Origin of the sequence: Lysinibacillus mangiferihumi (genome assembly GCF_003049665.1) — a bacterium.
GTDB lineage: Bacteria > Bacillota > Bacilli > Bacillales_A > Planococcaceae > Lysinibacillus > Lysinibacillus mangiferihumi.
Genome location: NZ_PYWM01000037.1, coordinates 1 through 43,139 on the forward strand (window position 1 = coordinate 1; position 43,139 = coordinate 43,139).

The window sequence follows — 43,139 nt, forward strand, 5'->3', positions numbered from 1 at the left end:
AAGGGCTACTTAAAAAAGGTGCTCATTTACTTATATATCTTCATATAACGGTGAAAATGGATAGGCTTTCGTACCAATGCGCACCAGTTGGTGAACGCTCGAACTAAGGTTGCCGGCATTTTCATTCAATTGAACAGGAGGATGGGCATATGCATGTAAGACAAAAACACGTGTATGTGGGAGTAGACTTACATAAGCAACACCATGTGGCGGTTATTATTAATTGTTGGCAAGAGAAACTAGATGAAATAAAGTTTGAAAATAAACCGTCTGCCTTTTCAACGTTTTTACTGGATATTTATCAACATATGGACGATGGTTTGACACCTATTTTTGGTTTAGAAGATGTTGGGGGCTACGGGAGAGCATTAGCTAAATATTTAGCAGACCATGAACAAATTGTAAAAGAAGTAAATCCAGCTCTTTCATACGCTGAACGCAAAAGTCACATGACCACAAAAAAAGTGATAGCTGGGATGCAGAATGTGTAGCCAGAATTTTGGTGAACAAACTAGACCAGTTATCAGATGCTAAACCGCAGGATTTGTTTTGGTCGATACAACAACTGGTCACTAGAAGAAATGCATTAGTAAAGGCACAAGGTGCTTTAAAAAACCAACTACATATTCAATTAAGCCACCACTATCCAAGCTATAAGAAGTTTTTCTCAGAGGTTGATGGAAAAACAGCATTGGCATTTTGGGAACGATATCCGTCTCCACCTTGTTTAGAGGGTGCAAGTGTTAAGTAATTGACCACTTTTTTATTAGAAGCCAGTAACAATACATGTTCGGTGAAAAAAGCGAGTAAAATTTTAAAGTTGGTGAAAGAGGATGGAACCACAATAAGAGAATACCAAGAAACACGAGACTTTCTAGTAAAGAGCATCGTCCGAGACATTTCATGTAAGAAGCAGGAAATGCGCTATGTGGAACGAGAATTAAAAGGGTTAATGAGTTTACTAGACGTTCAATTAGACACAATGCCAGGCATAGATCTCGTGACAGCTTCGGCTTTAATTGCAGAAATAGGTGATGTACGCCGTTTTCCAAATACTAACAAATTAGCACGATTTGCGGGGATTGCGCCTGTTTACTTTGGCTCTGGTGGGAAAGGAAGGGAACAAAAAAGCAAGCAAGGAAATCGGGCGCTACACGCTTTATTTTACAACTTAGCTGTACAGCAAGTACAGGTGGCAAAAGGAAGTAAGCTGCCAAGGAATCCAGTATTCCATGCATACTATCAACGGAAGTAAAAGAAGGCAAAACAAAGGGACAAGCATTGGTTTGTATAATGAGACGGCTTGTAAACATTATGTACGGCATGATGAAGCACAAAACAGCCTATGAATTGCCGATAATAAAAGAGGAAGAAGTAGTTTAATAAGGTTTAAGATAGATTGCTTTTTTATTAGCGGATTTTAAGATTACAACATAGGGTACGGGTAAAGTTAATAGGCTTATTCCTGGAACTACTGGAAAAGTAACAGGAGGAAGTTCTACAAAACTGGAAGAAATGGGTTTGCCTAAAAATACAAAACGAACTCCTTATCAAGCATAACATATTATTCCTAAAGAATTTAGACGTCATCTTGTATTACAAAAAATAGGCATGGATATGGACGATGCCTCAAATGGATTTTTTCTTCGAGTTCCAGATGCAAATGTTAGTGTAACTTCTAGACATAAAGGATATCACGCGGTTTATAGTAATTTTGTGAGAGGAAAATTGGATGTAATAGATATTAGACAAGATATATTTATAATAGAAAAACAAGTTTTTGAATTGCAACAAAAGTTAAGACTACTTCAAGAACAGGAATTATCACTATACATGCGGGATAATTACCTTGAAAATGAACTTAAAAGGATTAAGGAAAATTGGAATGGAACAATACAAAAAAGAAAGAATGGGGAAAAGAGGTTACGACCCCTGTATGGAAAAGAGGAGGAGGGGTAACAGTTGACCTCTGGGAAAGGTGGTATAATAAGTAATGAACTATGGTGTATTTAATAATTTAGTTGAAGAGGTAATTCGGTTCTCGAAAAATTTCCAAAGCGAACTTACTAATAATATTTCCAATGAAATTGTTATTATTAATGATATAAAAAAAGCAGAGCATTTAGCTTATGATGAGGTTTTTGGCGAGGATGAGTATAATTGGAAAGATATCAGAGAATTAGAAATAAGTGAAGTTTGGGGTATTTATTATGAAATATCAGAAAATGGAAAGACTGAAGGATTGGAAGAATTATTAGAAATTATTGCTGATAATGTGAGAAAAAGCTCATTTAAATATAGTATATTTTATGACGATGTTGTAGCTGACCTTACTAATTGTGCTATTAATAGAGCAATAAACGGGAAGAGTAGCTCTTTTTTTGAAGAATTGTTTGAGATATATCAACTCGGTGCTTTTCCTTGCGGTTGGAATGGTGATTATCCAGAAGGAGAAATTATTGCTTTTAAATTGGATTAATGAGTATATTGCCTGAGAGACTAGATGAAGTTCTGGGAAGAAATATATAAACCTGATACGGACAAATACAAGCAAATGATCAAGCAATTATTTAACGCTCCAAGTAGGATTAGATCTCGTAGGGCTGGTACCGGGGGTTGGAGAAATAGCAGATGGCTTGAATGCAGTGATTTATTATGCAAGAGGAGACAAGGTAAATGCGGCCCTTTCCATAGGAGCGATGATTCCAATTGCAGGGATGGCAGTGACAGGTGGTAAATTAGTAACTAAAGGTGCTAAAGCATTTAATGGTGTAGTTGATGGTATTAAAACCGTTACGAATAAAGGTCCAATAGGCCAACTAAAAGAAAAAGCCACTAAACAGCTAGACACCGTAAAAGATAAGTTCCAAACTAAAGTAGCCGAAGTAAAGGACCAATTCCGTCAGTTGGGAACACCGCAATTAGAGTTGGCCGGCGTGAATATGAGCCGAATAACGGATACGGGAACAGTCGGGAAAAATAAGCCAACGCCGAATCCACCATCGGGTACGGGTTATTCTGGTAAGTTACCGAGTCAAGGTACGGTTGATGCAGGAATAAATGGAGCACCAAAAGTAGATGCAGGAAAGCAAGGTAAGCATGTGCCTGGGCATGGTAATAACGTTTCAACCAAGTCACAATGGTCTGAAGGTCAAAATGGTGTACAGTTAACTCAAGAAGCATGGATGAATGGAACTCCGGTAAGAGCAGATGGAAGTGTAAAGACTTATGATTTTGGCACGCCAGTTGGACCAAATGGAGAAACTAGGGTAAAAGTTCATATTGATAAAAAAGGTAATATTCATGGCTATCCTGTACAATAATGGAGGTATAATATGAAAGAAGTTTTACTGAATACAATTGACAGATTGTATGGAAAAGGTGATTTTCAATATATACTCGCTAAGTATATTGATAAGGAATATTGGGTTAATAAGTTTAATGATGAGGTAGAACAGATTTTCATCGATAATCTTACCGACTTCAGTTATTCAACGTGCTTTTCTTATTTTATTCAATCATCGCTGAGTCCGAACTTTAGAATAGGTAGTGATGAGTTTAACGATTATCTTAAGGAAAAGCATGAGATAACAGGGGTTATGGTTTTAATTTCATTAATTGCTCCGTATTCAGTGGTTAAATATGTTAGGTACAATTACAATGATGGGGCTGTACAAATACATGAAGCATATTCTCCACTTAATAAAGAAACAGAGCGGATTAATATAAGGGTTTTAGAAATATTAAATAATAATGGAATTCAAACGCTAGACGAAGATATTCTTAATGTTGTAGTGCCGAATATTTCATTAGAGTTAAAAGAGGAAGACGTTACAATATTTAATTGTCTTTTTGAGGATAGTTATTGAGTTGTTAAACCTTGACTGGCTATATGCCTTTCAAGGTTTTTTCTTAACTCAAAGAAGTTTGTGGTTAAAAAGTAATCTGATATTTGATTCGAGAGCTCATGAAGGCTGGACCATCAAGGAGTACTATGCGAACATTAATCTAGGAAGAAAAGTGTGAGAATTAGGCGAGATGACATTTTACATGCAGGAGATAGTTTTTTATGGAATAATGACTAAATGAACGATAATGACAAAGCTCGTGGAGATAAACAAGGATATATTAGTTTTTAAATTGTCTACAGTTAAAGAAATCCTTGAATTTGAATTAATAACTCATGAAGGTTAGACCATCAAGGAGTGCTATTTTAGCAATAAAGCAATAAGAGCGAGAATAGGCGAGATGACACTTTATTTACAAGGACTACTGTATGGGTGGCATAAGCAAACACACGAGATTAAACAAGCTAAAGGGTTTAAAAGGTACACTTGCCATGTAGTAAAAAAGATGTCATACTGTCAATACTAAAATAACTTATAAAACTTGCAAATATTAATAAACTTAGAAAATTTATAAACTTAAAGCACTTGATTGTCTATAACAGGCGACAAGTGCTTTTTTGCATGTTTAAATACGGATTACGATTATTTAATTAGTGTACTAAGTATTAAATTTTATACAAGGGGAAGAAAATGCGATGGAAATAGAGGTTTCGATAGATAAATTTGTTATAGAATTTAGGGATTTACTACATTCAGATTTTTACGTGTTTTTATGGTGGGAGTGCAGAAATATAAAGTAAAAATGAAGATTTATAGTGGGACATATAGCTATGAACTACACATGCGGAAAAGTGACGATGTATATATTCATCTATATTATAAAACTTTAGAGAAACAGAAGGTCACATACAAACCTTAAGGATTGAGACAAGGCCAGAGCATTAGGCAAAGCCGTAGTAAGTACTGTAACAATATGTTAGACACGCTCCAAGTAGGATTAGATGTCGTAGGGCTGGTACCGGGAGTTGGAGAAGTAGCAGATGGCTTGAATGCAGTGATTTATTATGCAAGAGGAGACAAGGTAAATGCAGCCCTCTCCGTAGGAGCGATGATACCATTTGCAGGAATGGCAGTGACAGGTGGTAAATTAGTAACTAAAGGTGCTAAAGCATTTAATGGTGTAGTTGATGGTATTAAAACCGTTACGAATAAAGGTCCAATAGGCCAACTAAAAGAAAAAGCCACTAAAAAGCTAGACACCGTAAAAGATAAGTTCCAAACAAAAGTAGCCGAAGTAAAGGACCAGTTCCGTCAGTTGGGAACACCGCAGTTAGAGTTGGCCGGTGTGAACGTTGGCCGAATAACGGATACGGGAACAGTCGGGAAAAATAAGCCAACGCCGAATCCAAAACCATCGAATAGTTCCAAACCACCAGCAAAAGATAGTAAACCTGCTAAGGGACCTAAGGGTACGGGTAAAGGTGTACCTAAACCGGTTAGCATAGATGAAGCTAAGGGCATTGCTAGAACCAAGATTGCTCAAGAGAGGAATGAATTATTAGAAGGAAAATATATTGATCCAAATACTGGAGATATTTATATTCCACATGTTATGACTGCAGCAGTTAATCTTAAAACAGGCAGGGCATATATTGGGTATAATGGCAAAGGTGTTGACTTTAGAACGGGTAATGAAAGGTTTAATCCGACTGTTTCTGAATTGGATGACGAGGTAGTAATGTTGGTTGAAAAAACTAAAAACAGGGCATTAGAGGCCAGGAAGCAAGCAGGTGGGGAAGTCAAGGATAGCTTTGAAAAATGGACTGTAGATAATTGTGCTGAAGTTCAGGCAGTAAATCAAGCAGTGAAAGATGGTGCTAAAGTAGAAGATATCTTGCTAAGTACCATTGAAGTTTTGCCAAATAAGTATAAAAAAGTATGTAAAAATTGTAAGGAAACTTTTGAAAACTTTTTTATTGATAATTTTAAATGAAAGTAGAGCGAGGAAAATATGGATAACTTTTTGGAAAAAACTTATAAAATTTTGAATGAGGCAGGATGGTACCAAAATAGAAAAATAGATATAAGTTCGACAGTCTTATTTTTAGAGAGTAAGGGCTTTCGAGTGGGTTCTGTTGTAAAAGAGGCATTAGAGCAATTCGGTGGATTGGAATATAAGTTTTCTGATGGGAATGATTTTGAAAATTTTATTATTATTCCAGAAGAGCAAATAGGAGATGGTGTTCAGAAAATACATTTCAAAAGGTATGATACCTTAATTGGAGAGTATTTGATAGTGATTGGTTCCGTATTTAGAAATAATGCAATACTGTTTATGTCGGAATCGGGAAAAGTTTATGGAGCACATGATGATTACTATATTTGGGAATTTGGAAGCGATATCTATGAAGCAATTAATAATCTATGTGAATGTAAAAAATTCAAATTGATACACGAACAATAGATTATTACAGCATATTGAAATATAGTTAGGTGATATTTTTTAATGATGAATACGCCACAATACAAGCTAACTGCCGTGTTGTGGTTTCTTTTTATTTCCGTCTTAACGCTAAAACGTAATCAAGCGTTTAGTAGCGTCTCCTAAAAAACACACTTAAAGACGAGCGAATCATTCATAATATGTTAAATCGTTGATAGGATCACGTAATTGTTGCGTGGTCTTTTTTCTTTTTACGCAGACGATATGCGAAATTTAGCGAGGTATTATCTAGACGCACTAATAACTATTGAAATTTCGCAGGAACGCTCAAACGAAATCAAACGGCCATTGCTAGTAAGCGTTGGGGCGTTTCTTGCGAGGGAGTGGCATACGCGTTGATGTACGAATACGCATCGCTTTAGTGAAATAAAGTGTTATTGTATATAGATTAAACTATTTTCCATTTCTCGTAAATAAGACGTTTTAATACGCAATAAAAGGGGGGGCAAATATATTTTCACGGAAAAACGGACGAAATTAAAAACTAGGGAAGATGGGGTCATTGGTGGTGACATTACCACTTTCAAAAAAGTCAAGGTTTGCGTTGGTACTGGATTGTAGTGGTCGAATATTTCATGGTGTGTACCGAAGTACAGAGATTTAACGTCAAATTCGGTCGAAGTAGCATCTCCAACGAGGTAACACTCGAATATGTTCAAAACGTTGGACCATTTAGTAGTGTTTACGTGGTATCTGATGACACCGCAAATAAACGTACCTACGCTTCTTGCGACGGAGGGAGGTTAAATATTGATGTTTAACTGTGAAGCTAAGGCGTAATAACGAATCACTGTATATGGACTTAACGATTATCTGCTTGGCATTCTGGCACGCATAAATATTTTTTCGCGGAAAAACGGACGAAAGTTCACGAAGTCGGGAGGTAAACATTATAAGAGCAATTGCAACAAAGCAATAAAATCAGATAGGAAAATTGAAGGAAGCGTTAATTGTCTACGTTGAAAGGAGAGGAAATTAAAACATCAGATTGATGATTTTGTTAATCAAAATAAATGATATAGGAGATAGATAATATGGTGGAAAATAAACTAGAATTCTTAAGAAAATATAAAAAATGTGCAAATAATAGCTTACAGTAATATAAAAAACTTAGAAGTAAGTGAAATTCCAAATTACTGGCGTGATTTGTTTCAGATAGAAATGATACTATGTCAAGAAAATGGACAGAGAATATTGAGGTTTTTGCTTTAACTCTAGCGCGCTATCGCTTGCTGGCCTCTCAAATAAATTTAAGGGACGTAACCCTTAAATTATTTGAGAGATTAAAAGGGTATAATCATACTACCTTAGCTATCTGTAAAACTTTGTAATAATGCTTTTCGTACGCAATCGGTGACATATAATTTGTGAATGAATGGGTACGTTTGTAGTTATAGAAACTAACGATGTATTCAACTATACTTTTTTTGGCTTGATCTCTCGTTTTATATTTTTCGTGAAAAATAAGCTCTTTTTTGATTACACTATGAAAAGACTCAATACAGGCATTATCGTAACAGTTTCCTTTTCTACTCATACTTGTAGTAATCCCGTTATTTCGTAAGATCTGTTGGTATTCTTTTGAAGCTACTTTAGTTTGGAACTTATCTTTTACGGTGTCTAGCTTTTTAGTGGCTTTTTAGACAGGCATATGAAAAAGAAGTAGCAGGCTTGGCTCAGAAAGCTGAGGAACTATTAAAGCAAGGAAGATCCGAAGCAGAAATCGCACAAATAATGAATCAAGCTAGAAGAGATATTGGTGTACAGTATAAAAATGTTACCCCAGAACGTTTAAGGGAATACATTTACGAAGTAAACAAAGGGAGATACGAAGATCCACTGGGGCCTACCTACGAGTATTTAAAGGCAAACGGAAAAACAGACGCTCAAATTATACAGTCTGCCTCTAGACCAAATCCTGATGTGGACAAATTGCTTTCGGGTTTTGAAAAATGGTTAAAGGAGCAGTGAAAAAATGAATGTAATAGAATTGAAAAAATATGATGAAGGCGAGTACTGTGAATTAGAACTTTCAACTGGAAAGAAAATATTTGCAAAGTACAAAAAAATCCCAGGATTTACAGGGTTGTATTTTAAGGATGATCAAAGTTTTTTTGCGATTTACCCAACAAAGACAGGTCCGCAAATTTATTTTGAAGGTAAGCAGTTGTCAATTAACAAAAATTTATTGATTTCATTAATTAAAAATGGTGAGAGACGTAAGTTTGTCATTGATGATTTTAATATCGAAATAAATTATACGGAGTCTCCATATATTGGATTCGATATTTGGTCTGATGAAATTGATGTAGACTTATTTTATATGATAGAACAATCATATAAAAATGACGATTTTTATGAAAGATATACCTTGTGAGTTTTTGATATGTAATCTATTTTCGCTGGATAAACGGTGGGCTAGTGCCGAATTAACATAACATTAAACCAATAACACAGTTAAGCCATATGATACCCGTATAAAGATTTCATCAATTCGTTGTACACACAGAGACGCTTGAATATTGTAAAAAACAGGTTGATTATGGTCAGATGACACCATGATTGACCTGTTTTTGTATCTTCTTTTTTCACGTTATTTTATAATATTTGCAACTGTAAACATGGATGCCCCGATAGTTATAGTGGGCGGTCAATAGTGGTGTAAAGTATAATGCTAATGATGTTGTTGCCGTAACAAAAAACGTAGAACTTATGAATGAGCCATTGATTGTTAAAGCACTAGATGCAATTCAAGAAACGTATGATAACTTATTTGAGGATAACGAAGTGAGCTTTGAATTTAAAGGTTTTGCACAGGAACAAGATAGAGAGCATTTTCTACGTTTAGTTAGCGAAACCGCCAACTCGATTGAAAGCAAATTAAGCGATAATTATAAGGTCGAAAACAGAATAATTCTTTGAGAGTTTATTACCTTGACTGGCTATATGCCTTTCAAGGTTTTTTCTTAACTCAAAGAAGTTTGTGGTTAAAAAATAATCTGACATTTGATTCAAGAGCTCATAAAGGCTTGGCCTTCATGGAGTACCATGTAAACATTGGTCTAGGAAGAAAAGTGTGAGAATTAGGCCAGATGACATTTTACATGCAGGAGGTAGTTTTGTATGGAATAGTGACTAAATAAACGATAATGACAAAGCTCGTGGCGATGAACAAGGATATAAATAGTTTTTTAATTGTGTACAGTTAAAGATATCCTTGAATTTGAATTAATAACTCATGAAGGCTAAACCATCAAGAAGTGCTCTTTTTACAATTAAGCAATAAGAGCGAGAATAGGCGAGATGACATTTTACTTACAAAGACAACTTTATGGATGTCATAAGCAACAAACACACGAGATTAAACAAGCTAAAGGGTTTAAACGTTACACTTGCCATGTGGTAAAAAAGATGTCATACTGTCAATACTAAAATAACTTATAAAACTTGCAAATATTATTAAATTTAGAGAATTTATAAACTTAAAGCACTTGATTGTCTATAATAGGCGACAAGTGCTTTTTTGCATGTTTATATACGTAAATTGAAAAGATTACGATGATTTAATTAGTGTACTAAGTGTTAAATTTTATACAAGTACTAGCATACAAGGGGAAGAACAGGCGATGGAAATAGGAGTTTCAATAGATAAATTTGTTATAGAATTTAGGGATGTACTACATTCAGATTTTTACGTGTTTTTATGGTGGGAGTGCAGAAATATAAAGTGAAAATGAAGATTTATAGTGGAACATATAGCTATGAACTGCACATGCGGAAAAGTGACGATGTATATATAAAACTTTAGAGAAACAGAAGGTCACTTACCTACCTTAAGGATTGAGACAAGGCCAGAGCATTAGGCAAAGTCGTAGTAAGTACTGTAACACCTAAAAATATGTTAGATACGCTCCAAGTAGGATTAGATGTCGTAGGGCTGGTACCGGGGGTTGGAGAAATAACAGATGGCTTGAATGCAGTGATTTATAAATGCAAGAGGAGACAAGGTAAATGCGGCCCTTTCCATAGGAGCGATGATTCCAATTGCAGGAATGGCAGCGACAGGTACGAAATTTATAAATAAGGGTGCGAAAGCATTTAATGGTGTAGTTGATGGTGTTAAAATCGTCACGAATAAAGGAACAATAGGCCAACTAAAAGAAAAAGCCACTAAACAGCTAGACACCGTAAAAGATAAGTTCCAAACAAAAGTAGCCGAAGTAAAGGACCAGTTCCGTCAGTTGGGAACACCGCAGTTAGAGTTGGCCGGTGTGAACGTTGGCCGAATAACGGATACGGGAACAGTTGGGAAAAATAAGCCATCACCGAATCCAAAACCATCGAATAGTTCCAAACCACCAGAAAAAGATAGTACATCTGTTGAGGGAACTAAGGGTACAGGTGAATTTGATGTAGCTTCCTTTGAGAAAAATATTAATCATATGAATGTTAATGAAAAAGTAGCATTAATAAAAACAACTGCGATTGATATAGCAAATCAGCGGGGGTGGAAGAAAGATTCTAAATTAACCAAACTAAACGGCGGTAGAACTGTTTATTATGATAAAAAACAGGAAATTACTATGCTTTAGACACATCATGGTAGATTTGAGGTAGTTAACAAAAAGGGAAAACATCAAGGAGAAGTAGATTTTAACTTAAATCCTACTAAACTAGCTGATAAATCTGGTGGTCACGATTTGAAGGTAAAATAAGGAGAGAAATGGAATGAACGATTTAATTACTAAAACTATTGATAAGTACTATAGAAAAAAAGATTTATCTGAATATCTTTCTAAATGTCAAAAAGTTTTCTTTTTACCTGAGGAAGTAGAGGACTTTATTGAAAATAATAATATTTCAATTACTGAATTGAACAATGGAGAAATATGGCCGTCATCTAGTTTAATTTTTGAGTATGAAAAATATGTTAAGGGGGAATTTGAAGTTATATATAATAGTAGATTGATGATTTCTAAAATTGCTCCTGTATTTTATTTACACCATGAGTTTGAAGTTGTGAATAAAGATGTGAATGGTATTAACCCCACACTGGATGGTTTTGATACTCAACCATATAACTATATACAAGCAGAGCTAGAATTATTAGTCAAAAACTATTTTATTGAAAAGGAATTTACTCAATTATCCTTTAGGGAAATGAATGAAGTAGTTAGTGAATTAGAGTTTAGTAAGGAAATTACATTTTTTGGTTCGCAAGTTACAGTGGAACATGCTTTGTTTTTTGATATTTTAGATATATGTCCCGAGTAGTTTCCACAATTGAATTTTCTTAAAATATGCACTTAATTGGACAGATTATCAAACTAAAAAAATAATTGTTGATAATAATGGTGCTAGGGTAGCTGTATTCCTGTTATTTCAGTAAAATAAGGAGGAAACTATATGGATGTAATAAAAAATTTTTAGATGTTGAGATTTCTGATCAAGAGATGTACGAAGAAATTTATGATTTTATTAATTTCCCACATGTTAGAAGTGGTGAATTTGAGGCAAATGAACTTATTATAAAAAAACAGATTTACTTAATTTTTTTATTAGAGTATGTTTTTCCTAATGATGTACATAGGGAGATTTCATGTTGTACTTCAATATATAGGGATGATTTAAATACAAAAATTAATGAATATGCCATTAGGTACGGATACACATTAAAAAGTTAAACATTTAATATTTAATCTGTGTTTGATTGTATCTTTTAAGGGTTTTGTAATTGGGTAGTGTAAATTTGTATAGCCACATTAATGAATTTTATTCATTAATAGAACAACATTGTAAACAACTAATACTACTATTCAAGGAAAAGGTACTACCAGTCGTGAAAAAAGCTGCACAAGCAACGACCAAAGCAGTGAAAAATGCTGTAAAACCTAAAAATCTGTTGAATACGCTACAAGTAGGATCCCAGGTGTCGGCGAAATAGCGGATGGCGTGAATGGCATTATTTATCTGGCCAGAGGTGACAAGGTCAATGTGGCCCTCTCCTTTGGCGCTATGATTCCGTTTATGGGCTGGGCGGCGACAGGTGGGAAATTGATAAAAAAGGTGCCGGGGTAGTTAAAGGTGTCAGTGAAAGTGTTCAAAAATGCTTAAAGGTCCAGTAGGAAGTGTAGTAGACAAAGCCAAAAAGCAAGTAGCGAACGTGAAAACCCAGATACAATCAAAAGTAGTCGAAGTCAAACAGTAACTCCGTCAGCTGCGCCCACCACAGATGGAGTTAGCAGGAGTAGGTGTAGACGTTAGACGCCTAGAGGATACAGGAACAGTTGGAAGAAACACAACAATTCCAAGTCCGAAACCATCTAATTCCCAACCATCACAAAATGGCTCGAATAAAAAGCCTGCTGAGGATAAGGGTACGGATAAAGGTCCTATAAAAGTTAAGTATGGAGATCATTATACTAAAGATGGACGTAGAAAGGTATTAAAGGAGAATGTAGAATATACAACTAAAGAAGGCCATACTTATAAAACAGATAGTAAAGGTCGTATTTCAAGTTGTGAAGACAACCTTGAACTGGGTAAAGGGAAAAGAAATAATCATGCTCAAAAAGTAGCGGGCCGAGAAGATCGTTTGCCAGATGATGAGGGCGGTCATTTGATTGCAAGTATTTTTAAAGGTTCAGGTAGTCTGGATAATCTTGTGCCTATGAATGGTAACCTCAATAAAGGAGAGTGGAAAAAACTAGAGAACATGTGGGCAAAACAGCTTGACAAATGGGAGTCTGTTGAGGTAAAAATAAAGCCTTTTTATAAAGGCGACTCACAACGTCCAGATAGCTTTAAAATAGAATATAAGATTGGAAATGGAGACTGGGAGCTTGCAGATTTTAAAAATAAACCTGGAGGTAGGTAAATGATGATGGATGAAAATAAGTTAAATAGTATATATCAAAATATTGCTCAAACAGTAGTTGAAACGATTCCAGAAGAGTGGTCAAAAGTATATGTATATGGTGAAATCAATGAAGATGTACGTAAAGCATTCTTTTTTTATTATTCAGTAAACAATAATTCTCCAATTCATAGCCATAATATTCCCCAGCTTTTTGATATTAAGGAAGAGGATTATGATGAATTGTGGTATAAACTGCTAGATGATTTAGAAGAACTTTGGTATGAATTTAAAAATAATAATCAAGAACCTTGGACAAATCTTACGTTTATTTTTAACAGTGAAGGTGAATTAAAGATTGACTATGACTACGAGGATTTATCAGAAGCAGACGATTATGAAAGGAAAATTATTTGGAAGTATAAGTACCTAGGACTTCTACCTAAGGATGAAGACGACCAAGAATTCTTAGAGGACTATTTACAATCAATTGAATAAAAAGAGAGAAATAACAATTAATAGTTTAAGAAATCTTGATTGAACGAATATCAACCGCTTAGTCAAGTTTTTTTTACATTGGAATCAACAGTCCGTGAAGGTAAGTAGACATACGAGATTGGTTGCAGTAAATTAATTAAGAAAGCTAATACCTTACTATTCGATTTATATTTACACTCGAGAATAACAAAGCTTGTGGCGGAATACAAAGGTACAATGCAAGCTACTACTTTTTAACTTGTTTATAGTTAAAGATATCCTTGAATTTGAATTAAAAACTCATGAAGGTTATACCATCAAGGAGTATTAGCATTATTTTAATATTATGGCAAATTAGAGCGAAAATAGGCGAGATGACATTTTACATGGTAAGGGTAGTTATTGTATGGAATGGCTAAAAAACTAACGAGATAAGGTAGATATGCAGGAGGTAGAACAACGTTTGGCTATACCAAACAAAAGGGTTAAAAAGAGCTAAAGATACATAATGGTCATGCAGAAATAGTAAAACGATTGTTAGAGTTGAAACTAAACAGCTAAAATCAGACGGAACATGGACAAAAAATCAATCTTTAAATGAGGTTCATATTCCAATGGATAGGGAAAAAGGGAAAATATGGATATAAATGAAATTAATAATCTACCTGATAGAATACCAACTGGAACATTAATATCAATGTTTCAAAATGCATTAGATCGATTTAGAAATAATAAAATTGAAAAAGATGGTTTTTTATTAATCCTTAGTCAACTAACAGACCGGCAAGTTATGACATACGAGTTATTAAGAAGTGATATAAGAAATGATATTGATAGAACTCTCTCTAGATTATGGAATACAGATTCCTATGATGAAGTAGATATTATACTTTCTATTGTAGTAAATCTCGGTCTAGAAATTTGCTTTAATAAAATAACAGAATCACTTGAACAGTATAAGGATATAGAAAAATCAATCCTAGATGAAATACAGGAAACAATAGATGGAGTAGGCGAGAATATCTCTAATCCGTATTATAGTTTGGAAAAATTTAAATAGTCTGTTACTAGTGTGAAATGCCGTAAACCAAAATTACAATGGTTAAAATGGATCTTTAATTACTATCTTCCCTAGATTAAAGATAAAGAGAAGTATACAAATTGCTGAGCAGTACATTGATTAAATTTGGGGTATCAGATTTTTGAATCCTAAAGTTTATGCGCAAAAACATTAATTTTAAACTAATTACTTCTTTAGAAAAACTTATATTGAATTTTTATATCAAGTGTGATTAATCCTGATTCGAAGCAAACCTTGAAGGGAATTGGGCGAGAGACAATTTTTATTGCAAGGTAGTATAAAATGGAATAACTAAAAAACTAATGAGAATGACAAGGCTCATGGCGATAAACAACAAGAAATACAACATACAAAAAGGTATTCTTTCCCTACGTTAACCAAGCACAGTGAACGGGGTTTTAACAAAAGGACAGTAAATCAAGCTTTCAAGGAAGGAGCAAAGTTAGGAGATTAGTATGGAAAGATTATCAATGAAAACCAAAAAAATATTAAAACAATCAGGGTGGACACCAGAGCGAAAAAAAGATATTAGTTCACAAGTAAAATATCTAGAAGATAAAGGATATGTAGTTTTCGATTGTGTAAAAGAGGCACTGGCGCAGTTTGGTGAATTAAAGTGTATCTATGAATATAATGGAAAATCGGATGATTTTGTGATAGAACCCAATGAAGGACTGGGGGATTTAGATAGAAGACATTATAAAAGATATGAAATTATAATAGGTGAGGATTTGGTTGTCATTGGTACTGCTTTTAGAGATAATGCAGTATTGTATATGTCTAAAGCAGGGGAAGTTTACGCAGTACGAGATGATTACTATATTTGGAAGATTGGTGGCGAAATATATGAAGCTCTCAACAATTTATGTGAAGGGAGAGAGTTAAAAGTAATACATGAAGAGCGTTTAGGCAATTAAGGTAATGATTATCTGCCTATTGCTGAATGAAACAATTAATTACACATAACTCATTTATTTACCTATTATGATTTCGTCATTTTAATAAGTATGCATATAAATGAACGGTGTTCCATTACAACAAGCAGGTTGATTGTGGTTAGATTAATCCACGATAGACCTTTTCTTTGTAATCTTCGTTTTTTTTTTGCAGATTTTTATGAATAAAATTGAATTAGCAGCTAGTATCATAAGAAGACCAGCAGTCAATCAAAGATGCGAAAGAAATTTGAAAAGTACATTTGACTTAATTGAAAAAATAGATAACGAAGATGTAACTCAACATGAAGAATTAAAATTAAAATTAAAAAAGGCATTTTTGAAATTTACGAAGAAGTATTGCCCTAAGAGTTTTAAAAGAATCTTTACCTGGCATGAGAAAGATAGATAAGAGAGGAAAACCAGATAACTTTACTTTTCGTATCTATACACAAGAAGAATATAATAAAAAAATTCGAGAAGGTAGAGATATTATGAAAAAATATCCGTATTTCATCTGTTTTGTACCGATATTATCAGAAGAAGATATTATTGGAGTTTCTAAAATTATATCTAATAAGTTAGTTAGTGGTATTCCGTTTGGTGGTTTAGAAGATTATATTTATGAAGAAGTGCCCGCAGTCTATATAAAAGAAAGTATACTTGGATTTGAATTAGTTATACAAGGTTATGGAGGGAAGGAGGGGTATATTTTAGAAATACGTTCTTATTTAAGAAATAGTGAACTCCATGACGCTAAAGAAATTACAGTAGATATAACTAACTATATTGCTTCTTTGCTTGAAGGAACTGAGAAAATAAAAATATTGTATGAAGAGATTAGTGGAAAAGATTATATTGATATATCTGAGTAAAATTTTTGTTGACAAAGTATAAGACCTTGATTGGCTATATTGTCACTCTCGAAACGAAGAATAATTGTTTGAGAATTGAGACTTCAAGAAGGTAAGCCAATAAGAAATGTTTTTTATATTTATGTAATAAGAGCTAGAATGGGTGAGATGACATTTTCCTTACAAGGACCTCTTTATGGATGTCGTAAGCAACAAACATATGAGATTAAACAAGCTAAAGGGTCTAAACGTTACACTTGCCATTTAGTAAAAAAGATGTCAAACGTTCAATACTAAAATAACTTATAAAACTTGCAAATATTATTAACTTAGAGAATTTATAAACTTAAAGCACTTGATTGTTATAACAACAGGCCACAGGTGCTTTTACACATCATAATGGTGGAAGGACAAAAGGGATGTGGGCCTACACTCCAAGATAATAATATTGAGGACGTATAGAAATGGAATTTAAGGATGGATCAATAATTTATCCCTTACCAGATGATACTTTGCTTTCTGAAAGGGAAGGTAAATGGAGAATAAATTTACCAGAGACGTATAAAGAATTTATAAAATAATGGTGGTACTCCTATAAAGGATAGTTTTAAGTATAATAACCATATTTATGCGATTGATAGGTTTTTATGTATTTTAAAAGTAATCGGGAAAAGCGAAGATGAGTATTATGATATAGGAGTAGTTAGAACACAATTAGACGAAAGAATTGTTTTTGATGAAAATATAGTTGGTACTGAACTGCTACCAATAGCTGTTTTATTTGCAGGTGACATTGTTTGCTTAGACTATCGTAACGATGTTGAAGAGCCTACTGTATGTTATTGGAATCATGAAGAGTCTTCAGATTTAAATCCTGTAACATATATTATTAGTAATAGCTTTGAAGAGTTTTTAAATATGTTAACAGAATAGATACTTATTAGCAGTAACAAAACCTTGGTACCTAGGTCCAATGCTTGTAAATCAGTCAAACATTTAATATACCAAAAGCACTTGATTGTCTAATAGGCAACAGGTGCTTTAGTTTTTTGGTGAGAAATTTATGCTTTGCACGACATAAAAAATGCTAATGAATTTTCATAACTCATGATGGTTATACGATCAAGGCATTCTACTTCAATACTTGGTTTGTGAAAATAATAGGATAAATAGGCGAAATTACAATTTACATGGCAGGGGTAGTATGACATGGAATAGTTTACAAACTAACGAAAATGACAAAGCTCGTGGCGATAAACGATGGTAACATATAAGGATGTTGATATACTGCTTTGGGCTGTAAATTTAGGGTTATAATTTTACTAGAGACGGTCGTATAATACTTGCTATTCGTTTAAAAAGCATTACATAAATTGTCAGTTTCTTAACAGGAGGGAAAAACAGTAGTTTAACTAATGCTTATGGTGTTCCTATAAAAAGTTATGTTAAGTTTGAATTTGTAGGAACAAATAATTTGGGAGATATTACAATGTATCATGTTGAAAGTGGTAAAACTTTTTGGAAATAAATGATGAGTAAAGGAAATAATATTCCTGTTATTAATTCTGTTGAATTGAGGAGAAATTATGAATAACAAAATAAAAATAAGTAAGTTTGACTCTCTTGTTGAGGAAGAAATAAAATTCTTAGTCAATAATCAAGAAGTTATAGCATTTAATGTGTCCCCTCAAAAACTGGAAGTAGGTAAAGAGTATGAAGTTGAAATGGATATATTTGTAAATGATGGTTTGGATATAGAGGAACAAAACAATCAATATTTGAAAAAAGTTCAGCACATCAATAATTATAGTTATATTCTTTGGGGTAAAATGTTAAAAAATAATATTTTAGATGTAGGTTTTTTCATTACTAGTGATTTATTTGATGATTATCAATATTTGATAGGACAATACGTTTCTGTGAAAGTTGATAGATTACAATTGTATTGAGAATACAAAGTAAGGTAATTGAATATGACTTCTTCTATAATTTAGTGACAGTGTGTGTGCAACTTAGTAGAGATGTGAAAAACCCTATGTTATTTGGAAGTAATGACCAAGCAGGATTATTGCCAAAAGTTTTTCTTGATGACTATGGAATAGGAAATTGTGCAGAAGTAGATGCAGTGAATCAAGCTCTTAATAAAGGGGCAAATATTGGGGATTTATATTTATACACAATTAAAACGACCCAAATGAGTTTGGAGTAGCAAAACTAGCTTGTGAAAACTGTACGTTTACATTTAAAGGAAATGTTAATGAGGCAGTAGCAGGATGGCTAAAAGGAGGACAATGAATTTGGGAAAATACGAAAAAAATATCTTTTAGAGGAAGAGTTGCATATGGTAGTAGCTGTTTTGAGAGTGCACTTATAACCTTAAAGTATGATCTCAATGAATGGAAGGTCATTTTGAACTATCTATGGGAATTTACTAGTATACAGTATTTGGATCAGTGGAGTGATACAATAGTTGAATTAATTCCAGATAATTTATTGGAATTTAAAACATATGAAGAAGATGCGTTTGAGCGGCTGAGTAAGGATAAGTTTTTATATCTTTATAAATTGTATCAAAACATTGATAAGTCAATAGGTATTTTGGTACGTGCAATCTATGAACTTGGTATCAGTCATGCTTATACTGTAATTGAAGGATATGGTGAAAGTCCTTTCTTGAGTTTTTCTATCGAAGAAAATAGAGGATGGGGTAATAAGTTTGATGGAACATCATTATCTAAAATTCTGTAACATATAAATTGAGCGCTGTGTATAAGCGTAATTGATAGCAGGTATTGTGCCAGTGTACATTAATTCTGGTGGGAAAGTAAGGGAACAAAGCAAGCAGGGAATCGGAACTGACTCTTATCCTTTAGCGAAGCTTTAATACAGATTGTTAAAAAAATCAATAATTACAAAAATAACGATAGATGTACGTGTTGGAAAATATTTTTTGCCACTCAAAAATGGCGTGAACCATTGATATATCAACATTTATAGAGGGAGAGTTCTATAATTGGGTTTTAGTTATGAAGAATACAAAGAATATATTTATGAAGATTATGACGAACTAATAGAAGAAAATATGAGTAAAAGAGAAGCGATGGCTAGAACTTTCTATGAATACGATATGTTAGCAAAAGAAAGTGAGACAGATAAGGCCATGGTCTTTGTAATATTTTCAGAAATAACAATTACTCACACGAAGGTACTATCTACTTTTAAAAATTATTTAGAACAAATGTTAACTGAATTGGATTTTAATAAAATTAAACAGGAAGGTAATTTAACATTAGAACAATATGAAGAGTTATTCTCTCGCAAAGAATACACCTTGCAAAAATTAAATCAAATGCCAATAGACTATTATTCAAGTGTTTGTTGGTATTATAATGAATTAGATGAAGAAGTAAGAAAATTTATTAACAATTATGTTGAAAAAAATGAAAATATAGATTCCATCGTTACAAATGTATTGCTACGGTTTAATAGAGATTGTAAAAATACTAATAGTGAAAAATTTATTATCTATACAACACTAGCTGAAAGTTTGTATAATCAAGGATTGACAGATGTGATTGGTGTTAGAGATGTTAAGGACGTATTACAATCGTTTATTATAGAAGATGTATCTAAAGAGCAATTAACGAAAGATGAACAAGAAAATTTAGCTGGACGAATTAAAAATATCTTAAATAAGCTAAAGTAAGATGATGGATATCTGTATAATTTTGAAGAGGATGTTTTACAGTCCATGTAGGGTGTGAAATTTAATTTGACATCATCTTAAAAATGAATGATGTTATTTACTAAAAAATTTATGTTAGAGTTACATTAGCAGATATAGACCTACGTCATTTGAGGACATTATTGCGAATCATGAAAGATTGTATGGTAGTGCTAAAAGTGAAATTAAGTCAACTTTAGGTCTGGTTGAGTAGAAGAAATTTACGGAAGTTCCGGTTGGTAGTTTACTAATCCACATGGAAGTGTGTTCTATCATGGTGGTGGAGGCGTTCATAAAAGTTCATACTATGAATTTTCAAATGGAAAAACAAAAAAGTGAAGGTATATAAAATAGAGGATGGTTATGTTCCTCCCATTGCTGATAAAGGTAGGCAATACAAATTGATTAAAGAAGGGGAGTAAACTGTGATAACAATTGGAGAATCATTTGAACTATTTTTAGAGACCTTAAAACACTCGAATCCTAATGTTTTAACATTGTCAGATGAGTTAATTGAGTATTATCTTCTTGAAGGGTTTGCAATAGAAGCACCAGCTTATTTAAGTAAATTTACCCTTGACAGACTAAGTAATGAAGGAATTATAGATAAGGAAATTTTAGGGGAAAGTAAGAGATTACAAAGTGTGTACTTTTTAATAGATCAAATGAAAGTATGGGACAGTCCTTCTATAAAAAAAAGTTCAGAGTGGAAAGAGGTTTTCTCTCTCTCCGATAAAATTTGTGAGTTGGTTCATAAGAAATGGACAGATGAAGAAATAGAATATTTAAAAACATTATAAAATCAAGAGGCATCCTATCACTTGATTGTAGCTAAGTGATAGAGCCTTTACAAGTAAGGAATAACTCACTAATCAAGAAAATTGATACTTAAGATTTTGAAAGGGTGAAAATGATAGAAGTATTTTTAAAACCTTGACTGGCTATATGCCTTTCAAGTTTTTTTGTTATGGTTAAAACAATACGACTTTAGAAGGATAACTCATATTTATTCCCTCTAAAGATTAAGTAGAATGATAAAATAGAAATAGGCAATCTGGTAAAAGGCTCCTACGAAAAAGAAGTACTCAATGGCAATGCCTATACAAGATCTAAGTGGAAACGAATGTACAGCTAACCACAGCGACAGCTATTGTTGGAAACAAAGGAGTTGGCTCCGTAACTAAGGTAGGGAAACTACCGTGTGATCTACCTTCTTCAAAGCCTACTAAAGATTCTAAGAAGCCTGAAGAGACTAAGGGTATAGATAAAGATGTTACTTTTAAAAATGGTTATGATACACATTTAATCGAAGTAGAGGGCTTTAAAGCAAAACCGAACATTGGAATAAAAGGTGTCACAATCTTGGAAACTTTGAAAAATTTATTTTAGATAATTTTAGAAATAAAGTTGAGGATATAAATCAAGCTGTGACTAAAAAGTCTCATCCGGATATATCAGGAATCTATGAGGTAAAATATAAGCTCCCTGTTTATGATGGATTGAGTACAGCAAATGGTGGAAAAGGTAATTTTACTGGACAGTAGAAGGAGTATAAGAATCCTAAGCAGTATATGACCCAAAAGTTTTTTCTGATGAACAGATATTGAAGTTGGGCAGAGAAGCGATGGAAGAAGATATTAGTAATAATAGAATAACTCATGATAGGGATAGGTCACCAAGTGATTTAGGAGAGGGATATGTCAATTTAAATGGGGAACAATGGAAGTTTATCGGCTTTAAAGACAAAAATACAGGTGAGATTTCGAATTACTTCCCAGTTCTAGATTAAATATTAATAGAGGGAGTGTTTGTTATGAGTGAGGAAGTATTTATTATTGAAGAATTTTCAGAAAAAGTTGAGTTGATGCGTCTATATTATAAAATAATAGGTGATGGGAAGTTTATGGAAGCGATAGAAAATTTCAAAAACAAACAAGGTTTTGGTATTGACCCAGTTTGTTGTATTTTTGCAAATGAATATCAGCCGGGAGAAGAGGGGTATTTTGGTGAAACGGGTGTTAACTTCAGTATACAGCCACCTATGGCTGAAGGTGAGGAAAATGCCATTGTAGATGAAAATATATTTTTACAATATTTAACAGAAGCTGGGGAAGAATATTTAACAAGACAACCTCAAAATCGAACAGAAATTGCAGCTTCCTTAAAAGAACTAAAAGAAATTTTAAATTTATCATAATTTAAGATGGGGGCACCTGCTACGCAAATATTACCATGAAAATAAATATTAATAATATACAAATTATAAGTAATACTGATGTAAGATGGTACTTATCGAGTCAAATTATATGGATTGGTAAAGAGAAAAATTACGACGAGATTGATGAATTAATAAATAAAAGTTATGGAAGTTTTAAATGGCTGTGGTCTGATTCAGATACCATATTATTTAATAAGGAAGATTTGAATTTTATAGGAGCAGTAATAAAGTTAAACGAACCAATAATAGTAAAAAGTGGGAAAATGGATAAAGTCTTATTAGAAGAGAGAGAGGGGAACATCAAAATAAGTGAGGAAAGGAATTTCGAATGTAAATTATCGGATTTTACCGAGTACTATATTGAAGAGGATAATTTACTATCCTATTCTGAAAAATGGGATAGAGCAAACCTCTCCATTGAAGTAAAGATAACCTCAGACTTTTCTGTTCTTTTACAGAATAATAAGATGGTGGGAATTTTGATTTATAATGCTAGTAATCATTTAATACCAGATGTAGTTTACCAAGTCGATGCAAATGAAAAGATTGATTCGAACTTATGTATAAAGCTAGGTAGAATTTTTGAATTAATTGAAAAAATTGATAACGATAATTTAACTCAACATGAAGAATTAAAATTAAAAAAAGCATTTTTAGAAATTTACAAAAAAGTATTACCCTATAATGAACTAAGTTATGTTGCATTAAAAGACACTATAGTAAATATAGTTGACTATTTGTAATATTGAAAAAAATACCAATATACTCTGTGATATTGGATGGGATAGTATGAACTTAACTTAAAGCACTTGATTGTCTATAACAGTCAATAAGTGCTTTTTTGCATTTAGATATGTGAAATTATTACGATTATATAATGAGTGTACTAAGTGTTAAATTTTATACAAGTATTAGCATACAAGACAGCGAGATAGATAGAGCTCGATTTCGAGATTTTTGTAAGTACAGAAAGAACAGTAATAAAACCAAGTGGAAAAAAGCTACTGAACTAAATGGGCAGACTTATAATGTGCACCGATTTTACATTGAAAGAGAATGATCATGATTGTAAGACACTACTAAAAAAAGAACTTCCTGACGCTGAAGTAAGCTATAGTGTTGAGTATGGGGACAAAGCTTCAAGATATCGAGGAAATGCTGAATTAGCTAAAGAACTTGAAAAGTTAAAGGAGTGAAAGTATGGATTTTGACATCCGAGTGATTCGAGAATATTATGACTCAGAAACACGAGACTATGATTTTAATGAATTAGTTAATTTTGGGGTAAGTGTTGAAAATGCTGATTTTATGATAGATATTGGAGTGCCAAAAGAATTGGGTGATTTTGAGTTCTATGAATTCACCGACTTCCAAAAAACGGTAATTAAAGAAGTGCAATTTATCAAAGTAGGTCATTGTGCGTCTTATGAATATGGACTTTACTTAAAAGAAGGGAGCGATGAGCTTTTTACTAGTTCTTCCTTACATCATCCTCTAATTTATACGCTTAATCAGAACTTAAGAACGTTCTTCTTGTTTCATATGATGAGGCAGGAGATATCAACAGCGATGAAAAAAGAAGGTGTATATACTTCATACAACTATGCTATTGAGTTGAGGAAGGTGTATGAGCAAATTGACCCCATAGCAATGAAGGAAGTAGAAGGATATTGGTCACATTTAATAGAAGACTATGAAACTGGATTATGAAATCTTATGAATTGCTTAAATAGAGTAGTAGAGTCTAGGGTTATCCTGCAAAGGAGGAATAAGATGGCTTCATACGTTTTATTACTAAAAGAATATGAAGATGATGAAACTGTGGTTTACAGATTCGGACCTAATGAAAATGTTATGGGGAAAATTGAATTAAATAAATTTACTAGAAAATTTTCCGAGTTAGAAGTTCTCCCTAATAACAACTTTCCATCTGCGTTTTATTATGAAAGAGCTGCTCAAAGATTGGCAGTTTGCCTAGTAAGAGAAGGTGGTGTGTTTCCTGAGAGAACCGCTTTTGAATCATAATAACAAAAAAATTCTTTGATTGGCTAAATGTCAGTCAAGTTTTTTACTTTAATTTAAATTAAATCAGGTGATATTTGGGTGAGACAACAAGAAAAATGATTTGCTCATAAAGGTATTACCATTATAGAGTTCGGTTTTAAAAGGAGGATAGAGTGACAAGTACGATAATTAAGCGAGATGACATTGTACATGGTAGGTAGGGCTCGACAATTGCTTTTTCGCATTATCATATTCTAATTTATATTCATGGTAAAGATTTTGATGTGGGATTATGGTTTACTACATACAGTGATGAAGTATTAGATAACCCAGAAGAGGAGGCAGGAAAGCCTTTTACGGGTTTAGCTTTCGAATTAATTATATGATAATGGAAATATAGCGTATTACTGTTATTAAAAAGGGTTTTAAAGAAGGATAGGATGCTTATGAATAATTTTGATGGAAATAAATTAATACAGGAGTTTTCGAAAATTCAAAGTGAATTGTTTCCTAGAATTAAATTAGAAAATAATTTTCAAATAGAGAATGTACAACTTATTGCAGGAGTAGATTTATCTTACTGGAATCTGAATGAAAGAAAGTACGGTACATGCTGTATTGTCATCATTGATTATAGTACAAAAGTAATTGTTGAAAAAGTGTACAGTTATGGGGAAATACAAACCCCTTATATTCCAGGTTTCCTTGCATTTCGAGAATTACCTTTAGTAATAGAGGCAGTAAAAAAACTAACGAAGCAGCCAGATATATATATGTTTGATGGCAATGGTTATTTACATTATCGTCACATGGGTATTGCTACTCACGCCTCATTCTTTTTAAATAAACCAACGATTGGAGTGGCAAAAAGTTATCTTAAAATCCAGGATGTTGACTTTATTATGCCAGAGAATTTAAAAGGCTCTTACACCGATATTGTAATAAATAATGAAGTCTATGGTCGGGCTTTGAGAACAAGAATAAGTGTTAAACCCATCTTTGTTTCTTGTGGGAACTGGATTGATTTAGATTCAAGTACTGAAATTGTATTGAATTGCATTAATAATGAAAGTCGTTTGCCTATTCCCGTTAGATTAGCAGATTTAGAAACACATAAAATAAGAAAGCTGTTAATGGAGAGCGGAATGGAGTAATAAGCTGAGGAAAGACCTAATCTGTATTTAATATTTGTTAGCCAATAACTTTACTTTAATCATGCGATTGATAGTATGATTATATAAGTTCATGGTTTCGGGAATTGTATAAGGATATAATTTGTTGTACGGATACCCTTGACTAGTTTACAATTAGCGATTTTTTTAGTGTTATACACAATAAAAAATGGGTTCTTGTCTTCGAGATACCTTGATTGGTTTCATACCTTTCAAGGTTTTTTCGTGTACGAAAAATTGTGAAAATAATTGATATTTGAATCGAAAACTTATGGTAGTTAGTAAAAGTTTAGGATTAGGAGTAATGAAATTTCAATAAAACAAGATATTTTCTACACGATTTATACGGGTACTTGCAAATTAAACGAAAGTACGCAAACCCTTAAATAAGCGAAGCATAAAGAATACCGTAAAAACGACGGTGCTAACGGACAAAAAACAAAAGAAGTGTATAATTTAGCCAAACAACCATGAAAGAAGTAAAAACGGCCTCAAAAGAAGCCGTACTAGCCGACAAGTCGTTAAATAACATGGAACTGCAAACGCCAAGTAAGGACATGAGCTTTAAAGAAAAAGCCATACTAACAGGCCAGAATCTGCTTTTAACAAAAGCTCAAAAAGAAAAAGGCAAACTAGATGCAACGGTTGATGTATTGAAAAATACATACGGCGAACTAAAAGAATTGGTGACCAACCCTGGAGGTGTCCTCAATAATCTAGTGACCGCAACACCCGATTGAAACGAAAAATCAATAGGCAATGCAATAAAACACTCCTATGAAAAAGAAGCACTCGATGGCATTGCTGAGGCGACTAAGGGTAAGGTTAAGGTTAATGCTTTTGGTAGTTTTTTTACAGAATCTACTCAAATAGATAGAGAACTAGTCGACACCTTAAGGAAAAAATATACAGATGGAAGAAAAGGAATGCTGCTGCGTCAAAAGGAAAAATAGATGGTGATGAGATAAATTTAGAAAGTAGTGGAGAGTTTCCTAACAATGATTACTTTAATAAAGATAATTTTAAGCCCCTACAACCAGAGGATTATCATTATGAAGGCCCAATTAGTGCATTTACAAGTCATACTGAACAAAAATTTGTAGGATATTTAAGACTAAAATATTAAGATAAGGCTGATGTTAAGGGGTTAATTGAAATTATTTCTGAAAGACCATATTGTGATAATTGTATTGATTTGGTTGATGAATTCCAGAAGAAATTTCAAAATATTGAGGTAGTTTGTATTGAGGTAATTCCAAAATAGAGGAGAATAATGGTGAAATATTTATATGAACTTATTACCGAATTACAAAAAAATAAAATTCCTATGGTTCCGTGCACTAAGGACGAAGTAGATGAAGTAAAGAGGTTGATAGGAAATAATAAAATTCCTAAAGCATACATTGAATTTCTTGAAGTAATGGGAGGAGGGACAGAGCATACTTTTTTACGAGGAGAATCATGTTATATTGACGAATTAATGGAATTGAATGAATGGGGAGCGGAATTATTAGCAGAAAATAATGTTGCATTGAAGCTTACCCCTAACGATTTTGTATTTTGGATGAGTCAAGGGTGTATGTTTTGTTTCTTTAAACTAGATGAGGGCGAGAATCCTCCAGTATATTTTTATTCGGAAGGTAAGAAGAAAGATGGTTTCTATAAGATTACTGATACTTATACAGATTTTTTACAGCGTCGGTATATGAAAGATAAATATATTTTTCAAAAAAAAGATTAAGCGAAGCATCTTCGGATTTAGGTCTGAAATACTATGTGTAATCAATACGAGATTGGCATTCCAAATTGCGTTTTTTTTATCCTATTACGGTTTGTTGATGAGTAGACCTCACCCAGTGCCAAGTAAGTAGGGCAGAAGACTTAACTCAAGTTGAATTCGTCAAGCTAAAGAGTTTAAACGTTACACTCGCCATGATCATGGGTATAAAAATGCCATACTGTCAAGGACCAGCTCTGTCAATTGGGAACACCGCCGTTGGAGTTGGCTGGTGTGAATGTGGGCCGAATAACGGATACTAGAACATTTGAGAATATACTATTAAAGAAGCCATATTTATAAAACAGATAGTAAAGGTCGTATTTCAAATTGTGAAGATAACCTCGAACTGGGTAAAGGGAAAAGAATCATGCTCAAAAAGTAGTGAGTGGAGACGGTCGTTTGCCAGATGGTGAGGGCGGTCATTTGATTGCAAGTATTTTTAAAGGTTCAGGTAGTCTGGATAATCTTGTGCCTATGAATGGTAATCTCAATAAAGGAGAGTGGAAAAAACTTGAGAACATGCGGGCAAAACAGCTTGACAAAGGGCAGGGTGTTGAGGTAAAGATAAAGGCGATTTATAAAGGAGACTTACAACGTCCTATAAGTTTTGAAATAGAGTATAAGGTTGGAAATGGAGATTGGGAATATAGAGAATTTAAAAATAAACCAGGAGGCAAGTAATTGTGAATGATAATAAAATAAGTAGTTTATACAATAGTATCGCTCAAATAGTCGTAGAAACGATTCCAGAAGCGTGGTCTAAAGTCTATGTTTATGGTGAAATCAATGAAGATGTACGTACTGCATTTTTCTTCTATTACCCGGAATCTAGCGAAAAACCAATGCATAGTCATGATATACCAAGTGTATTCGGGGTAGAAAAAGAGGAATATAAGGAAAAATGGAGAAAATTATTAGATTATTTAGAAGAACTATGGTATGAATTTAAAAATAATAACCAAGAACCTTGGACCAATCTCACATTGATTTTTAACAGTGAGGGTGAATTGAAAATTGACTATGAATACGAAGACTTATCGGAAGCAGACGATTATGAAAGGCGAATTATTTGGAAGTATAAGTATCTAGGACGTATACCTGAAGATAAAGACGACAGAGAATTCTTAGAGCGTTATTTACAATCATTTGAAGAAAAAGAGAATAATAACGATCAAAAATAAAATTTTTAATTGAACAAATGTTGACCATATTGACCCATCAACATAAGACAAAAAACCGGGAACCGGGAATTGGCTATTTAATTTGATACGATTATTAATTGGAAAAAAGTAGAAGGATCTTTAACTATCTTCTGCACAAGCAAAAAACAACCAAAGCGAATGCTCTCAATATACTTAAAAAGAAATCAATCAATTAGGTTAGTATGTGGAGAAGCTTGATAAGGGTACGGGTAAAGATTTTAAAAACTACTCAGCTAAAGAAATAGAGAGGAAGTTTGACTTGAAGAAAGGGGAGTTCCACCAAGTGAAACAGGATATAGTTAAAGACCTTACCAATAAAAACTCTCCGTATAAAGACTCTATGAAAAAGGTGGGTAATAATCCTGATATTCATCTAAGTTCAGATGGTACAATCAGAGTAATGTCTAGAGATGGAAAGACTTCGTTTGATACTAATTGGAAGATAAACGATTTTCTACCGTAAGAAAGGTGATAGCTATGTCATTTGAAATAAATATATTAGTGGTTAATCAAAATAAACCATTACCGATTCCATTTCTCTCTTTTATAGAAGTAATAAATGAAGTGGACGATAAAATGGTTTTGAGGTTGGATTGTACATGGAATTTTATGAGTCAAACAAAAGGAATTTGGTACTCATTAGTTAAAGAGGATAATGGGATTAAAAATGCATTTTTACTTTGTACCTCTGATTTTGAAATAGAGTCAGAAAAATTACCTATTCCTTTTTGGATTGACGATGAGGATGTTATTTATAACTTAACTCCATTAGTTATTCATAAAGAATATTCGGAAGAGTTTGTAGCAATATTAGAATTTTTAATTAAACAATCTCCAAGTAATACCTTAATGTTTTTAGCTAGATATCAGGGTGGTGATTATGAGATTATTCAAGGCACTATATCACTTAGTAATTTTATTCAAGATTTAAAAAATAAAAAAATATTGTTTAATGTATGCTATATAATCACTAATAATTAATTGTTATAACCTTGATTGGCTAAATGCCTTTCAAGGTTTTTTTCTTTAAGTCATATTAAATCGGCTGATATTTGAGTGAGACAATAAGAAAATGATTCGTTTGAGAATCGAAAACTCATGTGACCATCAAGGATTATTATGCAAACATTGATCTAGGAAGAAAAGTGTGAGAATTAGGCGAGATGACATTTTACATGCAGGAGGTAGTTTTGTATGGAATAGTGACTAAATAAACGATAATGACAAAGCTCGTGGCGATAAATAATGGTTAATGTGAGAGGGAATTGTTTGCTTTATATAGTCAAATATTTTTAAGGTTGTATTTTGCTAGAAGGTATTACCATCATGGGGTCTGGATTTACTATAGGATAGTTTGACAAGTACGATAATTAGGCGAGATGATATTTTACTTGACAGGGGTAGTTATGAAATGGGATGGCTAAATTTGCATTTTTTGGTTATAAAAAGAAAGGGTATAATGAGGAAGATGGTTAATGTGAATAATGATAGAACAACAAAGTTGGAGTTGTTAAAAAGAATAAGTAGAAGAAAGAATTTAATCAAAGAATTAGACTTCATGAATCTTGTCGAGGAACCATTTTTGAATATTGAAGATAACGATTTATTTTGTAAGAAAGTATTTTCGGTACTTAAAGCAAAGAAAAATAAGATTCGATTGCAAGGAGATAACTATAAAGAAAATATTCAAAAATCAATACAGTTATTAAATGAGATTATTGATAATACTGAAATAACACATAAAAAAGGATACCTATTGTTTTTTAGAGAAAGTGAAATAGAAGTAGTGTTAATTAATGTTAATGAATTATTTAGTAACTTAGATAAAGTTCTTGAGTTGACATGGTTTTCAAAGGGATATGGAGATTTTATACTAGTGGATGGAGATTTTAATTTTGGTTTGTGTATTGAACGAACGGAATATTATTATGAGTTTAGTATTTGGGGACTATCGTAAAAAGGAAACATTATGCGAACCTTGAATTCGTTATAAAAAATAGGGAAATTACGTCACAGCATATCCGTTGTATTAATAAGAGTGGGGATAATAACATGATTAAATATTTGTATACAACTGAATATAATGAAGATTTTAATGAGGTTATTTTGGATTTTGGTATAGATACATCATTAAACAATGGTTATCTGATTTGTAATTCACTAGGTTCGGATATTTTTGGCGATTTTGCTACTGTAAAGGATGAAATCGAAAAATTACTTGAATTACTAGCAGGAAAAGTAACTTTATACGAAGGTGGGGGAAATGTAAACTTAATAAAATCAGATGAATTTTTTACAACCATTGAAGATATTTTTGCAGATGATGAGGAGGCCAGCACATGTAAAATTGAGACTTTAGAATATACAAAGATTATACTGATCTGGGCAAAAGAAAATTTTCAGTATAAGTGCAAACGAGGTGCTGTGTTAAGAGAAGAAGCAGAATTAGCAGTAGACTGGATAAATAAAAAATTCATGGATAATAAAATTTTACGGCCATAGAGGAGGGAAGCTGGATTATATACAATTAAAGAAATACACAGATTATTCGCTAGGATTATCAAATGACAAGTCGGAGCTTTTTTGCAAAAAAAGGTAAATATACCTATTATACACAAAAGTAATCGATCAACTAGGTAAGGATGTGCAAGCCTGTGGAGCAGCTTGATAAAGGATTAGCTTCTAGAGGTAAACCAAGTTCAGGCGAAAGATCCTTTGTTAGTTTTGTGAAAAATAATGTGTCTATTGAAAAAGAAACAATGGTGATGTCCCAAGTCAGTTTAAACGTTTTTGGTATGATAGTCATGCTAACTTAGCACTGTATGTACATCAACTCACTAGAAATGCCGCACCAAAAGGAAATATTTATGGTGGGTTGGTTCCAAAACGTCAAATGATGGTGTAACAACTCCAAATGCAAAAGATAGAAAATAATTATATGACTATTTAGAAAACGGCAAATATCAAGAATAAGGGAACAATAAAATGGATGAAAACTTCGATTGCACACAGTTTTTTCCTTTGATACAAATCTATCATTAAAAGAAATATTATTATTATTATCAGACTTGAAAAATTATGAGTTTCTAATTTTAAAAAGTGATGACATAAGAGAAGTTAAAAAAAGATATTTAGAAAAATATATGAGTTCCTATCTAATTGAACTAAAAAATGATAATTTTATAGGCGATTTGCAAGATTGGAGTAATTTTGAAAGCCCTCCGATTATTGTGGAATTTTTTTCTGATATTTCAGAAAAAATAGCGAAGAATATTAATATAACAAATTACTCTATTATTCTTTGTAAATTTGCACAAGAAAATGTTACTGAAGATAAAGTTTTAGAGATAAAATCTAATGAGATTTTACCAGCTCTCTATAATATGTCTAAATTCAGTTATGATTTATAGATGGATAATCTTATCTTAAAAATTCAACAGGAACTTTAAATGTTTATAAGCGCCATCCCAAAATTGTTAAAAGACATTTTTAGATTTCATTAATGATTTTCGTGAATAGAACTCTTGAATAAATAGGGAGGATACTTATGCAAAATTTATCAGATGAAACGAGAGATATATTGCTACAAGCGGGATGGAATACAAATAATAAGGTTGAATTAACGGAAACAGTAAAATTTTTAAAGGCGATGGGATATCAAGTGTTTAATCCGGTGGTTGATGCACTAAGTCAATTTGGTGGGGTTGAATATAAATTTAAGCATCCGGATGGAAGTTTGGAAACCTTTCATTTTAGCCCACAAGAAGTTGTTGGGGATTACTATGAAAAAGAAGACTTTGATGAATTTGAGCTATTAGTAAAAGAGCCGCTCGTAGTAATTGGAGAAGCATACCGTGGAAACTTAATAATGTTTATCTCGAAATCTGGTAAGGTCTTTGGAAAAAATGGGTATTCATTATTTAAGTTTGGCGATGACATTTTCGAGGCATTAGACACGCTTTGCTTATTTAGTAAACCAGAAGAAATAGAATAATAAATTTCAGTCATTTGGGATGGCTGTGGCAATATGATAGAAGCTAGTATAGAATGGCAGCGTAATAGCGTTGCATGATACAGGTTAATTATGATCAGATACCACATAATTGACCTGTTTTTTTGTTATCATCAAAAATTAATTAGAAAAAGTCGCCCCTTTAGAAGGCAAAAAGCTAGTTTTAGAAATAATAATTCAATGGGGTCGTATGAATTAGAGAAAATGAAATAGAAAGAAGTGAACATGAATTGGCAACTTACAATATAACTTCAGATATTTTTGAATATCCGAAATCTTATCATAAGATTGTAGAATTAAATTTAGTTGATTTTGATGTATGGTATTTAATGGAGTCTGGTCAAGCGACAAGAAGGTATTTTGATTTGAAGGAGAGATATCCCAATAGAAAATTAATACCTTTTGCTAGACAGGATGATAGTGATGATATCGCATGTTTTGAAATAGGAAAGGGAACTAAGATTCAATTAATTCATGATTTTACTACTGAAGGTTTTGAACAAAGACATGAATTTGAAGATCTCTGGGAATGGTTAGAGTTTGCTATAAAAGAAATGATTTTTTATAACAGGTGTGAAGCGGTTGAATGATAGAGAATATTAGACTGACGAAAAAGCTGCGGGTGTTTGAGAAAATGATGTCAGTATGCTGAATTACTTGAAAAATTTTTAAATAGTTAAGGATAATAACTTTGACAACAAAAGAGGCAATGCATATATACTTTCAGATGAGGAAAGAGGTAGCTACTACAGCTTTAGATTTTTTATTTAAAACGACAATTAGTAGTGATGATAACTTAATAATTTATGACGGCGAAGTGGATGAGGATGAATATATCTCATGGAAACCTGTAGAAATGACTGTTACACAAGATTTTACAAGCTTAGAAGATGAATTTGATACGAGTTTTCATGATTATTTTAACTCGTATTGGTTTGTAGACTTAGATGGATTTTTTAAGGAACACTATATTTCACTAGAATCTGTTCTACCTAATATTGAGATAAGTACTTTTCGAGAGTCTTTGAAAGGATATAAAAAAATCACGCTGATAGTTTAGTAAAAATCCCTATTGGAATTGAAGGGAATGTTCCCTATTAATTAATTTTTTAGAATAGAAAATTTAAAATAAGCTTTAGTTGAACTTTGAATGGCAATTTATCATTTAAGGTTTCTTTTCCGTAGGAGCTATCTGTGCGCTGAAAAATTACTTTTTATTTAGATTGTAAAAGTTATCAAAAAAATCTAAATAAATTGCAGGAGGGTATTCTAACCCTGAATATCGAAAATAGTAAAGAGAAAAGAACCCTAGGAAGCAAGTGTTAGAAGAGGAGAACTTGAAATCGATCATCATGTGCAAGGCTTACCTTTTGGTGGAAAGCATGTAAGTTGAAATATTAAAAAGGCAGTAGAATCTAATAGGCGTCGAGAACAAATTGATGATTTAAATTTCATAGGAGATTCATTGGAAATGGTGTTATAACAGGTATAGCAAATCAAATTTCAGAAAAGTAATAGGTGAATAATATGAACTTAAAAGATTTAAAAAATAGACATATTACGTATGACTGGAAAACTATTTTTGTAGGTGTCCAAGATAATTATTTTAGCAAAGACGTTATTTCCGAATACGCGGTAGAGTTGTTAGAGATCGATGATGAAAGTGGATTTGTGAGTGAACTTGCATGGGGAGTATCTAATGAAGATTTAGATAAAGTGATGTTAGAAATAAAAACTAGATATTTCCCTCAATTAGATGAAGAAGGCACAATATTAGTAGAGGAGAATAGAAAACTTAGGTTTGTTTGTTTATCTATAATAAAAGAAAACTGTAAAGGAGATAATGAATTATTAAATAAAATTGCAGAGTTTTATGGAAATCATCATTACCCAGAAGATATGGTGAGTTTTGTTAACTATATGCCTCAAGAAGTTCCAACTATGAAAAAAGAGTTGGTAAATAGGTTTGATATATTTTTAAAATTAGAAAGTGTGAGATTTAGTTAGCTATTTTACTTGAGTATAACGGTAGAGAAAGAAGGACTTAAAAGAACAAGGGAAAAAGAAATCTAGAAGAAGTAAAGGAGCAACTCCGTCAGTTGGAAGCACCGTCGTTGGTGTTGAACGAATAGGCGTAAAAGAGAATAAGTGACCAATGCAGTAGGTGTTCTTAATAACTAGTGTCCACGCTATAGTTGTACAAATGTTATATTAGAATTTAGAGAAAAATATACTATTATAAAGCTAAGTATCTTTACAAATGATACAGTAATTCCATAAGGGTTAGGGAGAATATGTTGAATAATAATATTGATTATGAAAGTATCAAAGATTCTGTTGTATACAGTTTTGAAGAATATATTGAAGAGGATGGATTTACAGCATCACAATCTGCAGCAAAAGTATTTGAAGAAGATTGGAGAGATTTAAATTATAATGCTTTTACAAGGACTGCATATTATATTTGTGTTGCAATAGAGTGTTTTAAACTTAAGGAAATACCAGATTTTGTATATAAAAATTTAGACTTTTATATCAATAGTGAAGAATTTAAAAATGAAGCGAATGAAAAAGATATAGAACAGTTATCACAAGACATAGATAAATGTATCCAAGCAATAGAAGATGGAGATTATAAGGTTATTAAATCGAGCTTTGGGGCTAAATCAAGAATCGAATATATTCTTAGTTTAAAACCGTAGTTAAACAATATAATTACTAAGATACCAAAATTGAAATCATTTATAAATAATTATAGAAAGTTGAAATAAATTTATCATAAATACTACTCTACATAAACATTATCTGAATGATTTTCTACAAAAAATATAGTAAACATGTTGGGAAAGCACATAATTAGCAAACAATAGCATCTAGGGAAAATATAACTGCTGAAGAGAGAGCTGGTTTAGTGGAAAGAAAAATAAAAATATGGTAATACAATAGGACCAATAGCTGAGAGTGTGTAAATATAGTAAGAGATTCATCTATTGTTAAAGGAATTTATGAATCAGATGAACAAGTATGGAAAATAAAAATTCAAAAATCAATGCAAAAAGATGATGTAATAAATCACTATTAAGACTAGGACCTTAGGAGGGGCATTTATAGTGATAATGAATAATTACTCTAAGACAGGGACGTATATTTTATTAGATGACAGCGGATATTCAATAGTTGAAAAAAGCAAAGTTCAAATGGTTAGACAAGGCATCGGAGGGTTTAGTGAAGATGGGCGGATAGTCGGTATTTATGTTAAAGATAACAAACTGTTTTTTTTCTACAATGGAAAATCATTCGAAACATCTATAAACGATTTAACTTGTACAAATATTTATGTTTCTAAATCGAAAAGATGTTTTAGTGTAATAATAGAGGGGCAAAATATCTGTAATATAGTTTATAAGCCTTTTATTGATCCAGGAATGATTTATTATGATGCAGACCCTGAAGAGTTTGATGTGTTGCTATACTTAAGTGAATTATTGAAGAACGAGGATTCTATTAACAGATTTATGCAGGGTATGGAAGTAATTAAAGAGCAGAATAAATAAAAATATACATTAAAAGGCTTAAAGGGCTCAAGCCTTTTAGCAGCTGAATTACCTTTGGAACAAACCTCAGCAAAGAGAAAATTGTCAAAATAATTCAGACTGTGGAGAATGCGTCAGTAGTCACTAAGGCACGTAATGACTTTTATCCAGAAAATATCAAGGGGATATGGCTAAAAGCTACGACGACTTCATTCTCATCTGCAATTATTTACCATTGTAGATGCTGCTAAAGTCGAGAATGAATCGATTGTCTTCAACAGGCGACAAGTGCTTCGGAGGGCAATACCGGTAGCTGGAGAAATAGCAGATGGCCAGAATGCTGCTATTTATTATACAAAGGGAGAAAAGGTGAATGTGACCCTCTCTTAGGAGCGACATCAACAGTCGGGAAATTGTTAGGTATTCAAGGGTTACTTGAACAAAGAATTGGATTGGGGTTAGAGGTAAAAGATAAATTGAAATAACCAATAACTATAGGCCATCTGGTAAAACAGAATTTTTCGATGCAGATGGGCAGGCAATGGAGGTTCATAGAAGTGGAATTTAGTTATCAAGAATACAATGAGTATATAAATGAAACTTATATGGAATTTAAAGATGAAAAGATGAGTAACAAAGAAGCAATAGCAAGAACATATAATGAGTATGATATGGTCGCCAAAAAAAGTGAAACAGATAAGGGAATAGTTTATATAGAACTTGCAGAAATCTTAATTACTCATTTAAAGGCAATGTATACATTCAAGAGTTATATTGAAAATGTGTTGATTGAATTAGATTTTAATTTAATTAAACTTGAAAATGCAATATCTCAGGAAGAGTATAATGACTTGTTTTCACGTAGAGTACATGTTTTACAAGAATTTAAAAAAATGCCTCTTGATTACTATCAAACGGGTTGTTGGTATTATGAAGAGTTAATAGGGGAAGTACAAAAATATATTAGCAATTTTATAGAAGAAAACAAAAATACGGAGACTATAGTCACTGATGTATTACAACGATTTGAAAGAGATTGTAAAAACACAAAAAGCGAAAAGTATATTATCTATACAACGCTTGCTGAAAATCTGTGTAATCAAGGGTTAATAACTGTAAATGGTATTGAGGAAATAAAGAATGAGTTGCAATCATTTCAAGTTTGCGATATATCTAATGAGCAATTAACTGAAGATGAACAAGAGAAATTAGCAAATCGAATTAAAAAAGTAAAACTATAAAATAAACAAATAGCTAAAGGCAGAAGCGTTGCTCTCACAACTTTTCTGCTTTTTCAATTTAACATAAAAATTAATACATGTAGGGACTATTCTGTCAATAGTGGGTAAAAGCAAATGAAGAATTGACGGACAAGACTGTTCAAGAATGATAAAAGTGGAAATATAAAAACATTTAGGTTAGACACAGATGGTAAAATCTTAGGAGAATGTCAAAGCAAGGGGGAGACAAATGAAATGAGTGATCAATTGTATAATAGAAGAAAAATTTAAAGAAGGAATAGATTATTATAAAGAGTTTGCTGAAGTTTTAGCTGTAAATGAAGTGCTGAGAATGAATCTGGGTGCTCGAAAGATTTGACTGAAGTGTAATAAAAACAGGAATTCATAAGAATAAGCCAGGTGTGGTTATGTTTAAATGTTGTCCACGCTGTAAGTATTTATTAGATGGATTTGGAGTAATATCGGGGGTATCTACAGTTGAAAGATAAATTATTAAACAAAGAATACATTATGAAAAATGGTAAGAATTTTGGAAAGAATTTTGGGTATGGGGGAGATGATTATGATTCATTTATAGTGGAATATGATCAAAATAATAATGAACACCTATTTACAGGCATAATCTATGAATGTTATGAAGATGGTAATTTAGCAAACTATTATATAGTAAAAAATGGTGTTAAGAATGGGGAAATGGTTTATTATTATCCGAATGGACAAGTCAAAGAAATTAAAAATATCGACACAAACACTGTAGAAGGCATACAAAAAGAGTTCTATGAAAATGGTGTTTTAAAATTAGTTGAATATAGAGTTTTAGGTAGATTAGAGAGCTTTATAAAATATGATGAGCATGGCAATGTATTACAAGAAAAGAACGGATCAATAGAACTTAATCCAACTTATATTGTAAGAATGGATGAAAAATGAAAAATATTTAAAGAACATGCTAGAAAAATAAGACGCTATTATATGGTTTACATTTTCTTAATATTCAATTAGGAATATTTTAAATGAATTAACCAAAAATATTGTATAGTTATTTTCAATAAAAAAGAATAGAAGGATGGGATGATTAGAAATGAAGAAATTTTTCTCTCTGTTGTTTATTTTATCTTTGTTTGTATTTATGCCCTTGGTCACTAACGCAAATGATCTTTCTGAAGAGACCATAGAACTTCAGCGAAATGATAGAACCGACTTTTCTATTCCTGAAAAAAGCGATTTAACATCAATCATGACAGATGGGGATAGCAAAATTTATAAAGTTGCCCTTGGTATGAACAGAAGCGAGAAATTAACATTGGTAACTAGAAAAACATTTGATGTAGAGATTACAGATCCAAAAGGGGATACAATCGTTCAGAAAACTGGATTAGGGGACGAGGGTAATAGACAAGTTGAATTTGATACAAGTATTGTTGGTAATTATCATATTCATATTAAACCCTCGGAAGATGGCAGAAATAATTATCCGTATAGTTTACGAACAATTGTAGGGGAGCCAGTCTATCTATATGCTAATCCAAGTTATCGAGTAGATTTACGTACTTCTTCTATATCTTCAAGAAAAACAACGAGTGATATTCAATATTTTGATTTAACGAATATTAGCAGTATTCCTGACGATGCAATTTTAACAGATTTTACAATAGGCGGTAAGGAGACAAATCGCTATTTAGTTAGCTTGTATTCAATCAAGAGAAGCCTTCGTCCAACATCTAGTTTTTCTTGGATTGATGCTACGTTCCCTTTATATAATCCAAAACAATTAGATGCTGTTCCAAAACATGCTCAAATAAAAGTAAAGCAACCTTATGCATTTAAATACTCTGCATCTTTCGATTTACCAGGAACTTATACTTTACAACCCTTTGTTTTAATAAGCTATAAACGGGAAATGAAATAATAGGAGGACTTGGCTATGTCGCATTCACTACGCTCAATTTCTCAAAGACAAACTTTTAACTCTCCATCTTATCCAAAAATGGCGTTTTCTCGTAAAGAACAACAGGCTCCTTTAAACTCAAATCTACTAGGCTCCCAATTACGGGAAGTACATCACCATAAGCGGGATAATCGTTTGACCATCAAGAAACATCCAGTTGTAGGTAATCCAAATAATTATAAACGCTTCTCCTTAGAGGGAAAACGCCAAATGTTAGCGAGCATACAAAATTTTATTCATACCGGTAATCCTGCTTATCTAAATAGTGTAAGAGATAAGAATAAGGTTTTAAAGGGATTTCAAAGTTTAGGAAGTGTAGCTTCAGCTTTGAAAAAAATGGAGTTACATATTCAAAAAAAACAGACTAAATTAAACTCAAATATAATAGAATCTCCATCAAGAGAAAGTAATTTTCACAATCAATACCAAGCAAAAGTTCTTCATGTCGATCAAAATTTTAATTTGACTATCAAAAACAATCAAGTTTATGGCATTCCGACTGATTATGGGATTATTAATTATCAGTTTATTGATGATGGGTCATCTAGATATGTAAAGTTATTACATTATGATAATCAAATATCCGATCACAAACGTGTTCATTTAGAGCGAAAACGCCAATTGTTACAGGACATCCAAACATTTATTCATACAGGTAGTTCTTCATGGTTACACACAGCAAGAGATAACAGTGAGATTTTACAGGGCTTTGAAAGTTTTGGCATTACAACAGAAGAACCCTTTACCATAAATAATGGATCTAAACGATATCGAATTAGTCCGAGCGGTATTTTGCACGATGTTGATTTGGAAAGCAAGGGTATGCGTGAAAAAGATTGGCGCAAATATGGTCACGACGAAAATACAGTTTTTTTAATTCAAGGGAAAGAGTATAAAATGGATGAAAACGGAAGACTTCCTTTACCAGAAGATTATGTTCATAAATATGAGCAAGTAAAAATTTTTAAAAGAAACTAAAAGAGGGCTATATGATATTATCCCCTTTAAGTAGACAATGTTAAAAGAGCTACAGTAATCTGTAATTAACATTCTACTTAAAGGGGATTTTTCTATGCCTAGAAAAAATAATTCGTATACAAATGATTTCAAATTAGAAGTTGTTCAGGCATATTTAGCCGGTAACGAAAGCTATATTTCTATTGCCAAACGATTTGGCGTTCAGAATAAAACACAAGTCGAACGATGGGTGAAGAAATTTAAAGAAGTTGGCACCATTGAAGCGTTCAATCGTCTACCATCATCAGGCTCTGGAGAGAAAGGTGTAAAGAATCCATTGAAAGGAAACGTATTTATTTTAAGAGTGTAGAAGAAAAACGTGATTACTATAAAGCACAGGTCGAATACTTAAAAAAGCAGTATCCAAATCTGTAAATGGAGGAATGTAACTTATCTAGAACGCTATCAAATTATCGAATCGATGAAAGATCGTTACCCTATTACATGGCTAACGAAAATGGCGAAAGTACAACGTTCAGGCTATTATAAATTGCTCAAAAATGGGAAAGTTTCGTTACGCAAAATAGACGATGTTCTATTGAAAGAGCACATTTTAGAAATCCATCAGTCACATAAAATGTATGGCTACCCTCGCATGAAAATTGCGCTACGTGACAGAGGATTTGTAGTGAATCATAAGAAAGTTTATCGTTTAATGTGTGAGCTATGCGTGCAATCCATTATTCGCAAGAAGCGTCGTGTGTGGAAAAATCGTATTTCACGAGTATTCGATAATGTTGTAGCGCGTAATTTTAAGGAACGTACAGTAAATGAAGTATTTGTTACGGATATTACGTATTTACCTACAAAGAATGGATTCCTTTATTTATCAGCAGTTAAAGATTTGTATAATAATGAAATTGTCGCATGGAAAATTGGCCAACGAAATGATTTAGATTTAGTCTTAGATACGCTTACAGAACTAGCCACAAAAAGAAACGTGTACTGGTATCCTTCATTCTGATCAAGGATACCAGTACACGTCAATCAAATACCATCAACAGGTGGAACAACTGGGCATAATCGGTAGCTATTCACGTAAAGGGAACTGCCATGATAATGCCTGTATCGAATCCTTCTTCTCACATTTTAAGAGCGAATGTTTATATCTCTTAGCTGACAATTCGGAGGATGAAGTGATACAAGCCGTTGAAGAATATATATACTTTTATAATTACCAACGCTTCCAAAAACGACTCAACCATCTAGCACCGATATAATATCGACACTAGATGGTTGCTTAGTCTCTTTTAAAGCTGTCTACTTGACAGGGGTAACCCCAACCCCAATAATGGCTCTCTTTTTTCTTTTACATAAACCCTAATAGTTTGAAATTAAAAATGTAAGAAGACAATACTATGTTATACTCTAATTAACAAAAATAACCAAATTATCAGTTCAATCGTGAAAGGATGAAAAGTATGCCAAAAGTACAAGTCAACGATATAGAAGTAAACTATGAGGTTAGAGGAGAAGGTGAGCCAATCATCTTCATTCATGGGAGTGGAGCTTCATGGAAAATGTGGAAGCCACAAATAGAGCAGTTTTCTAAGAAGTATAAGATGATAATGATTGATATGAGAGGACACGGCAAATCATCAAAATATTTCCCTGATAATACATATTCAATTAAGGTTATTTCTCAAGATTTAAAGCACTTTTTGGATACACTTGGTATAGAAAAAACGCATATAATAGGTTTATCACAAGGTTCCGTAGTTGCTCAACTCTTTGCTATTGAAAACAGTGGATATGTAAATAAGCTAGTTCTATCGAATGGATATAGTGAAATCCCAACCAGAATGTCTAAATGGGTCCTAGGCTTAAGTAATGCTATTTTCAAATTAATTCCGTATAAAACCATTATCAATTTAATGTTAAAAGTATATAAAGATGATGAATACACAAAAGAAGTGTTAAGGGATTCGTTTTCAATTGATAAGGAAATGTTATTGAAAATTAAAACAAGTGAGTTTCCGACTCATACGCAGGAATTACATAATATTACTTGTCCTACTTTGGTTATGGGTGGGGATATGAAAATAATGGGGGTTGATGAAAGAAAAGCCTCAAAGATTATTTTTGAGCATATCCCCAATGCAAAATTAGCCCTGTTTAAAAATGCTTTTGACCCTTTGAGTACGATGAGACATTCAATTTTTAATGAAATGATTCTCGACTATTTTGAAGGAAACCAATTAAAACAGTACGAGGGAGTCGAGCTATTTTAATCCTAACTAACAAACACATAGCATTGCCCAATACTAAAACTTTAATAGAAATGTTTATGTTTTAAATGTGGAAATAACTTGTTTTCATGGGAGGTATTTGCAGTATTAACTTTGTGGAATTTGATTAATATATCAAGGGCACCAGGTTAAAGCTATCCTAGCTTTTAACCTAGTGCTTTTACTATTTTATAGTTTAAGGAATTTTTCTTAGTTTTCCGTTGAAACCCTTTAAGGGAATAATAGTGTGTGGATGAATAACTATCCTAGCCTAGAGCATTTAAATTATTTTGGGTAGATAGTGTTCAGTTTTTGATGGTAATTTTCAACGGAGTAAGTGATTTATTTTTCCAAATTCCATTGGATGGGGTTTCACAATATTTAGGATTATTTTTTTTTAGCCAATTTTTTAAAGGTTTCTTTAGCGTATTTGTTACCAGGGTCTAATGCTAAAATTTTATGGCAAGTTTCAAGGGCTTTTTCATTACTCACTAATTTATCGGGCA

General features: G+C 32.6%; 52 protein-coding genes and 4 pseudogenes. 55 read left to right on the forward strand and 1 reads right to left on the reverse strand.

The features are described from left to right. Positions 1-149 precede the first annotated feature (149 nt). The 7 genes and pseudogenes from C9J37_RS23390 to C9J37_RS23420 all read left to right on the forward strand — a co-directional run bounded on the left by C9J37_RS23390 (position 150) and on the right by C9J37_RS23420 (position 6,312). A pseudogene (locus C9J37_RS23390) lies at positions 150-1,383 on the forward strand (IS110 family RNA-guided transposase). A gap of 234 nt (positions 1,384-1,617) precedes the next feature. Continuing rightward, on the forward strand, positions 1,618-1,959 hold the full coding sequence (locus tag C9J37_RS29150; RefSeq protein ID WP_235617222.1) for an AHH domain-containing protein: 342 nt from the start codon (positions 1,618-1,620) through the stop codon (positions 1,957-1,959). A gap of 34 nt (positions 1,960-1,993) precedes the next feature. Further along, the gene (locus C9J37_RS23400; RefSeq protein ID WP_107897330.1) at positions 1,994-2,479 is read left to right on the forward strand and encodes a hypothetical protein; all 486 of its coding nucleotides are present in this window, start codon (positions 1,994-1,996) and stop codon (positions 2,477-2,479) included. A gap of 166 nt (positions 2,480-2,645) precedes the next feature. Further along, the gene (locus C9J37_RS23405) at positions 2,646-3,323 is read left to right on the forward strand and encodes a hypothetical protein (protein WP_235617230.1); all 678 of its coding nucleotides are present in this window, start codon (positions 2,646-2,648) and stop codon (positions 3,321-3,323) included. 12 nt (positions 3,324-3,335) lie between these two features. After that, complete coding sequence (locus C9J37_RS23410; protein ID WP_107897332.1) at positions 3,336-3,869, forward strand: hypothetical protein; 534 nt, start codon at positions 3,336-3,338, stop codon at positions 3,867-3,869. Between the two features lie 952 nt (positions 3,870-4,821). Further along, entirely contained in the window at positions 4,822-5,841 is a 1,020-nt protein-coding gene (locus C9J37_RS23415) for a hypothetical protein (RefSeq protein WP_107897333.1), read from the forward strand. 18 nt (positions 5,842-5,859) lie between these two features. Continuing rightward, complete coding sequence (locus tag C9J37_RS23420) at positions 5,860-6,312, forward strand: SUKH-3 domain-containing protein (RefSeq protein WP_107897334.1); 453 nt, start codon at positions 5,860-5,862, stop codon at positions 6,310-6,312. A gap of 1,336 nt (positions 6,313-7,648) precedes the next feature. Here C9J37_RS23420 and C9J37_RS29770 read toward each other — a convergent pair. Then, positions 7,649-7,948 (reverse strand): annotated as a pseudogene (locus tag C9J37_RS29770) (transposase); the annotation flags it as partial. A gap of 74 nt (positions 7,949-8,022) precedes the next feature. Here C9J37_RS29770 and C9J37_RS23430 point away from each other — a divergent pair. The 48 genes and pseudogenes from C9J37_RS23430 (at position 8,023) to C9J37_RS23675 (ending at position 42,636) form a co-directional block, all read left to right on the forward strand. After that, complete coding sequence (locus C9J37_RS23430; protein ID WP_201262208.1) at positions 8,023-8,322, forward strand: hypothetical protein; 300 nt, start codon at positions 8,023-8,025, stop codon at positions 8,320-8,322. A 4-nt stretch (positions 8,323-8,326) separates the two neighbouring features. Beyond that, positions 8,327-8,728, forward strand: a complete 402-nt coding sequence (locus C9J37_RS23435) for a hypothetical protein (RefSeq protein WP_107897336.1) — start codon at positions 8,327-8,329, stop codon at positions 8,726-8,728. Between the two features lie 335 nt (positions 8,729-9,063). Then, positions 9,064-9,273 (forward strand): hypothetical protein, encoded by a 210-nt coding sequence (locus C9J37_RS23440; protein WP_107897337.1) that lies wholly within the window; start codon positions 9,064-9,066, stop codon positions 9,271-9,273. A gap of 1,112 nt (positions 9,274-10,385) precedes the next feature. Further along, positions 10,386-10,943 carry a hypothetical protein gene (locus C9J37_RS28530; RefSeq protein ID WP_167397417.1) on the forward strand — a complete coding sequence of 186 codons (558 nt, stop codon included), beginning with the start codon at positions 10,386-10,388 and terminating at the stop codon, positions 10,941-10,943. A 136-nt stretch (positions 10,944-11,079) separates the two neighbouring features. Beyond that, on the forward strand, positions 11,080-11,625 hold the full coding sequence (locus C9J37_RS23445) for a hypothetical protein (RefSeq protein ID WP_107897338.1): 546 nt from the start codon (positions 11,080-11,082) through the stop codon (positions 11,623-11,625). A gap of 460 nt (positions 11,626-12,085) precedes the next feature. Beyond that, positions 12,086-12,295 (forward strand): hypothetical protein, encoded by a 210-nt coding sequence (locus C9J37_RS23455; RefSeq protein ID WP_107897340.1) that lies wholly within the window; start codon positions 12,086-12,088, stop codon positions 12,293-12,295. A 288-nt stretch (positions 12,296-12,583) separates the two neighbouring features. Further along, the gene (locus C9J37_RS23460; protein WP_107897341.1) at positions 12,584-13,228 is read left to right on the forward strand and encodes a DNA/RNA non-specific endonuclease; all 645 of its coding nucleotides are present in this window, start codon (positions 12,584-12,586) and stop codon (positions 13,226-13,228) included. Then, a complete protein-coding gene (locus C9J37_RS23465) occupies positions 13,229-13,705 on the forward strand; it encodes an immunity protein YezG family protein (protein ID WP_235617223.1) in 477 nt (158 codons plus the stop codon). 616 nt (positions 13,706-14,321) lie between these two features. Further along, positions 14,322-14,744 carry a hypothetical protein gene (locus C9J37_RS23470; protein WP_107897342.1) on the forward strand — a complete coding sequence of 141 codons (423 nt, stop codon included), beginning with the start codon at positions 14,322-14,324 and terminating at the stop codon, positions 14,742-14,744. A 476-nt stretch (positions 14,745-15,220) separates the two neighbouring features. Beyond that, positions 15,221-15,682, forward strand: coding sequence for an SUKH-3 domain-containing protein (locus C9J37_RS23475; protein ID WP_107897343.1), 462 nt, complete (start codon positions 15,221-15,223; stop codon positions 15,680-15,682). A gap of 199 nt (positions 15,683-15,881) precedes the next feature. After that, positions 15,882-16,112 (forward strand): hypothetical protein, encoded by a 231-nt coding sequence (locus C9J37_RS23480; protein ID WP_107897344.1) that lies wholly within the window; start codon positions 15,882-15,884, stop codon positions 16,110-16,112. Then, on the forward strand, positions 16,096-16,575 hold the full coding sequence (locus C9J37_RS23485) for a hypothetical protein (RefSeq protein ID WP_235617224.1): 480 nt from the start codon (positions 16,096-16,098) through the stop codon (positions 16,573-16,575). Before C9J37_RS23480 ends, C9J37_RS23485 begins: the two co-directional genes overlap by 17 nt. Positions 16,576-17,187: 612 nt before the next feature. Continuing rightward, a complete protein-coding gene (locus C9J37_RS29155) occupies positions 17,188-17,487 on the forward strand; it encodes an SMI1/KNR4 family protein (RefSeq protein WP_235617231.1) in 300 nt (99 codons plus the stop codon). Between the two features lie 653 nt (positions 17,488-18,140). Next, a complete protein-coding gene (locus tag C9J37_RS23495; RefSeq protein WP_107897345.1) occupies positions 18,141-18,503 on the forward strand; it encodes a UCP019853 family protein in 363 nt (120 codons plus the stop codon). A 56-nt stretch (positions 18,504-18,559) separates the two neighbouring features. Next, a complete protein-coding gene (locus tag C9J37_RS23500) occupies positions 18,560-18,763 on the forward strand; it encodes a hypothetical protein (protein WP_235617225.1) in 204 nt (67 codons plus the stop codon). Between the two features lie 200 nt (positions 18,764-18,963). Then, positions 18,964-19,302 carry a hypothetical protein gene (locus tag C9J37_RS23505; protein ID WP_235617226.1) on the forward strand — a complete coding sequence of 113 codons (339 nt, stop codon included), beginning with the start codon at positions 18,964-18,966 and terminating at the stop codon, positions 19,300-19,302. Between the two features lie 265 nt (positions 19,303-19,567). After that, on the forward strand, positions 19,568-20,260 hold the full coding sequence (locus tag C9J37_RS23510; protein WP_107897347.1) for an Imm3 family immunity protein: 693 nt from the start codon (positions 19,568-19,570) through the stop codon (positions 20,258-20,260). Positions 20,261-20,703: 443 nt separating this feature from the next. Then, complete coding sequence (locus C9J37_RS23515; RefSeq protein ID WP_107897348.1) at positions 20,704-21,078, forward strand: hypothetical protein; 375 nt, start codon at positions 20,704-20,706, stop codon at positions 21,076-21,078. Positions 21,079-21,391: 313 nt separating this feature from the next. Continuing rightward, the gene (locus C9J37_RS23520) at positions 21,392-21,667 is read left to right on the forward strand and encodes a hypothetical protein (protein WP_107897349.1); all 276 of its coding nucleotides are present in this window, start codon (positions 21,392-21,394) and stop codon (positions 21,665-21,667) included. Between the two features lie 214 nt (positions 21,668-21,881). Further along, entirely contained in the window at positions 21,882-22,067 is a 186-nt protein-coding gene (locus C9J37_RS23525; RefSeq protein ID WP_107897350.1) for a hypothetical protein, read from the forward strand. Between the two features lie 24 nt (positions 22,068-22,091). Continuing rightward, positions 22,092-22,475 carry a ribonuclease toxin immunity protein CdiI gene (cdiI, locus tag C9J37_RS23530; RefSeq protein WP_107897351.1) on the forward strand — a complete coding sequence of 128 codons (384 nt, stop codon included), beginning with the start codon at positions 22,092-22,094 and terminating at the stop codon, positions 22,473-22,475. A gap of 35 nt (positions 22,476-22,510) precedes the next feature. Then, positions 22,511-23,239, forward strand: coding sequence for a hypothetical protein (locus C9J37_RS23535; RefSeq protein ID WP_107897352.1), 729 nt, complete (start codon positions 22,511-22,513; stop codon positions 23,237-23,239). A 457-nt stretch (positions 23,240-23,696) separates the two neighbouring features. After that, entirely contained in the window at positions 23,697-24,206 is a 510-nt protein-coding gene (locus tag C9J37_RS23540) for an SUKH-4 family immunity protein (RefSeq protein ID WP_107897353.1), read from the forward strand. Between the two features lie 63 nt (positions 24,207-24,269). Beyond that, complete coding sequence (locus tag C9J37_RS23545) at positions 24,270-24,521, forward strand: hypothetical protein (protein ID WP_107897354.1); 252 nt, start codon at positions 24,270-24,272, stop codon at positions 24,519-24,521. Between the two features lie 209 nt (positions 24,522-24,730). Next, positions 24,731-24,908, forward strand: a pseudogene (locus C9J37_RS29160) (hypothetical protein); the annotation flags it as partial. Positions 24,909-24,946: 38 nt separating this feature from the next. Beyond that, positions 24,947-25,654, forward strand: coding sequence for an endonuclease V (locus C9J37_RS23555; RefSeq protein WP_137067822.1), 708 nt, complete (start codon positions 24,947-24,949; stop codon positions 25,652-25,654). Between the two features lie 488 nt (positions 25,655-26,142). Next, positions 26,143-26,412 (forward strand): hypothetical protein, encoded by a 270-nt coding sequence (locus tag C9J37_RS23560; RefSeq protein ID WP_107897356.1) that lies wholly within the window; start codon positions 26,143-26,145, stop codon positions 26,410-26,412. Positions 26,413-26,945: 533 nt separating this feature from the next. Beyond that, positions 26,946-27,413 carry an SMI1/KNR4 family protein gene (locus C9J37_RS23565; RefSeq protein ID WP_235617227.1) on the forward strand — a complete coding sequence of 156 codons (468 nt, stop codon included), beginning with the start codon at positions 26,946-26,948 and terminating at the stop codon, positions 27,411-27,413. A gap of 438 nt (positions 27,414-27,851) precedes the next feature. Then, positions 27,852-28,133, forward strand: coding sequence for a DNA/RNA non-specific endonuclease (locus C9J37_RS23570; RefSeq protein ID WP_235617228.1), 282 nt, complete (start codon positions 27,852-27,854; stop codon positions 28,131-28,133). Between the two features lie 2 nt (positions 28,134-28,135). Beyond that, on the forward strand, positions 28,136-28,633 hold the full coding sequence (locus C9J37_RS23575; protein WP_107897358.1) for an antitoxin YezG family protein: 498 nt from the start codon (positions 28,136-28,138) through the stop codon (positions 28,631-28,633). Positions 28,634-28,838: 205 nt separating this feature from the next. Continuing rightward, on the forward strand, positions 28,839-29,117 hold the full coding sequence (locus C9J37_RS23580) for a hypothetical protein (RefSeq protein ID WP_107897359.1): 279 nt from the start codon (positions 28,839-28,841) through the stop codon (positions 29,115-29,117). Positions 29,118-29,131: 14 nt separating this feature from the next. Continuing rightward, entirely contained in the window at positions 29,132-29,635 is a 504-nt protein-coding gene (locus C9J37_RS23585; RefSeq protein ID WP_036150273.1) for a hypothetical protein, read from the forward strand. A 430-nt stretch (positions 29,636-30,065) separates the two neighbouring features. Beyond that, positions 30,066-30,611: a YxiF family protein gene (locus C9J37_RS23590; protein ID WP_235617229.1), complete on the forward strand. Its 546-nt coding sequence runs from the start codon at positions 30,066-30,068 to the stop codon at positions 30,609-30,611. 95 nt (positions 30,612-30,706) lie between these two features. Then, a complete protein-coding gene (locus tag C9J37_RS23595; RefSeq protein ID WP_107897360.1) occupies positions 30,707-31,156 on the forward strand; it encodes a hypothetical protein in 450 nt (149 codons plus the stop codon). A 152-nt stretch (positions 31,157-31,308) separates the two neighbouring features. Then, entirely contained in the window at positions 31,309-31,470 is a 162-nt protein-coding gene (locus tag C9J37_RS28535) for a hypothetical protein (RefSeq protein ID WP_167397419.1), read from the forward strand. A 186-nt stretch (positions 31,471-31,656) separates the two neighbouring features. Further along, the gene (locus C9J37_RS23600) at positions 31,657-32,064 is read left to right on the forward strand and encodes a hypothetical protein (RefSeq protein WP_107897361.1); all 408 of its coding nucleotides are present in this window, start codon (positions 31,657-31,659) and stop codon (positions 32,062-32,064) included. A gap of 137 nt (positions 32,065-32,201) precedes the next feature. Then, on the forward strand, positions 32,202-32,648 hold the full coding sequence (locus C9J37_RS23605) for an SUKH-3 domain-containing protein (protein ID WP_107897362.1): 447 nt from the start codon (positions 32,202-32,204) through the stop codon (positions 32,646-32,648). A 248-nt stretch (positions 32,649-32,896) separates the two neighbouring features. After that, positions 32,897-33,256: a hypothetical protein gene (locus tag C9J37_RS23610; protein ID WP_107897363.1), complete on the forward strand. Its 360-nt coding sequence runs from the start codon at positions 32,897-32,899 to the stop codon at positions 33,254-33,256. A 101-nt stretch (positions 33,257-33,357) separates the two neighbouring features. After that, positions 33,358-33,726 carry a SecY-interacting protein Syd gene (locus tag C9J37_RS23615; protein ID WP_107897364.1) on the forward strand — a complete coding sequence of 123 codons (369 nt, stop codon included), beginning with the start codon at positions 33,358-33,360 and terminating at the stop codon, positions 33,724-33,726. A 467-nt stretch (positions 33,727-34,193) separates the two neighbouring features. After that, positions 34,194-34,673 (forward strand): DUF2247 family protein, encoded by a 480-nt coding sequence (locus C9J37_RS23620; RefSeq protein WP_107897365.1) that lies wholly within the window; start codon positions 34,194-34,196, stop codon positions 34,671-34,673. 290 nt (positions 34,674-34,963) lie between these two features. Further along, the gene (locus C9J37_RS23625; protein WP_107897366.1) at positions 34,964-35,368 is read left to right on the forward strand and encodes a hypothetical protein; all 405 of its coding nucleotides are present in this window, start codon (positions 34,964-34,966) and stop codon (positions 35,366-35,368) included. A 405-nt stretch (positions 35,369-35,773) separates the two neighbouring features. Then, positions 35,774-36,220 (forward strand): hypothetical protein, encoded by a 447-nt coding sequence (locus tag C9J37_RS23635; RefSeq protein WP_107897367.1) that lies wholly within the window; start codon positions 35,774-35,776, stop codon positions 36,218-36,220. 536 nt (positions 36,221-36,756) lie between these two features. Continuing rightward, positions 36,757-37,440, forward strand: a complete 684-nt coding sequence (locus tag C9J37_RS23640) for an Imm3 family immunity protein (RefSeq protein ID WP_107897368.1) — start codon at positions 36,757-36,759, stop codon at positions 37,438-37,440. Between the two features lie 477 nt (positions 37,441-37,917). Then, entirely contained in the window at positions 37,918-38,370 is a 453-nt protein-coding gene (locus tag C9J37_RS23645; protein ID WP_107897369.1) for a toxin-antitoxin system YwqK family antitoxin, read from the forward strand. A 151-nt stretch (positions 38,371-38,521) separates the two neighbouring features. Beyond that, complete coding sequence (locus C9J37_RS23650; RefSeq protein ID WP_107897370.1) at positions 38,522-39,349, forward strand: hypothetical protein; 828 nt, start codon at positions 38,522-38,524, stop codon at positions 39,347-39,349. Positions 39,350-39,364: 15 nt separating this feature from the next. Continuing rightward, a complete protein-coding gene (locus tag C9J37_RS23655; RefSeq protein WP_107897371.1) occupies positions 39,365-40,366 on the forward strand; it encodes a hypothetical protein in 1,002 nt (333 codons plus the stop codon). Positions 40,367-40,460: 94 nt separating this feature from the next. Further along, a pseudogene (locus C9J37_RS29775) lies at positions 40,461-41,625 on the forward strand (IS3 family transposase). Positions 41,626-41,826: 201 nt separating this feature from the next. After that, positions 41,827-42,636, forward strand: coding sequence for an alpha/beta fold hydrolase (locus C9J37_RS23675; RefSeq protein ID WP_107897375.1), 810 nt, complete (start codon positions 41,827-41,829; stop codon positions 42,634-42,636). Positions 42,637-43,139: the final 503 nt, after the last annotated feature.

Excerpts from the sequence above, each read along its gene's own strand:
- C9J37_RS23445 (WP_107897338.1), top strand. The coding sequence starts at position 11,080 with ATGAACGATTTAATTACTAAAACTATTGATAAGTACTATAGAAAAAAA.
- C9J37_RS23620 (WP_107897365.1), top strand. The coding sequence starts at position 34,194 with ATGAACTTAAAAGATTTAAAAAATAGACATATTACGTATGACTGGAAA.
- C9J37_RS23415 (WP_107897333.1), top strand. The coding sequence starts at position 4,822 with ATGTTAGACACGCTCCAAGTAGGATTAGATGTCGTAGGGCTGGTACCG.
- C9J37_RS23590 (WP_235617229.1), top strand. The coding sequence starts at position 30,066 with ATGGGATGGCTAAATTTGCATTTTTTGGTTATAAAAAGAAAGGGTATA.
- cdiI (WP_107897351.1), top strand. The coding sequence starts at position 22,092 with ATGAGTGAGGAAGTATTTATTATTGAAGAATTTTCAGAAAAAGTTGAG.
- C9J37_RS23410 (WP_107897332.1), top strand. The coding sequence starts at position 3,336 with ATGAAAGAAGTTTTACTGAATACAATTGACAGATTGTATGGAAAAGGT.
- C9J37_RS29150 (WP_235617222.1), top strand. The coding sequence starts at position 1,618 with ATGGACGATGCCTCAAATGGATTTTTTCTTCGAGTTCCAGATGCAAAT.
- C9J37_RS23595 (WP_107897360.1), top strand. The coding sequence starts at position 30,707 with ATGATTAAATATTTGTATACAACTGAATATAATGAAGATTTTAATGAG.
- C9J37_RS23420 (WP_107897334.1), top strand. The coding sequence starts at position 5,860 with ATGGATAACTTTTTGGAAAAAACTTATAAAATTTTGAATGAGGCAGGA.
- C9J37_RS23535 (WP_107897352.1), top strand. The coding sequence starts at position 22,511 with ATGAAAATAAATATTAATAATATACAAATTATAAGTAATACTGATGTA.
- C9J37_RS23565 (WP_235617227.1), top strand. The coding sequence starts at position 26,946 with ATGGTGAAATATTTATATGAACTTATTACCGAATTACAAAAAAATAAA.
- C9J37_RS23675 (WP_107897375.1), top strand. The coding sequence starts at position 41,827 with ATGCCAAAAGTACAAGTCAACGATATAGAAGTAAACTATGAGGTTAGA.
- C9J37_RS23460 (WP_107897341.1), top strand. The coding sequence starts at position 12,584 with ATGGAGTTAGCAGGAGTAGGTGTAGACGTTAGACGCCTAGAGGATACA.
- C9J37_RS23545 (WP_107897354.1), top strand. The coding sequence starts at position 24,270 with ATGGCTTCATACGTTTTATTACTAAAAGAATATGAAGATGATGAAACT.
- C9J37_RS23540 (WP_107897353.1), top strand. The coding sequence starts at position 23,697 with ATGGATTTTGACATCCGAGTGATTCGAGAATATTATGACTCAGAAACA.
- C9J37_RS23470 (WP_107897342.1), top strand. The coding sequence starts at position 14,322 with ATGGATATAAATGAAATTAATAATCTACCTGATAGAATACCAACTGGA.
- C9J37_RS23585 (WP_036150273.1), top strand. The coding sequence starts at position 29,132 with ATGTCATTTGAAATAAATATATTAGTGGTTAATCAAAATAAACCATTA.
- C9J37_RS23480 (WP_107897344.1), top strand. The coding sequence starts at position 15,882 with ATGAATAAAATTGAATTAGCAGCTAGTATCATAAGAAGACCAGCAGTC.
- C9J37_RS23605 (WP_107897362.1), top strand. The coding sequence starts at position 32,202 with ATGCAAAATTTATCAGATGAAACGAGAGATATATTGCTACAAGCGGGA.
- C9J37_RS23495 (WP_107897345.1), top strand. The coding sequence starts at position 18,141 with ATGAATAACAAAATAAAAATAAGTAAGTTTGACTCTCTTGTTGAGGAA.
- C9J37_RS28530 (WP_167397417.1), top strand. The coding sequence starts at position 10,386 with ATGATTCCAATTGCAGGAATGGCAGCGACAGGTACGAAATTTATAAAT.
- C9J37_RS23440 (WP_107897337.1), top strand. The coding sequence starts at position 9,064 with ATGAATGAGCCATTGATTGTTAAAGCACTAGATGCAATTCAAGAAACG.
- C9J37_RS23465 (WP_235617223.1), top strand. The coding sequence starts at position 13,229 with ATGATGATGGATGAAAATAAGTTAAATAGTATATATCAAAATATTGCT.
- C9J37_RS23555 (WP_137067822.1), top strand. The coding sequence starts at position 24,947 with ATGAATAATTTTGATGGAAATAAATTAATACAGGAGTTTTCGAAAATT.
- C9J37_RS23650 (WP_107897370.1), top strand. The coding sequence starts at position 38,522 with ATGAAGAAATTTTTCTCTCTGTTGTTTATTTTATCTTTGTTTGTATTT.
- C9J37_RS23560 (WP_107897356.1), top strand. The coding sequence starts at position 26,143 with ATGAAAGAAGTAAAAACGGCCTCAAAAGAAGCCGTACTAGCCGACAAG.
- C9J37_RS23485 (WP_235617224.1), top strand. The coding sequence starts at position 16,096 with ATGAGAAAGATAGATAAGAGAGGAAAACCAGATAACTTTACTTTTCGT.
- C9J37_RS23475 (WP_107897343.1), top strand. The coding sequence starts at position 15,221 with ATGGAAAGATTATCAATGAAAACCAAAAAAATATTAAAACAATCAGGG.
- C9J37_RS23400 (WP_107897330.1), top strand. The coding sequence starts at position 1,994 with ATGAACTATGGTGTATTTAATAATTTAGTTGAAGAGGTAATTCGGTTC.
- C9J37_RS23435 (WP_107897336.1), top strand. The coding sequence starts at position 8,327 with ATGAATGTAATAGAATTGAAAAAATATGATGAAGGCGAGTACTGTGAA.
- C9J37_RS23655 (WP_107897371.1), top strand. The coding sequence starts at position 39,365 with ATGTCGCATTCACTACGCTCAATTTCTCAAAGACAAACTTTTAACTCT.